At 47.5% G+C, this 57,671-nt stretch carries 48 protein-coding genes (2 of these 48 cut by a window edge); 25 read left to right on the top strand and 23 right to left on the bottom strand.

What is annotated here, in order from left to right; all coding sequences use genetic code 11:
* Positions 1 to 360 carry the 5' portion of a glutamine-hydrolyzing carbamoyl-phosphate synthase small subunit gene (gene carA / locus S7335_RS17390; protein WP_006453469.1) on the bottom strand. The gene continues 834 nt to the left of window position 1, outside the view, so the window shows 360 of its 1,194 coding nt (coding positions 1-360); the start codon lies at positions 358 to 360; the stop codon falls past the left edge of the window.
* 88 nt (positions 361 to 448) lie between these two features.
* On the opposite strand from carA, the gene S7335_RS17385 reads away from it, so the two are divergent.
* On the top strand, positions 449 to 1,423 hold the full coding sequence (locus S7335_RS17385; protein WP_006457668.1) for a TIGR02281 family clan AA aspartic protease: 975 nt from the start codon (positions 449 to 451) through the stop codon (positions 1,421 to 1,423).
* A 51-nt stretch (positions 1,424 to 1,474) separates the two neighbouring features.
* Here the strand turns inward: S7335_RS17385 and argJ are convergent, their stop codons facing one another.
* Positions 1,475 to 2,818 carry a bifunctional ornithine acetyltransferase/N-acetylglutamate synthase gene (argJ, locus tag S7335_RS17380; protein ID WP_006455301.1) on the bottom strand — a complete coding sequence of 448 codons (1,344 nt, stop codon included), beginning with the start codon at positions 2,816 to 2,818 and terminating at the stop codon, positions 1,475 to 1,477.
* Between the two features lie 131 nt (positions 2,819 to 2,949).
* On the opposite strand from argJ, the gene lnt reads away from it, so the two are divergent.
* Complete coding sequence (gene lnt, locus S7335_RS17375; protein ID WP_006455200.1) at positions 2,950 to 4,599, top strand: apolipoprotein N-acyltransferase; 1,650 nt, start codon at positions 2,950 to 2,952, stop codon at positions 4,597 to 4,599.
* 14 nt (positions 4,600 to 4,613) lie between these two features.
* Here the strand turns inward: lnt and S7335_RS17370 are convergent, their stop codons facing one another.
* Together S7335_RS17370 and S7335_RS17360 are read right to left on the bottom strand one after the other, a co-directional pair.
* Positions 4,614 to 6,686, bottom strand: a complete 2,073-nt coding sequence (locus tag S7335_RS17370; RefSeq protein WP_006455670.1) for a bifunctional diguanylate cyclase/phosphodiesterase — start codon at positions 6,684 to 6,686, stop codon at positions 4,614 to 4,616.
* A 277-nt stretch (positions 6,687 to 6,963) separates the two neighbouring features.
* Positions 6,964 to 8,019: a YheT family hydrolase gene (locus S7335_RS17360; protein WP_006454036.1), complete on the bottom strand. Its 1,056-nt coding sequence runs from the start codon at positions 8,017 to 8,019 to the stop codon at positions 6,964 to 6,966.
* Between the two features lie 292 nt (positions 8,020 to 8,311).
* On the opposite strand from S7335_RS17360, the gene galE reads away from it, so the two are divergent.
* The 5 genes from galE to S7335_RS17335 all read left to right on the top strand — a co-directional run bounded on the left by galE (position 8,312) and on the right by S7335_RS17335 (position 15,441).
* Entirely contained in the window at positions 8,312 to 9,331 is a 1,020-nt protein-coding gene (gene galE, locus S7335_RS17355; RefSeq protein WP_006455644.1) for a UDP-glucose 4-epimerase GalE, read from the top strand.
* A gap of 19 nt (positions 9,332 to 9,350) precedes the next feature.
* Positions 9,351 to 10,472: a glycosyltransferase family A protein gene (locus S7335_RS17350; protein ID WP_006453644.1), complete on the top strand. Its 1,122-nt coding sequence runs from the start codon at positions 9,351 to 9,353 to the stop codon at positions 10,470 to 10,472.
* A 63-nt stretch (positions 10,473 to 10,535) separates the two neighbouring features.
* Positions 10,536 to 13,322 (top strand): glycosyltransferase family 2 protein, encoded by a 2,787-nt coding sequence (locus S7335_RS17345; RefSeq protein WP_006455496.1) that lies wholly within the window; start codon positions 10,536 to 10,538, stop codon positions 13,320 to 13,322.
* A 49-nt stretch (positions 13,323 to 13,371) separates the two neighbouring features.
* Positions 13,372 to 14,172: an ABC transporter permease gene (locus S7335_RS17340; protein ID WP_006453384.1), complete on the top strand. Its 801-nt coding sequence runs from the start codon at positions 13,372 to 13,374 to the stop codon at positions 14,170 to 14,172.
* Between the two features lie 15 nt (positions 14,173 to 14,187).
* Positions 14,188 to 15,441: an ABC transporter ATP-binding protein gene (locus tag S7335_RS17335; protein WP_006457541.1), complete on the top strand. Its 1,254-nt coding sequence runs from the start codon at positions 14,188 to 14,190 to the stop codon at positions 15,439 to 15,441.
* Here the strand turns inward: S7335_RS17335 and S7335_RS17330 are convergent.
* Together S7335_RS17330 and S7335_RS17325 are read right to left on the bottom strand one after the other, a co-directional pair.
* On the bottom strand, positions 15,413 to 16,438 hold the full coding sequence (locus S7335_RS17330) for an NAD(P)/FAD-dependent oxidoreductase (protein WP_006455033.1): 1,026 nt from the start codon (positions 16,436 to 16,438) through the stop codon (positions 15,413 to 15,415). The genes S7335_RS17335 and S7335_RS17330 overlap by 29 nt on opposite strands.
* A gap of 131 nt (positions 16,439 to 16,569) precedes the next feature.
* A complete protein-coding gene (locus S7335_RS17325; RefSeq protein ID WP_006456605.1) occupies positions 16,570 to 17,142 on the bottom strand; it encodes a peroxiredoxin in 573 nt (190 codons plus the stop codon).
* Between the two features lie 355 nt (positions 17,143 to 17,497).
* Here S7335_RS17325 and S7335_RS17320 point away from each other — a divergent pair, with 355 nt between their 5' ends.
* The 5 genes from S7335_RS17320 to S7335_RS17305 all read left to right on the top strand — a co-directional run bounded on the left by S7335_RS17320 (position 17,498) and on the right by S7335_RS17305 (position 23,935).
* Positions 17,498 to 17,914, top strand: coding sequence for a Fur family transcriptional regulator (locus S7335_RS17320; RefSeq protein ID WP_006457425.1), 417 nt, complete (start codon positions 17,498 to 17,500; stop codon positions 17,912 to 17,914).
* Positions 17,915 to 18,226: 312 nt separating this feature from the next.
* A complete protein-coding gene (locus tag S7335_RS29525; protein WP_006456773.1) occupies positions 18,227 to 18,391 on the top strand; it encodes a hypothetical protein in 165 nt (54 codons plus the stop codon).
* Between the two features lie 684 nt (positions 18,392 to 19,075).
* The gene (locus S7335_RS27915; RefSeq protein ID WP_006455984.1) at positions 19,076 to 20,539 is read left to right on the top strand and encodes a calcium-binding protein; all 1,464 of its coding nucleotides are present in this window, start codon (positions 19,076 to 19,078) and stop codon (positions 20,537 to 20,539) included.
* A 689-nt stretch (positions 20,540 to 21,228) separates the two neighbouring features.
* A complete protein-coding gene (locus S7335_RS17310) occupies positions 21,229 to 22,602 on the top strand; it encodes a DUF1800 domain-containing protein (RefSeq protein WP_006457281.1) in 1,374 nt (457 codons plus the stop codon).
* 100 nt (positions 22,603 to 22,702) lie between these two features.
* On the top strand, positions 22,703 to 23,935 hold the full coding sequence (locus S7335_RS17305) for a DUF1501 domain-containing protein (RefSeq protein WP_006454420.1): 1,233 nt from the start codon (positions 22,703 to 22,705) through the stop codon (positions 23,933 to 23,935).
* Between the two features lie 181 nt (positions 23,936 to 24,116).
* Here the strand turns inward: S7335_RS17305 and S7335_RS17300 are convergent, their stop codons facing one another.
* Both S7335_RS17300 and S7335_RS17295 read right to left on the bottom strand, forming a co-directional pair.
* Positions 24,117 to 24,731, bottom strand: coding sequence for a hypothetical protein (locus tag S7335_RS17300; RefSeq protein WP_006455702.1), 615 nt, complete (start codon positions 24,729 to 24,731; stop codon positions 24,117 to 24,119).
* A 202-nt stretch (positions 24,732 to 24,933) separates the two neighbouring features.
* A complete protein-coding gene (locus S7335_RS17295; RefSeq protein ID WP_006457169.1) occupies positions 24,934 to 25,791 on the bottom strand; it encodes a LysR family transcriptional regulator in 858 nt (285 codons plus the stop codon).
* 222 nt (positions 25,792 to 26,013) lie between these two features.
* Between S7335_RS17295 and S7335_RS17290 the strand changes: the two genes are divergently transcribed.
* Positions 26,014 to 26,505: a hypothetical protein gene (locus S7335_RS17290; RefSeq protein WP_006457386.1), complete on the top strand. Its 492-nt coding sequence runs from the start codon at positions 26,014 to 26,016 to the stop codon at positions 26,503 to 26,505.
* Between the two features lie 405 nt (positions 26,506 to 26,910).
* On the opposite strand, the gene petC is transcribed toward S7335_RS17290, so the two are convergent.
* A complete protein-coding gene (gene petC / locus S7335_RS17285) occupies positions 26,911 to 27,444 on the bottom strand; it encodes a cytochrome b6-f complex iron-sulfur subunit (protein WP_006454382.1) in 534 nt (177 codons plus the stop codon).
* Positions 27,445 to 27,752: 308 nt separating this feature from the next.
* Here petC and S7335_RS17280 point away from each other — a divergent pair, with 308 nt between their 5' ends.
* A complete protein-coding gene (locus S7335_RS17280; protein ID WP_006454616.1) occupies positions 27,753 to 29,435 on the top strand; it encodes a 2-isopropylmalate synthase in 1,683 nt (560 codons plus the stop codon).
* Between the two features lie 41 nt (positions 29,436 to 29,476).
* Here the strand turns inward: S7335_RS17280 and S7335_RS17275 are convergent, their stop codons facing one another.
* Positions 29,477 to 30,022, bottom strand: a complete 546-nt coding sequence (locus tag S7335_RS17275) for an ester cyclase (protein ID WP_006457669.1) — start codon at positions 30,020 to 30,022, stop codon at positions 29,477 to 29,479.
* 287 nt (positions 30,023 to 30,309) lie between these two features.
* Between S7335_RS17275 and S7335_RS17270 the strand changes: the two genes are divergently transcribed.
* Positions 30,310 to 30,648 (top strand): hypothetical protein, encoded by a 339-nt coding sequence (locus tag S7335_RS17270; protein WP_227500019.1) that lies wholly within the window; start codon positions 30,310 to 30,312, stop codon positions 30,646 to 30,648.
* Positions 30,649 to 30,864: 216 nt separating this feature from the next.
* Positions 30,865 to 31,260 carry a DUF4399 domain-containing protein gene (locus tag S7335_RS17265; RefSeq protein ID WP_038016463.1) on the top strand — a complete coding sequence of 132 codons (396 nt, stop codon included), beginning with the start codon at positions 30,865 to 30,867 and terminating at the stop codon, positions 31,258 to 31,260.
* Between the two features lie 243 nt (positions 31,261 to 31,503).
* Here the strand turns inward: S7335_RS17265 and S7335_RS17260 are convergent, their stop codons facing one another.
* Positions 31,504 to 31,890, bottom strand: a complete 387-nt coding sequence (locus tag S7335_RS17260; protein WP_006456810.1) for a hypothetical protein — start codon at positions 31,888 to 31,890, stop codon at positions 31,504 to 31,506.
* Between the two features lie 429 nt (positions 31,891 to 32,319).
* A complete protein-coding gene (locus S7335_RS17255) occupies positions 32,320 to 33,387 on the bottom strand; it encodes an aromatic amino acid transport family protein (RefSeq protein WP_006453702.1) in 1,068 nt (355 codons plus the stop codon).
* Between the two features lie 215 nt (positions 33,388 to 33,602).
* Between S7335_RS17255 and S7335_RS17250 the strand changes: the two genes are divergently transcribed.
* A complete protein-coding gene (locus tag S7335_RS17250; RefSeq protein ID WP_006454095.1) occupies positions 33,603 to 34,415 on the top strand; it encodes a hypothetical protein in 813 nt (270 codons plus the stop codon).
* A gap of 197 nt (positions 34,416 to 34,612) precedes the next feature.
* Here the strand turns inward: S7335_RS17250 and S7335_RS17245 are convergent, their stop codons facing one another.
* Positions 34,613 to 36,043, bottom strand: a complete 1,431-nt coding sequence (locus S7335_RS17245; RefSeq protein ID WP_050766005.1) for an MFS transporter — start codon at positions 36,041 to 36,043, stop codon at positions 34,613 to 34,615.
* Positions 36,044 to 36,119: 76 nt separating this feature from the next.
* On the opposite strand from S7335_RS17245, the gene S7335_RS17240 reads away from it, so the two are divergent.
* The 4 genes from S7335_RS17240 to alaS all read left to right on the top strand — a co-directional run bounded on the left by S7335_RS17240 (position 36,120) and on the right by alaS (position 41,654).
* Positions 36,120 to 36,758 (top strand): phosphoribosyltransferase, encoded by a 639-nt coding sequence (locus S7335_RS17240; protein WP_071777018.1) that lies wholly within the window; start codon positions 36,120 to 36,122, stop codon positions 36,756 to 36,758.
* A 32-nt stretch (positions 36,759 to 36,790) separates the two neighbouring features.
* Positions 36,791 to 37,774 carry a D-alanyl-D-alanine carboxypeptidase family protein gene (locus S7335_RS26145; protein ID WP_006454048.1) on the top strand — a complete coding sequence of 328 codons (984 nt, stop codon included), beginning with the start codon at positions 36,791 to 36,793 and terminating at the stop codon, positions 37,772 to 37,774.
* 130 nt (positions 37,775 to 37,904) lie between these two features.
* The gene (locus tag S7335_RS17230; RefSeq protein ID WP_006455994.1) at positions 37,905 to 38,636 is read left to right on the top strand and encodes a hypothetical protein; all 732 of its coding nucleotides are present in this window, start codon (positions 37,905 to 37,907) and stop codon (positions 38,634 to 38,636) included.
* A 354-nt stretch (positions 38,637 to 38,990) separates the two neighbouring features.
* Positions 38,991 to 41,654, top strand: a complete 2,664-nt coding sequence (alaS, locus tag S7335_RS17225; protein WP_006457350.1) for an alanine--tRNA ligase — start codon at positions 38,991 to 38,993, stop codon at positions 41,652 to 41,654.
* 92 nt (positions 41,655 to 41,746) lie between these two features.
* Here alaS and S7335_RS17220 read toward each other — a convergent pair whose 3' ends face one another.
* The 10 genes from S7335_RS17220 to S7335_RS17175 all read right to left on the bottom strand — a co-directional run bounded on the left by S7335_RS17220 (position 41,747) and on the right by S7335_RS17175 (position 52,831).
* Positions 41,747 to 42,496 (bottom strand): phycobilisome rod-core linker polypeptide, encoded by a 750-nt coding sequence (locus tag S7335_RS17220; protein ID WP_369791683.1) that lies wholly within the window; start codon positions 42,494 to 42,496, stop codon positions 41,747 to 41,749.
* A 274-nt stretch (positions 42,497 to 42,770) separates the two neighbouring features.
* Positions 42,771 to 43,082 carry a phycobilisome linker polypeptide gene (locus tag S7335_RS17215; RefSeq protein ID WP_006455575.1) on the bottom strand — a complete coding sequence of 104 codons (312 nt, stop codon included), beginning with the start codon at positions 43,080 to 43,082 and terminating at the stop codon, positions 42,771 to 42,773.
* 70 nt (positions 43,083 to 43,152) lie between these two features.
* A complete protein-coding gene (locus tag S7335_RS17210; protein WP_006456591.1) occupies positions 43,153 to 44,028 on the bottom strand; it encodes a phycobilisome linker polypeptide in 876 nt (291 codons plus the stop codon).
* 88 nt (positions 44,029 to 44,116) lie between these two features.
* The gene (locus tag S7335_RS17205) at positions 44,117 to 44,935 is read right to left on the bottom strand and encodes a phycobilisome rod-core linker polypeptide (RefSeq protein ID WP_006456095.1); all 819 of its coding nucleotides are present in this window, start codon (positions 44,933 to 44,935) and stop codon (positions 44,117 to 44,119) included.
* 256 nt (positions 44,936 to 45,191) lie between these two features.
* Complete coding sequence (gene cpcA / locus S7335_RS17200) at positions 45,192 to 45,680, bottom strand: phycocyanin subunit alpha (RefSeq protein ID WP_006454294.1); 489 nt, start codon at positions 45,678 to 45,680, stop codon at positions 45,192 to 45,194.
* 71 nt (positions 45,681 to 45,751) lie between these two features.
* Positions 45,752 to 46,270, bottom strand: a complete 519-nt coding sequence (locus S7335_RS17195) for a phycocyanin subunit beta (protein ID WP_006456522.1) — start codon at positions 46,268 to 46,270, stop codon at positions 45,752 to 45,754.
* Positions 46,271 to 46,925: 655 nt separating this feature from the next.
* The gene (locus S7335_RS17190; RefSeq protein ID WP_006453891.1) at positions 46,926 to 47,678 is read right to left on the bottom strand and encodes a phycocyanobilin:ferredoxin oxidoreductase; all 753 of its coding nucleotides are present in this window, start codon (positions 47,676 to 47,678) and stop codon (positions 46,926 to 46,928) included.
* 245 nt (positions 47,679 to 47,923) lie between these two features.
* The gene (locus S7335_RS17185) at positions 47,924 to 49,834 is read right to left on the bottom strand and encodes a response regulator (protein ID WP_006455990.1); all 1,911 of its coding nucleotides are present in this window, start codon (positions 49,832 to 49,834) and stop codon (positions 47,924 to 47,926) included.
* A 295-nt stretch (positions 49,835 to 50,129) separates the two neighbouring features.
* The gene (locus S7335_RS17180; protein WP_006453619.1) at positions 50,130 to 50,513 is read right to left on the bottom strand and encodes a response regulator; all 384 of its coding nucleotides are present in this window, start codon (positions 50,511 to 50,513) and stop codon (positions 50,130 to 50,132) included.
* Positions 50,514 to 50,542: 29 nt separating this feature from the next.
* Positions 50,543 to 52,831, bottom strand: coding sequence for an ATP-binding protein (locus tag S7335_RS17175; protein ID WP_006457142.1), 2,289 nt, complete (start codon positions 52,829 to 52,831; stop codon positions 50,543 to 50,545).
* 514 nt (positions 52,832 to 53,345) lie between these two features.
* On the opposite strand from S7335_RS17175, the gene S7335_RS17170 reads away from it, so the two are divergent.
* From S7335_RS17170 to S7335_RS17155, 4 genes are all read left to right on the top strand, one after another.
* Entirely contained in the window at positions 53,346 to 54,251 is a 906-nt protein-coding gene (locus S7335_RS17170; protein ID WP_006455707.1) for an EboA family metabolite traffic protein, read from the top strand.
* A 118-nt stretch (positions 54,252 to 54,369) separates the two neighbouring features.
* Entirely contained in the window at positions 54,370 to 55,308 is a 939-nt protein-coding gene (locus S7335_RS17165) for a TatD family hydrolase (RefSeq protein WP_050766004.1), read from the top strand.
* 148 nt (positions 55,309 to 55,456) lie between these two features.
* Positions 55,457 to 56,386, top strand: coding sequence for a UbiA-like protein EboC (eboC, locus tag S7335_RS17160; RefSeq protein WP_006454684.1), 930 nt, complete (start codon positions 55,457 to 55,459; stop codon positions 56,384 to 56,386).
* Positions 56,387 to 56,519: 133 nt separating this feature from the next.
* Positions 56,520 to 57,671, top strand: partial view of a 3-dehydroquinate synthase gene (locus S7335_RS17155; RefSeq protein WP_038016460.1) — the 5' portion only. 33 nt of this gene lie beyond the right edge of the window; 1,152 of the gene's 1,185 nt are visible here — the first part of the coding sequence; its start codon is at positions 56,520 to 56,522; its stop codon lies off the right edge, out of view.

Raw genomic sequence — 57,671 nt, 5'->3', positions numbered from 1 at the left:
CCTAGTATCGATACCATGAATGCCAGGAATCTGGTGATCTATCAGGTAGTCGCTTAGGGACTGGGTAGAGCGCCAGTTGCTTGGCCGATCGCATACATTTTTTGCGATCGCCCCTTTGATATAAGGTCGCACCGACTCTTCATCCTCTGGGTTGACCCCGGTATTTCCTAGCTCTGGATAGGTGAACGTTACCATCTGACCGCAGTAGCTTGGGTCAGTCATGACTTCTTGATAGCCGGTCATGCCCGTATTGAAAACGACTTCTCCCATCGATGTACCCGTCGCCCCAAAAGACCAGCCTCTGTATATAGAGCCATCTTCTAAGACAAGCAAAGCAGGTTGGGCAGCGGGGTTAAACATAGTAGGGCGTCAAGAAAATCCGTATAAGACGTAATAGAAGACCAGCTCGGTTGGGGCAAGGTAGAGAGAGGCACTCTACAAATTCCTAATGGCTCGCCGTCCCTTTTTTCATCGCTTCATATTATTGCCTAGTTTGGTCGGATTCGCGTGCTACGCTTGTCAGCCGATATCTACAATCACAGACATCAGTTCAGAGAATGAAACGCCCACCAAGCGAGCTAGTTCGGCTAGTGATCAACCTGCGCAGCAAAATAGCCAGCAGGACGACTTAGGATTAGGACGCTCAGCCGCTGCGAATACAACCAATCTAGCTAAAGCTACTGAAGCCGCATCTGAAGCTACAAAAGCTAACTCGATTCGAGCCTCCTTAGATGCTTATCAACTGGGGATAGAGTTAGCCGTTAGTGCCGATACGCTTAGCCAATCTGCGATCTCTCCAGACGATTGGAATCTGGTGCTTAGCCGATGGACCAGAGCAGCTGATCAGCTTAAGCAAGTCACTGCCGATAGTGAACACTATCCATCTGCTCAGCAAAAAATAGCAGACTATACCCATAACGCCACCCAAACCCAAGCCAGAATTAAACAGCTTCAAACCGAGGTCCATGTTCCTTTAGCCTCTATTCCTGCGGCTTCCTTGGAGAAAGCAGCGTCCCAAGGTGATCGCACTGCAGATCAAGCAGCAGGCAACCAGCGGGTGCGGGTTCCAATTGTGCGACGGCTGCACGGGACGCCAGTAGTACAGGTCACGTTCAACGGTAGTCGAACCTATGACATGATCTTAGACACGGGCGCTAGCCGTACATTGATTACCCGGCAAATGGCCAACGAACTAGGGATAGAAACGATAGAACAGATGGTGGCAGCGACCGCTAGTGATGCTGAGGTTACTTTTGATATTGGTCAGGCGCGTACTATCTCGATGGGTTCGCTGACTTTGAAGGATGCGCGAGTGAGCATCGGCGGTGCCATTAGTATTGGTCTGCTAGGCAATGACTTTTTTGCAGGGTATGACGTGATTATCCGATCTAGAGAGAACGTAGTCGAACTGGTGAAATCTTAGTTTCTTAATGCCTACTATTTTCGATAAAACTATTGTCTATAGATCTAGCGCTTAAGTAGTGTATTCTGCATTGATCCTGACGTAGTCATAGCTCAGATCGCAGCCCCAGGCTTTCGCAGCGCCAGGACCATTTCCTACGCTAACAGAAATGACTACTGGATGAGATAGCGCTTCTATCGCATCGCTCTGACGTTCAAAAGGAGCTTGAGTATCAGCAATGACTAGATCGTTACTACTTTGGGTGCTACTGAGCAAAATTTTGGACATTGCTAGGGTGCTACGTTCAGCACACTGTTTTAGATAAGCACTTGCAGCGGCCCGATCAAAAGACTGAGGTGTACCGTCCATCATTAAAGTGAAGTCCCCCAGAGCAATGCTAAGTTCGGTTTGATCAAAGGGAGTGCCCGCCCGTCCGGCAGCTCCAGCAATCCGGCCCCAGTTCGGATCGCGACCAAATATGGCAGATTTGACCAGAGATGACCCCGCAACTGTGCGAGCGATTTGACCGGCTGCGCGATCACTCATAGCCCCTGTGATCGAAACTTCAATCAGGCAAGTAGCCCCTTCTCCATCGCGGGCAATAGACTTAGCTAAGTGAATGCAAACTTCTGTGAGCATCGCTTCTAGCTTGTCCGCTTCCGGTCCAGGCTCGGTGATAGCAGGCGTGCGTGATTCTCCATTGGCTAGGGCAAGCAGACAGTCATTAGTGCTAGTGTCTCCATCGACAGTAATTTGATTAAAGCTTTTAGTGGTTGCTCGGCGGACCATATCTTGCCATAGCGGGGATGAGACAGCGGCGTCACAGGTCACAAACGCAAGCATGGTGGCCATATTTGGATGAATCATGCCAGAACCTTTGGCTGTTCCGCCAATGCGGACAGGGCGATCGCCCATCTGGGTTTCGAGGGCGATGGATTTAGTGATCAAATCGGTCGTGACAATGGCCCTGTCAGCGTACGCTCCACCTTCATCAGAAAGGCTACTGACGAGTTTGGGAATACCCGCTTGCAGCTGTGCCATCTTGATACGCTGACCGATGACGCCTGTAGAGGCTATCAGCGTACTGTTTTCGGGCAGGTTAAGAGCCGTGCTGATCGCGTTGGCGCTAGCGATCGCATCCTGTTTTCCTTGTTCTCCTGTACAGGCATTGGCCTGACCAGCATTGCAGAAAATGGCTCTGGCCGATGGCTTAGTTTCGAGCAGTTCTTGACAGTAATCAACACAGGCAGCGCGAACTTGACTGGTTGTAAATACGCCCGCTGCGATCGCCTCACAGTCAGAGACAATCAGCGCTAGATCAGGCGAGCCAGAAGGTTTCAATCCTGCTGCAATCCCTGCGGCCCGAAATCCTTTGGGTGCGGTGACGCCGCCTGTAACCACTTGCCAGTCTGCCATCGTTTTCCTCTCTTAAATGGGCCACAAGAATAGGCCTATTAAGTTGAGGATTATACCAAGCGAGCTGACTCTGACCTACAAGGCTTATCCTTATGAGGCTGGAATAATTAAAGCTGAGCTGAGTAGAGATATTGAAAAAACCGATACAGCTAGGCAAAGGTGGGCCTAAGAAGGCAGACGATACGAAGGTAGCTTTGTTCGATTGGCAACGTTGGCTATGGCTGTTGGGCGGTGGCGTGCTGATGGGAATTACCCCGGTGAACGCCTGGCCACTCGCTTGGCTAGCGATGGTGCCCTTATGGTCCTTGGTATATTGCCCACTCTCTAATAAAGAAACTGTCGCTAGATATGTTCTGGGGGGCGCCCTCTGGGGAATTGCCTACCATGGAACGGCGCTATCGTGGATCACTGGGTTACATCCGTTGACCTGGATGGGAGTGCCCTGGTTGGGGAGTATCGCGATCGCCCTCTTTGCCTGGGGGTTTATCACGCTTTGGGGCGCAGCGATTGGACTGAGCTGGCTTGGACTGATGTGGATAGTCACGCGCAGGTTTTTAGTGACTGGCGTGAGTCGCGTGATGCTAGGCACAGCGCTATGGTGTGCTGTTGAATGGGTTTGGAGCAGCGGCCCTTTGTACTGGACATCACTGAGCTATACCCAAAGTCCAAGCAACCTGTGGCTACTGCAGCTCGGCCAGATATCAGGACCGATTACAGTGACCGCCGCGATTGTGGCAGTAAATGGACTAATCGCAGAAGGAGCTTGGGGATACTCACACCCTAGTCATGGAATAGTCAAAAACTCTAAAACGGTTCAAAAGACAGGCCTGAATCAATGGTGGATACGGGCGATCGGACTTTTCCTGGTGTTGCACTTAGTTGGATGGGGACTCTACGCACGGCCTCTTGTCGATAGCGCTGATAATAAGCTATCAGTTGGTCTGATTCAGGGGAATGTTCCCACTCGCGAGAAGCTAACTGCTCAAGGAGTTCAGGCTTCACGTCGCACCTACTTAGCCGGCTACAATCAGCTAGCAAATGATGGCGCTGACTTAGTCATCACCCCGGAAGGAGCAATCCCGCAAGTATGGAATACCTTTCTACAAGAGCGCAATCCACTGCTAAGAGCCGTTGTAGAAAAAGGGGTTCCGCTCGTGCTAGGAACATTTGTTCACGAGGATATTGAAAATAGTCAGACGCCTTTGACCCAAAGCCTGCTGACGTTAGTTCCAGAAGGTAGTATTGGCGGGCGCTACAAAAAAGTGAAGCTAGTCCCCCTAGGAGAGTACATCCCCTTTGAGTCAGTAGTCGGCGCTGTAATTAGTCGGCTATCGCCCTATGGAGAAAGCTTGGTACCCGGTGGATTTGACCAGGTCCTAGAAACGCCGCTAGGTCCAATGGCGGCAGGCATCTGCTATGAGTCCGCATTTGCAGCCCTGTTTCAAGGGCAGGTACATCGAGGTGGACAGGTGATTTTCACAGCTTCAAATAACGATCCCTATCCGTCTCGGCAGATGCAGCAGCAACAGGCGCAAGATGTGATGCGAGCTATCGAGAATGATCGCTGGATGGTGCGAGTAACCAATACAGGTATTTCTGGAGTGGTCGATCCAAAGGGGCAATTGCATTGGATATCTCAACCAAACACGTCGGTTACTTATCTAGCCACCTTATACAAAAGACAGAGTCGAAGTGCTTACGTACGCTGGGGCGATTGGTTAACACCTACGCTGTTGGCTGCGGCAGCCGTTTCAATCTGGATTTCTAGAATAGCTAGCTAGAGATAGAGAGAGACTTACTTTGAAATAGCTTTGTCAATGTGCTCGGACGCTAAGGCGTTGGCTAACCAGTTTCCTTGACCTAGCTGATAGTCTAGCGAGATGAGCAACTCGAGCTGTTGAGTAGTTTCTATCCCACTACCGATCACTGTGATGTTGGCACTTCGACCAAAATCATTGATCGTTTTAAGCAAATCGACGTTGTCTTTATGATCAAAAGCTTGGGCAACGAAGACCGGATCAATCTTCAGTGAATTTACCTCTAGCTGATGTAATCGGCTAAAGGAAAAGTGTCCTTTGCCAAAACCATCTATGCAAAGATTCAAGCCAAGTGCCTTGAGTGCTTTTAGATTAGCTGCAATGGTGGTTTCTTCAGTAAGTAATAGAGATTCGTCAATCTCTAGCTGAAAGCGTGAGCCGTTGAGCTGGTGCTTTTCCAGTGCGCTCTGCCAAAGAGGAACTAGCTGGGGCGATCGCAGTTGACTGGCAGAGAGATTGAGATGTAGCTTGAGGTCCGAGGCAATGTGGGGCGATCGTTCCTTGTTCGTAAGGTTTTGTAAGGAGTAAGCACGATCACTTCCAGCATAGCTGTCAGCCGAAACCCCCCACTTGACTAGCTGCTGACAAGCTTGGTCAATTAGACTGGGAGAAAGCTGACGAACAACATCAATCTGTTCTGCAATATGAATAAATTCGTTTGCGCAGACCCACCCTTTTCTAGGATGATTCCAGCGCAGTAGTCCCTCCAAGGCGGCTAGTTGTTGGGTTTTGAGCTCGAAAATGGGTTGATAGTGTAATCTAAACTGGCCGCGTATCAGCGCCTGACGTAAATCGTCTTCAAGTATTAGACGAGCCTGAGTCCGACTCTTGATATGGCTATCAAACACCACAAACTGTTGAGCGTTATGGTTGGTCTCTTGAACAACAATCGGTGAGCTAGCCTGCTCTTCCAGGTGGTTAAGCTGAAGATTTATCTCCATCTGGCTTCTTTCTTTAGCCAGACGTTTGGCCTGATACATAGCAGTATCCGCGTCTCTTAGGACCGATTCTGCTTGCTGATAGCCTAGCTGACTCAGAGCAATACCTATGCTCGCAGAAATCGAGAGCTGTCGATTAGCAACTGTAAATGGCTGTTCCAAGTGCCATTGAATTCGTCGAACTGCTGTAATCGCTTCATTCTTACCAGCAATATCATCAAGCAAGACTGCGAACTCATCACCGCCTAGGCGCGCCACCAAATCACTTTTGCGAAGCAGCCGTTTGATTCGATTAGCGACGTGGGTTAGCAGCTGGTCACCAACTTCGTGTCCTAGCGTGTCATTAACAGGCTTGAAACTATCGAGGTCTATAAATAGAACCGCGTACTGATGATTGGAATTGCGCTGGGTAAGCTGAACAGATTGCTCAAGACGTTGTAAGAAGTAACTCCGGTTGGGTAGACCGGTGAGCGGATCGTGTAAGGCGTTGTGGCGTGAGGTAGCTTCGCGTTTGAGCAAAGCAGATTGGACTTTGAGCAAGCGGTGTAAAGAGGTGCTCAGGCTATTGGTGCGCTCTATTACACGCTGTTCTAGACTGTTGTTGACTTGCTGAAGTTGATGAGCCTGGCGGCTCAGTTCCATTTGCGCTACGACCTGATGGCTGAGCATCCTAAGCGCGTTTATTTGCTGCGGGCTCATTCGTCTTGGCTGATAGTCAAGTACGCAAAGCGTCCCGAGTGCATAACCATCAGGTGTTATGAGCGGATGCCCTGCGTAGAACCGGACGTAAGGTGGACCTACGACCAGTGGATTGTTGCGAAACTCAGGGTGTTGCTGAGCATCTTCGATGACTAGCGTGTCTACATGTCGAATAGTCTGATCGCAAAACGCTAGGTAGCGAGGTGTTTCGCTAATATCAGCGCCCACTCTAGCCTTCACCCACAAGCGATTAGTATCGACAAAAGTGACCAAACCCGCTGGCATCTGACAGACATGGGCGGCTAGCTCAGCGAGCTCATTGTAGGTTGTATCAGGAAGCGTATCTAGGATGCAGTAGTCCTGGAGCTTTGCAAGACGTAACCTTTCTTCTGTTGACCAGGAGACTGCTGACATTCTTAGGTGTCCCTAAATTTATGCTGCCTTTGTCAAATCGCTGTGAAAGCCTCCAATCAGCGTCTTCTATCGGATACAAGCCGACAAGACCTGTAGCTGTGCGGATGACTATTGGTGACTATCTACTATCTATTGTTATCCAAGTAAAAAACAACTTATCACAGCTGAAGAGCCCGCTTCCTAAACCTTTGTACTCTCTAAACAAATGAGCAACCTTTAATGAGCAACCTTTGAAGAGGTCGAAGGTGCGCACCCCGTTCCTCAGTTGCTTGAGGTGCTAAGGAGTACTAGCTCCAAACCACTCTAGAATTCTATTCCACGCCCACCACTGATCGATGTCCCGATATTTTTGTTGGCACATAGACGAGCTAATAAAGCCCACATGTCCCCCATGTTCGCTCGTGGACAGATCGATAGCTGGGTTGTTTGCGCAGGCGGACTCGATATCTGGAACAAGCGTTGGATCGAAGAGCGGATCATCTGCGGCATAGAGAATAAAGGTTGGTTTAGTGAGTGCTGGCAATATATAGAGGCCGCTGGTAGCAAGATAGTAGTCAGCCACGGATTTGAAACCTAGTCGGGGAATCACTATTTCCTGGTCAAAAGACCAAATGCTATTGACCCGGTCTACAGCAGCAGAGTCAAAGGCAGTGGGATGGTCTGCTTGCAGTTGATTAAGCAGCTGTTTAAGTTTGCGGGTAATGGCTTTTTCAAGATACTTTCCTAAGGGAGCTTGAGCAAGATAGGTTAGCGATCGCAAGGACTCTAGCGCCGGAGAGATCACTGCTCCCCCAGCAATTTCTTCGCTATCTATACCCAGATCAGCTCCCCATGCAGAAAGCTCTTGCGCTGCTTTGATCCCCCATAGAGCTAGCAGCCCTCCCAAAGAAAATCCTGTGAACCAAAACGGTGCCGGAGCGCCCATATGCTTAGCCGCTGCTGCGATCCGGACAAAATCTTCCCCTTCATAGAGTCCATCAGAGGTCAATGCTGGCGAAAGCTTTGCTGTTTTACCATGAGCGCGCCAGTCAAAGATGACGACCGCGTAGCCACGTGCATAGGCTTTACGAGCCATCAGTCTCAAAAACCACTGGTCTTCTAGGTCGCCTGTGATACCGTAGGTACCCACAACTGTCCCGATTGGATGAGGTGGAATAGCCACTAGTCCAAAGATAGGCACTGCTTGTGCGCCTGTAAAGATCTTCTCGTGATAAGTCGGTTCAGGCTGTGTAAGCGTCTTTTCCCAATTTTTGCTAGCGCGCAACCCTACATAAAGTGTCATCAGCAGGCCGTTATTAAGCGGCCATGGTGCTTGGTAAGGAATAGGTAGCATAGTTCACTTCATGTGTTCTCTATGTTCTTAGCAGTTTGTTAATGATTTGTGCATCTATAGCTTTAGCGACTACGTATTTGTGCTTGGCTAAGTTAGTACTTTGTTATATGACAACACGTCAAGCTTCACAGATGAATGGGTGATAGCAGCTCGGATGCAATGTACATCCTATCGACTGTCAACTATTCTTCAGAGAATCATGGCCTATGTTTAGGCAGGCTATGCAGATGAGGATTGAAGAAATCAAATCTTGCCAAAATATCTACCGAATCTGAATGTATCAAGAGACAACATGCAGCTTTTAGAAGAGTCGAAAACACAGACAGTGCTAGTGACAGGTGGCGGTGGATATATTGGTTCTCATACCGTTAAGGCTTTGCAGGCAGCTGGGTATGAGGTTGTGATCCTTGACAACCTTATTTATGGACACCGAGACCTAGTCAAGAACGTTCTCAAAACCAAGTTGATCGAAGGTGATATAGGTGATCGCGCTCTTCTAGAACAACTATTTTCAACCTATTCAGTGGCAGCGGTTGTCCATTTTGCGGCCTATGCCTACGTTGGAGAATCTGCCACCAACCCTGCAAAATATTATGCCAACAACGTCTGTGCCACACTGACGCTACTAGAGGCGATGGTTGAGGCCGGCATTGATAAGTTGGTATTTTCCTCAACCTGTGCTATCTACGGCGTCCCCGATACGCTACCAATCTTGGAAACGCATGATAAGCGGCCAGTCAATCCGTATGGCAAGACTAAGCTGATGGTTGAGCAAATCTTAGATGATTTTGACCGGGCCTATGGTCTCAAATCAGTTTGCTTTCGCTACTTCAATGCGGCCGGAGCAGATCCATCAGGTGATCTCGGAGAAGACCACATGCCAGAAACGCATCTGATTCCACTGGTGCTAGCAGCAGCACAGAAACGCGATTCGGTCTCAATCTTCGGGAAAGATTATCCTACAGCTGACGGTACCTGCATCCGAGACTATATTCACGTGAGCGACCTAGCAGATGCTCATGTGCTGGGACTAGACCATCTTTTGCAAGGCAACTCCAGCCAGAAAATCAACCTAAGCAATGGTAGTGGCTTTTCAGTTCGACAGGTGATCGAGACCGCTAAAGCGGTGACAGGTCGTCCGATTGAGGTCGTCGAAGAAGCCAGACGACCGGGCGATCCGCCGGCTTTAGTTGGCAATAGCGATAAAGCGGCTACTCTACTGGGATGGCAACCTCGCTACCCAGAGTTAGTAGACATTATCGATCATGCCTGGCAGTGGCATCAAAAGCGGCATAGCTCGAATCACTCTTAAAAGGAAACTCTAATCGTAAATGCATAAGTCTGTAGATAAAGAGTCTCTACTATCAGCAGAACCTCTAGTCTCTGTGATTGTACCGGCCTATAATGCAGAAACCTTTATCACCAGGACGCTAGCGTCTATTAGCGCTCAGACTTACCGCAATTTAGAAGTGTGGGTGGTTGATGATGGATCTAGCGATCACACATCCGCTATCGTTGAAGCCTTAGCACAGCATGACAGTCGAATTCAGCTTCTACAACAGCCTAATCAGGGGGTCGCGAACGCTCGAAATGTAGGGATTCGAGCAGCTAACGGAGTATTCATCGCCCCAATCGACGCTGACGATGTGTGGTGTCAAAATACATTAGAAAAACTGGTTGATAAGTTTCGTCTGCTAGCGCCACAAGCAGGCGTTGTGTATACCTGGTCGATAGACATTGATAAGCAAGGCCAGCCTACTGGTGGATTCCATGCTGCCAGGATTAGTGGAAATGTTTTGAAAACACTGATCTGCCATAACTTTCTAGGTAATGCTAGCTCCACGCTGATTCGAAAGACGTATCTAGATCAAGTTGGTGGCTACAGCACCGAGCTGAGGAACTGTGAAGCTCAAGGATGCGAAGATTGGGATTTGTACTTGCGTTTGGCTGGGCAGTGTGAATTCGAAGTAGTCCCAGAGTTTCTGGTAGGATATCGCAAAATTGCTAGCAGTATGTCTCAAGACTTCAATCAAATGGCTAGATCGCAACAGGTGATGCTGGCATCTGTTCAAAAGAAACATCCTCAGATTCCTAAGTACCTATATCGTCTTTCTAAGAGCAGCTTCTATCTTTATCTGGCGCAGCAGTGTAATCAAACAGGTTCCTTCCGTAAGACTCTTTCTTGGCTGCGCAGGGCTATCAAAACTGATCCTCTAGTACTGCTGCGACCAGGACTATATCTTCTACCGTTTCAAAGCTTGATTGGGCGACTAGATCGGAATGCTCAAAATCGACATACTCGAAAGTCAACTGACATATTTAGTCTTTCTTCATCTGAAGTGCCTTTGAATAGGCTTTTCCATGCAATTAACTCTACAAAAGTCCATCACCCAAAAGTTTCTCTCAAACTCTTTGTAGGGTCTGTGCTACATCGGACTTTATCGAAGATCTAGTAGTAACAAAATCTAGTCCCAGTCACAATAGCTGCATTTACTCCAGCCCCCAAGAATCTAATCATGTTACATCCTATAAAAGTTGTTGATATCGAACTTTCTGAACCTATCTCTACACTGACAGAACTTGCTGGTTATATGGGTGTTCAGGGACTGGTTCGACTGTATGGTGTACCACTTGGATACGTTAGAGCGCCAGTAACTCTGGGTGAATGTAGTGGGGCCACGCTTAGCGAGCTCATTTTAGCGCAGCTAGGTTCAGCAATTATCACTCAGCTCTTGAAGAATGGGTTGGCTTCTCCAAAGCAGCTAGAGTCACTAAAACTAGAAGAACTCATTGACTTGCCGCCAGTCGAATACGACGGTGAGTGGCCGCTCGTAACGATAGCTGTTTGTACACGTGATCGCCCTGAAGATATTCGGCGCTGTCTAGACGCTATCTCTCAGCTAGACTATCCTCAGCTAGATGTCCTAGTAGTTGATAACGCGCCTCAGACGGAAGCAACTAAGGCGTTAATCGCAGCCGACTATCCTCAAGTTCGCTATGTCCAAGAGCCTAATCCAGGATTGGACTGGGCCCGGAACCGAGCTATTCTAGAGGCTAAAGGTGAGATTATTGCCTACACCGATGATGATGTGGTGGTAGATGCGGGGTGGGTAAAGGCGATCGCTCAAGTCTTTGAAAACGAGAACGTGATGGCGGTCACAGGCCTGGTTGTTCCCTATGAGCTAGAAACCGAAGCTCAGGTCTTATTTGAAGCTTATGGTGGATTCGGCAAAGGCTTTGACTATCAAGAATACTGGGTGCCTGATGGGCAACCGATTCCCTGGTGGATGACTGGCGCCGGACAGTATGGCACGGGCGCTAATATGGCCTATCGACGATCTATCTTCAAAGAAATTGGCGGATTCGATCCGGCCCTAGATGTAGGCACGGTCACTAACGGCGGGGGAGATCTCGAAATGTTCTTCAGGGTCGTTGAAAGCAACAATCTTCTAGCTTATGTGCCTACTGCTATGGTGAGGCACTGCCATCGTCGTAGTTATGAGAAGCTAAAAACTCAGATCGCCAGCAATGGTATTGGCTTCTACGCCTATTGGGCCTGTGGTATGGCTTGCTATCCTGAATCTTTCTTCCAGTTTTTGACGATAGGTCTATATTGGTTTGTCTCCTGGCATCTTCGACGCGCTTGGATCTCTTTCAAGCATCCTACAAAGGTTCCAGCAGAGCTAGTCTGGGCAGAGCTGAAAGGTAGCTTTGTGGGGCTGTTTCGATATGCCAAAGCGCGGCGTCAGGTTGAGAAAGTAGCCAATGATGCCGATGATAATGAACGGAATTCTCAAAGTCCAGGACTTAGCCACATTGAACAATATAAACAGCGATTCCGTCGCCTGCCGGAGCTTACTCAAGAGCTAACTAAATCTACGGACCAGCCCTCTCAGGAATCACCTGACAAAAAGCAAGGTAAGCAAAAGTTAGTAGGCAGTATAGCTGTCCGTCACGTTCGGCTAGAAAGCTCACTACAGCCTATTACAGACGTTGAGCAGTACAGCCAGGTTCGCGTTTTCTTTTCGTGGCAAGGGCATCCCCTTTGCGCTAGAGATATTACAAATGGATATAAATCGATCGGTGTTAGTACTCTAGAGTACTATCTTCTTTCAAAGAGTGAGGATACCGACTCTCCAGAGACAATCCTTTATAGATTGCTAGATCTTGATCCTAACGACGATAGAAATCCTTACTATAGAGCCTACGCTGTGCTATCGGATCGCTACAGTGCCTCAGCTAATTTAGAGAAAACCAATTTAGAAAAAACCAATTTAGAAAAAACGAAGCTACCTAAAGGCGTTAAAGTTTCAATTAACCTAGCAACCTTCGATAGGCCAGACGATTTGCGTAACTGTTTGACTTGCTTGCAGGCGCAAAAGACTGATCGCGAAGTAGAAATTGTTGTCGTTGACAATCACCCAAGTTCAAACTTGACTCCGCCTATTGTTGCAGATTTTCCTGAGGTCAAGCTGGTGCGCGAGACGAGACAAGGATTAGCTTACGCACGTAATGCTGGATTCTCCGCTTGCACTGGCGATATCATCATCGCCACAGACGATGATGTGACTATTCCTGAAGATTGGTTAGAAAAGCTAGTGGCTCCCTTTGTTCGAGCAGATGTGATGATTGTGACTGGCAATGTCTTGCCACTACAGTTAGAAACGCCATCTCAGCAGTTTTTTGAAAAATACGGCGGACTGGGTAGAGGGTTTGTTTCCCAAGAAGTTAACGCTGACTGGTTCGAAGAATCTCCTCGCTATGCGATTCCTACATGGAGCTTGGGTGCAACTGCTAATGCTGCTTTTAGAGCCAGCATATTTTCAGTTGCTGAAATTGGTCTAATGGATGAAGCGCTAGGACCTGGCATGCCTTCTGGCGTTGGCGAGGATACCTATCTTTTCTACAAAACTATCAAAGCAGGCTATACGCTGCTGTACGAGCCTTCTGCCTATCTATGGCACAAACATCGCCAGGATAATAAAGCGCTACGCCGTCAGCTATATGGCTATAGCAAAGGTCATGTCTCCTATAACCTGACAACTTGGTTAAGAGACGGTGACTGGCGCGGACTCTATCAAATTTTTGTAGGACTTCCTACCTACCATGCTTATCGAATCGTCAAACTATTGCTACGAAAGAGTGATTACCCACTTTCTTTGATTTTGCTGGAAATCTGGGGCAACTTGGCGGGGCCGTGGTCGCTGTGGCGATCGCGTTTGCGCGTGAGCAAAGAAGGCCGCAGCGAATGGGTATCTCACGATGAAGAAACTAGTGACGCCTACATGATTCAAAGTCAATAAGGTTCAAAGTTAATAAGCCACTTCAACTTGCCAAAAATCGTGTTAGCTGATGAGCCCTCAATCTTCACAAAATAACTTGAGCCGTCGATGGCGCTTTCGATATCTCTGGGATCTGTTGCGATCGCTAGTTGATCGCGATATGAAGCTGATGTATAAGCGCTCTACGTTGGGCATTGCTTGGACTCTAATTAGTCCTCTGCTGCAGCTGCTGGTTTTTATCTTTGTTTTTCAAGTCATTATTAAAATTGATATTCCTCAGTATGCTTCTTACGTATTTACCGGACTGCTGGTCTGGAACTGGTTTCAGACCTGTTTATTTCAGGCGACCGGTGTCATCATCAACAGTCGTCCACTGATTCGACAGCCAGGTTTTCCAAACACAATTTTACCTGTCATCGTAGTCACTACCGGACTCATCCATTTTGTCCTAGCACTCCCCATCCTATTTGTTTTTTTACTGATTGATGGTGTGCAACTGACACCACTAATTCTACTTTTGCCGCTACTTCAGCTACTACAGTTTTGTTTAACAGTTGCTTTCTCATATCTTCTTGCTTCACTCAATGTCACCTTTCGTGACACTCAGCATACGCTAGGTGTTCTACTCCAGCTGCTGTTCTATCTCACACCCATCTTCTATGAGTCTGGTAGCATTCCTGATAGATATCGGCGACTCTACGAACTCAATCCAATGGTGCCTTTAGTCCAAAGCTACCGACAGATTTTGATTCAAGGTGAGCAGCCAGACTGGAGCGCTTTGATGATAGTGGCTGGCATGACGCTGATACTGCTACCCATTGGATACAAAGTATTCAAGCGACAAAGTTTGAGTTTCATAGAAGAAATCTAAGTAGAGGAGATTTGGATGGAAAGCGCTGTCTTCGTTGAAAATCTGGGTAAGCGGTTTAATCGCTATCATGCCAAGAAGCCAACTACTCTGATGGAAGCTGCGCTATCTGGTTTGCGGCAAGTCAAGCCTATTGAAGATTTTTGGGCGCTTAAAGGTGTCAGCTTTGAAGTGGCTGTAGGCGAGATGGTAGGCGTTATTGGCCACAATGGGGCTGGAAAATCTACGTTACTACAGCTGCTAGGAAAAGTCGCTCACCCTACCGAGGGCAAACTGACTATGCGCGGCCGGGTCGGGGCACTACTTGATTTAAGTGCCGGGTTTCATGGAGATTTGACTGGCCGAGAAAATGTCTTTGTCACTGCGATTGTTGCCGGACTACCCCGCTGTGAAGTTGCTCGCCGATTTGATCGTATTGTTGAATTTGCCGAGTTAGAAGGATTTATTGATAATCCGGTACGTACCTACAGCACTGGAATGATGATGCGACTAGCATTCTCAGTTGCAGTTCATACCGATCCTAATATCCTGCTAGTAGACGAGTTCCTATCAGTAGGTGATATCTCTTTTCAAACAAAGTGCTTGACTCGTATTACTCAAATGAAGGCGCAGGGCTGTGCCATCGTGCTGGTCTCGCACGATATTGACCAGGTAAAGCGGCTATGCGATCGCGCCTTATGGCTAAAAAAAGGCACAGTTAGAGCATACGGGGAACCAAATGCTGTCACAGATCAGTATGCTACAGACATGATGGCAAAAACTCAGAGGATTACTCCAAATCTACCTGAAACAACGACCCGCTCAGGAATTCCTTTGAGAACGAACGATAATCGATTTGGCTCTTTGAAAGTAGAAATCGTAGACGTTCGTGCTTTACCTAGCGACCTACTCACCACAGGCGATCCTCTCTGCATAGAGATCGACTACAAAAACGAGCATCGGGTAGACTCAGCCAACTTCAGTTTGTCTATTCATGGGCTAGACGGTCAGAAATACCTAGACGTCACAACATCAGATCTTACCCATACTGTTGTGCTATTAGAGCGCTCAGGTACACTCAGACTCTTGATCGACCGTCTAGATATAGCAGCTGGAGACTACTTTATTGATGTCGGTATCTATGAGAAAGAGTGGAGCTATGCCTATGACTCTCATAGCCAAGCCTATCCAATATCTGTTCAAAGTCGCTATGTATCCCAAGGAATTCTTGTCCCACCTATGAGGTGGGAGAGCGTATCCTCGCTTAGCGAGCAGCCACAGCGACTTCTTTAATGCTGTTTTCCTTGATGTTAGCTTCCCATTTACGAGGTTCGCTAGCACGGCGAATATTTCGCCATATCTGAGTGGCCGCTTTGGTACCATCGGCAACCGCGATCGTTACTTGATTCAGCCCTTGTTTTAGATCGCCAATAGCGAAGATGCGATCATGAGTTGTCTGAGTCATATTGTTGGTGACTAGATTCTCGCCATCCCAGGTCAATTCCTCAATCCCTTTGAGATAGTGATTGTGATAGATAGATCCCATACTGATCAGACCAGTAGTCGCTTCTACAGTCGTGCCATCAAGTAGGGTAACACCGCTTAGCTGATGGTTTTCCCCTTCAAATTTAGCAATCGGCGACTCGTAAAGCGGATAGCCATGATCAGCTAGCTTAGCCTTCATCGCTTCGCTAACAGGATATTTCCCATCAGTGAGGACGGAAATGTAGGGCGTAAACCAGTTCAGGACAAAGGCTGCGTTAATTTGCGCTTCTCTACCTGCGATCAGCACTGCCTTTTGATCCCACATATCAAAACCATCGCAGATCATACAGACATGAAGCGTATAGCCCGCGTAGTCGTAGACATTCTGCATATCCTCTAGCTTTGGCAGTACATCCATTACGCCCGAAGCTGCAATGACATACTTGCTGTGCAATCGATAGGACTTGCCGTTCTTTTTGCCAACCGTGACATCGATAGCAAACGTTTCGCCTTCGTCTGTCACATTTTCTACAAAAGCTCTAAGATGGTCAGCTCCCCAGCCGATCGCCTGCTGAGTTCCATGGCTTAAAATCTTAGCTCCTGGCATATCAGGATTTATACCTAGATAGTTACGGGTCTCTTGCATCCAAACCGATCGACCTCTTCCTTTCTCGATAACGAGGCACTTTAAGCCATAGCGAGCTAGGTAGATCGCCGCGGAAAGTCCTCCCATGCCGCCACCGACGACGACAGCATCGTATAGAGTATCTAGTTTTGTTTCGATGTTAGCGCTGTTGAGTTTCATAGAGGCTTTGCTCAGTAGTAGAAAGGACGAAAGGCAAGAAGAACCAGAAAGTAGGAAGGCATGAAACGAGACTATCGCTTGCTTATAGCTTCCTACTCTCATAGTTGAATTCAGCTTCAACCAAAGAACCCTTAACCAACAAACTCTTTGATCGCTTCAACCACGCCGGGTGCGTCTTCTCCTTTCAGATAGGCAAGCATTGTGTCTGCGTCAGAGACTTCAAAGGGGTCAGTAGGGCAGTTGTCACCCATATCGGGCTCACTGAAAATCTTTTCAATAGTCATGTCATTAACAAGCATGGAGTAGCGCCAAGAGCGCATGCCGAAGCCAATATTAGACTTATCGACGAGCATACCCATTTTGCGAGTGAACTCGCCGTTGCCATCAGGCAGTAGCTTGACCTTACTTGCTCCTTGCTGTTTGCCCCATTGGAACATCACGAAAGCGTCATTAACCGAGATACAGTAAATATCATCGACACCTTGTGCTTTGAACTCGTCATACAGCTCTTCGTAGCGAGGAAGGTGATTAGATGAGCACGTAGGTGTAAATGCGCCAGGAAGTGAAAAGACAATAACCTTTTTACCAGCGAAAATATCTTCGGTGGTAGTGTCTTGCCAACGGTAAGGGTTAGGACCTTCTACAGATTCATCGCGAACGCGAGTCTTGAAAACAACCTTGGGGACTTTATTATCGAGACTCATAAAAGCAAGCTCCTATTTAGTGATTAGCGAAAAGTTGAGTGCAGGTGAGCGTTTTGAAATGTTCAAACAAGGCAACCGACTAGCAGCTGGCTGCAAAGCTCAACTGCTAACTAGAGTAGATTAGCAGGTAGCTCTAAAAAGGCAGCTAAGACTAGGCGAGTTGACTATGAACTCATTGCACCTATCTAAGAATAGTTCTTATTTAGAAATTTATCAACTAAAGGAACTATAAATGATTACGGATCACTACGATCTAAATGGCGTTCTGGGAAGTAAGTGTTACATTTGTAGTATCGAATGCATAGTCTGGCTTTAGTCTTAGGCTATCTGCAAGTTGAGTTTGAGGAAAAGGCTTATGTCACAGCAAGCAGACGAAATTGTACAAACGCTGAAGTCAAAGCGTCTGCGGGTGACGCCTCAGCGGTTTGCTGTGTATGCTAATTTACTTGGTCGCCAAGACCATCCGACGGCAGAGCAGCTATTGAAAGATTTGAACCAGAATGGTCCAACCTCTTCTCAGGCAACTATATACAGTTCGCTGCAGGCGCTGCGAGATGTTGGCTTGATACGTGACGTACTGCTAGAGGAGGGAGTGTGTCGGTACGATGCCAACGTAGGACTACACCATCACTTTCGGTGCAAACACTGCGGTAGCATTGAAGATGTTCCCTGGGAGCAGTTTCAGCAGATGGACACAGCTCAGCTACGGAACGGTCTGAGGATGGAGAGCTATGAAGTAACGGTGCACGGAGTGTGCGATCACTGTCAATAGCCCAACCTTATTTTGGATTTGCTCGTACTAGCAATTCAGACCTACCTATGCTTTTGCGGTTAACGTTACCTACGTCGCTTACCAAACGGCCTGTAGCTAATGCCACTATCAATGCATTTTTGATACCGTCGAATACAAAGCCAACGTACGGACATAAATAAAGCTGTACTAATAAAGCCAATTTGCTATCATTCTATTTGTTTACAACTACAGCGGCCTGTTGACGCAGGCCGTCTTTCTTCATTTTTGCCTACTATCCTTGGCTTAGTGACTCATTTATCTGTCACTTGGGCGCATTGAAACTAGCTTCAGGTGGTTTGGCTCAACGATGAAGCAGGTGACTGGCGACTGTTCTTTGTTCGTTTTCCACAGCTAGCGGGCGGCGTTCTTCGCTTTTATCATGCTGCTGTCTATCTCCAGCAATCTGCCGAGGCCCAGAAAGACGGTAACTCCACACGCGTCACCGATGGGGCTTAAGTGGATTGGCAGTTCAAGAAACTAGGACTACCGATTGGCCCTGGGGTGGTGGAGAGTGCCTACATGTGGCTCATTCAGCAGCGGTTTAAGCAGGTGGGAATGAGCCACATGTAGGCCGGGATGGAATTATTTGCTGCCTCTGCGAGTCGCTAAGGTCAAACCTTTGCTTGACCTATTTTTTGTTCAGCGCTTTCTGGTTTGTTCACTGCTCTTTGGTGCTACCTAACATCTCTCTTAGCCGTAAGACACGCTCTGGCCACACTGGACCCCCTTTGGCTCTTGTCGCTGTCTACACGATCTCTGTCTACATGATCACACAGAGACAGCTTTCTTGCTGCGGCAGCACTATACCAAGAAGCAATTCTGTCGCACCGTCAGTTTATCGATCTTGTTTAGTGACCTGTGCTTGCTATCAGAATTTTCTTTGTTGATATCCTCTATCTAAAATAAATTCAATAGACGCTGTCTCTCGCTACCTTCCAACTTCCGCCAAAAGACTACAACAAAACTAACTAAGCCGCTATGTCTACTAGCGAGCCCTTTAGCTACAACATATGTGTTCTATCCTGTTTCATTTTGTTCTCAAGTTCTTCTCGATTGTTTAGCAATATCTCTTTGTGAGCAAAAAGCTATTAGCTGAACGCTCCTACAGAGTTTCGCAATTCATGATAATAAGGAGCCAACATGGCAAATATCGAGGGTACTGAAAACAACGACTTTCTTGCTGGAACGAAGAACAAAGACAATATCGAGGGTCTAGGTGGTAACGATGTCATTAACGGACTAGGTGGCAATGACGACATTCAGGGCGGTGACGGCATTGATGTTCTATTTGGGGGCAATGGCAATGACTTTTTAGAAGGCAATCGAGGCACCGACTTCATGTTTGCCGGTAGCGGCAACGACATCATGGAATGGGACGACGGTGACGGCAGCGACATCATGGATGGCGGCAATGGCTACGACACTGTCAATGTCAATGGCTCCCAAGAACAGGGCGACGAATTCACTTTGCAACAGAGTGGTTCCCAAGCTATTTTCGATCGGCTCAACCTTGTGTCTTTTAATCTCACTGTTGAAAATTCGGAAGTCTTCAATATTGACGGTAAGGGCGGTGACGATAGCTTGGTGGTAGGCGATCTGTCCCACACGGCCGTTAGAAAGGTAGTTTTCTCTGGGGGTGATGGTAACGACTCATTAGATGCGCCCGATACCGATACGGAGATTAAAGCATATGGTGGCGATGGAAATGATTTCCTTGCTAGTGGCAGCAATGATGATCTGCTCAAAGGAGGCCGGGGTGACGACTTCCTGCGAGGTAGAAGGGGTACCGACATCATGCGAGGTGGAAGTGGCAATGACATCATGGTTTGGGCCAATGGTGACGGTAGCGATGTTATGAGCGGTGGCGAAGGTGTAGATATTGTTGCTGTTCAAGGGGCGCTGGACCAAGGCGATCAGTTTACGCTTAGACAGCAAGGCAACAAAGCTATTTTTGATCGCCTGAATCTAGTGCCTTTTAGGCTGAGGATTGACACCTCGGAGATTATAGTTGTTCAGGGCGAAGGCGGTAACGATAGCCTCGAAATTAGCAATCTATCAAATACCGATGTTCAGCTTGTTCAGTTCTCTGGTGGGTTTGGTAGCGATGTCCTCGATGGTAGACATGCTCGCACTACTATCAACGCTAGTGGAGATGAAGGCCGTGATCTGTTGCTCGGTGGCCGCGCCAACGACAACCTAGATGGCGGTGATGATAGGGATATCATTGCTGGCGGTCGCGGCGACGATATTCTCACTGGAGGCTCTGGCGGTGATGCATTTGTCTTTAGCTCTGGTAGACGCTTTAAGACTAAGGACTTTGGAATTGATGTGATAACGGACTTTGATGGAGCCGAGGGCGATCGCATCATTCTTGATCAGGCAACTTTCGGTAACATCACAGCCTCAGATATTGCGATCGTCGCCAATGACCAAGCCGCCAGTACAAGCAGTGGTTTGATTACTTACAGTCGAAAAACTGGCAACCTGTTCTTCAATGAAAATGGAGCAGCCGCTGGTTTAGGAAAAGGAGGACAGTTTGCAACGCTTTCAGATTCAGGTTTAGGAATCAGCGACGTTGCGATTGTCGCCGAGTTTGTATTCTAAGGTTGAGTAACGAAGATCAAGTAATGATAAGAGTAGGCTTTGCAGGTATGACCAAATTCAGATATGAATGGTCATACCCGCAAAGCCTCAGACTATCTGCCAATTCCGTTGGCTTACCCCCATATTGTTCAACCTAGTGAAGTTCAAGCTGTAGAAACGTGAAGTCCTCAGTGCCTATCGTGCTTGCACTCGTATGCACAAGAGCTTGACTCTGCCGCTTGCAGGTAGTCTGCGACAGTAATTTTATGGCAATATTTGTGGCAGTAACTTAGAGATAAAACAATTAGAGATGACAGCCTATGACAATGCAAGACATATAATGATTTTGCGATAGATCAGCACATCTTAACTTCAGCATGAGACTTCAGCATGAGTGAACGTATGACTTTGATCCCAACAAAATAAAAATGTGCTCACAATGTGCCAATGATCCTTAGTAGATACAGGGTTCGGGCTTACGTACTTTGACTCTGAGTTGAATGTATAGTCACATTGAGACAATCAAGATTGCTAATAGTTTGCGTCTGAAAGTAGCGGCTGACGACCTTCTTGAGGTGTGTGAATGAGTGTGTGAAAGTTGAATGAAGATCTATTGATTTAGACAGTAAGTGAGCAGCTATAAAGTGAAGTCGAAAATAACTCGCTAGAATGAGCGTGCTCCTACTTTCAATTTTTAGGTTGGTCTTGCCGTGAATGATTCGCAAAAGATTACCCATGCTATTGAGCGCTTAAGTTTGGGTGCTCGGCCAGGTGATCGCGTCCAGGTAGAGCAGATGGGTGTAGAAGCTTACATTCGCCAGCAGCTGAACCCAGACCTAGCAAATGAACCTGCCTCACTCACTCAAAGGCTTAGCCAACTGCCTCTGATTGAACTTTCGCCAAAAGAGTTGTTCAAGTACAACGGCGTACCCAAAAAACCAACGAATGAAGAGCGCAGCGCTGCGAAACAGCGTCGGATAAAAGTCGCTAATCAAGCTGTGAAGGCTCGGCTGCTACGTGCCCTAGAAAGCCGTAACCAACTACATGAAGTCATGGTGAACTTTTGGTTTAACCATTTCAACGTCTATCTCAAAAAGGGTCAGGTGCGGCTGATGATAGGCTCTTATGAGCATATGGCCATTCGCCCTCATGCGCTGGGCAAGTTTCGCGATCTGCTTGGAGCGACGGCTAAGCATCCAGCGATGTTGTCTTATCTAGACAATTGGCTAAACACCTCACCGAACAGTCGACGCGGTAGAAAAAAGAAAGGTGGGCTCAATGAAAATTACGCTCGCGAGCTGCTAGAGCTACACTCGATGGGCGTTGATGGTGGCTACACTCAAGCCGACATAGAAAACTTGACTCGGATATTGACTGGCTGGAGTATTGCAGGAGGACAGGGTAATTCACACGAAAGTGGCTTTCGATTTGAGTCTAATCGACACGATCCTACTGACAAAGTATTTTTAGGCCAGCGAATTGTTAGCAATGGGGTAGAAGAAGGTGAACTTGCCCTAGATTTAATCGCTCGCCATCCTTCAACCGCTCGCTTCATCAGCCACAAGCTAGCTCAGCACTTTGTTGCAGATGAGCCACCTGCTACTTTGGTCAATCGGCTAAGCGAACAATATCTATCCAGTGATGGCGATATTCGAGTAGTACTCTCTACCCTCTTTGAGAGCGATGAATTTTGGTCGCTAGAGTACTACCAACAGAAGTTTAGAACGCCTTATCAGTATTTATTTTCTATGGCTAGAGCTATCGGGCTAGCCTCTCCACCTGAAGAAACCCTCGGACGCTTATCGGGTGGACTACAAAACTTGAGTATGCCTCTCTACGAATGTCGTCCGCCTGATGGATACGCTCAAACAGAATCAGCTTGGCTAAATGCGGATGCGATGATGCGTCGCACTAGCTTTTCTACTGCCGTTCATAAGCTTAAAGATGACAGGCCGAGTATGGATGCTTTGCTTGCTACGCTAGGCGATCAGTTTTCTGATAATACGTTGCAGGTGGTGAAAAGCTCACCTAAGGGGATACAGCCAACTTTAATTCTGGGCAGTCCAGAAATGATGTATCGCTAGAAGTTGAAACAATAGAGTTCTTAAGCGCCAAGTCACGGCTGAGTTCCCACAACGACCAACCTCTTAACCAGAGTTCTAGAAATCACTACTAGACATTACTATGAGAAGACGCCAACTACTTAAACAAGCTGCCCTATTAGGAACCTCTAGTCTAGTTGCAATCGGTGCGAATGGCTGGGCTTGGCGCAGCGAGGCTCAAACAACTAGGGCTAACATGCCTCGGCTAATTGTCATTATGCTTAGGGGCGGTGTGGATGGTCTTAATGTCGTGGTGCCCTATCAAGACACAGACTATTATGAGGCTAGACCGACAATCGCCATGGCTAGACCGGGTGAGGCTAACGGTGTCTTCGATTTAGATGGCCAGTTTGGTCTGCATCCCGACCTAGAGCCCCTGATGGCCGAATGGCAGGCGGGAAACTTAGCTTTCGTTCAGGCGTCAGGATCATCTGCGCCTTCTCGATCGCACTTTCAGGCCCAAGACTATATAGAAACTGGCACACCTGGCGAAGCCTCGACCGCTACTGGCTGGCTAAATCGACTTTTAGCCCAGTTACCTAACGGGACGCCAACCACAGCGCTAAACGTAGGCTCGGGTGGAACGCTACCGTTGATTTTCTCTGGCCCACAGACGGTTGCGAATCTCAAGCTTACCCGTAGAGGCAGCTCTCCTCTGGCGATTGATCAGCCCAAGTTACAAGAGGGGTTTGACCAGATGTATTCTGGTAGCGATCGCCTCTCGACGGTCTACCAGTCAGGGCGAACAGCTAGAGATGTACTGCTTCGCGAAGTCAACTACGAGGACAGGCAAGCTTCACGGGGGGCGCCTCCACCTACCTATTTTGCCCGCAGCGCTCGCCGTCTAGCCCAGCTAATGAAAAGCGATGCTAACACGCAGGTGGCTTTCATGGAGCTAGGGGGATGGGACTCTCACGTCGGTGAGCGTCGCATACTACAGCGTAATCTATCGCTTGTTGGAAGTGGCCTAGCGACATTGGCTCAAGATCTTGGCCCCGTCTACCAAAATACGGTAGTGGTCGTGATGTCAGAATTTGGCCGTACTGTTTTAGAGAACGGCAACCAGGGTACCGATCACGGCCATGGCAATGTGATGTGGCTGATGGGTGGCGCTCTGCGTGGTCAGCAGGTCTATGGGCAGTGGCCGGGTCTTGATCTATCTGAGCGATTCGAGTCGCGCGATCTGGCGGTGACGACAGACTATCGAGATGTTTTAGAGTCGGTGTTGAGACCGCATTTTGATTTGGGTGATCAGGCGATCGCCCAAGTATTTCCAGATTATCAGGCTCAAAGCAGATTCGACCTGCTGTCATAGCCGCTAATGCCATGCAGCATTCCCCACTCGGCTTACACCCTCACTAAAAGCTACAACCCTTGATGGATGAAGCTTAGTACTTCGCAACTGGCTATAGGAGTGGCCTTCTCTCTAAGGATGCATTCAGCGGATTGTTTGTTGGTGAAGAACTTGGTTAGTATCCTATGGTGTTATCACCAGACTAACTCTGTTGAAGGGGGCGCACCCAGGCCACATAGCCTAGAATTAGCAGCCCAATTGCGCTTGCAGGCCCAATAAACAAGTGGTATATCTGATTACCCGTCGCGATTAGCGCAATCCCAAAGCCTAGAGCAATCACATTAGAGAATAAGAGATAGAGGAATACTCGCCAGTCCCGCATGACCATGAACCACTTATAGACGAAGATAATAGCAACAATCAGCTGAGGGATCTGAATAGCCGTTTTGCTGTCATTTAGTCCGTAGAGAAAGGGTGTCACCGTCATACCAGCAATCACTAGAGAATCTAGCAGCCTGTCTTTCTTCAGGCCCAAGGCTATAAACCCTACACCAAAAACAATAAAGCTATAGAACAGATTGTTTAGCCCAGAGATCTGACTGATGTACACCCACTGGTCATTCATATGCTCGGCAATTTCGTAAGATGTTGCGATCGCAAAGCAAGCATAACCCCAATAAATGCTAGGTAGCGATCGTAAAGCTAGCCTACTTGTGTAAAAATCAGCTCGTTTCGAAAAGATCCAAATGCAGATGGCAACAGCAATATAGACAGAGAAATGAGCAGCGGCGATTGCAAGTTTAAATCCAAAGGTCATATTTAGGTGAGTCAGGTTACGCAGATAGAATATACTTCACGTATCTAGTCTTTAGCTCATGGAGTCCTCAAGAATGCTGCTCAAGTACTAGCTAGATTTCTAAGTGTCTAGATTTCGAGTGTCTAAATTTCTGAGTGTAACCAGTCGAGCTAAGTGTGACTGTTTGAATGTGAGTATTTAGTTCTTGATTGGCCAGCACCTTCTAGCTGCCAAGCAGATCTAAGAACATTTTGACTGCGGGTGCAGGTGGCGTACTCGCTAACGTCGCCGCCCCAATCACTCGATCTAATCGAACCGGAAGCGATCGCACGTACACATCATCTGGGATCGGCAGTGCTGCCAGCCTAGGCAAAACCGCTGCACCTAGTCCCTGCGCTACCATGCTCACAATTGTAGAATCCTCCTTTATCACATAGGCGACTTCAAATGACTGTCCCCATTTCGCCCAGTGTTCTCTGACCGCGCTAGTGCATTCAGCATAGTTAAACAGAATGAAGGAGTAGGCGGATAGCGCTTCCCAGGTAAGCTCTTTGGGCGGCGGCGGTTCGCTCTTTGGTAATAGCACTACGTATTCATCTCGAGTGATTTCAACTGTCCGAAACTCTTCCGATCGAGGTAGCGGAATTAGACCAATATCAGCCTGCCCTTCTCGTAAAGATTGTTCTACTCCTGCGGGATCTAGTTCGAACAGAACAACTTCTACATAAGGGAATCGATTTCTAAAGCGCGCGATGTTGATCGGCAATAGGTGAGTAGCCGCGCTACGAAAAGAGGAAATTCGCAAACGAGATTTATAGAGTCCTTTCTCTAAATTGACTTCGTAATCGATTAGTTCTCTGATATCTAGCATCTGATGAGCATGGACTATCACGCGTTCACCAACGGGCGTTAGCCTCGCACCAGAGCGCCCTCTGATAAACAGCGGCACACCTAACTCACCCTCTAATGAGGCGATCGCTCGGCTTACCGCAGACTGCGATGTCTCTAAATGCATAGCCGCATCCGAGAAAGTTCCGTGTGCTACCACTGCCGCCAGCACCTCTAGCTGAAAGATGTTCATAACCGTTATCTATTCGCTTTCCGCATAGATGTGCGTCATCAGACGGTTTGATCCCTCTATGGAGCTGAGGCTAAGGTAAAGCCAACTTACAAGAACAAACTGTAAGCCAGCTAGCTTTCTCAACAGTAATCGCATTCTAGCGACTACTAATGTACTTGAGAAAGTGGGCAAAGTAACTAAAGTAGTTAACCACGCGCTTCGATTTTAAGGGCCTTCCTCCTCATGTTCCAGCTACTCGACTTTCAAAAGTTCAGAGACACCCCTAGCGTTCAGTTCTTCGATATCACCATTCCTGACTCCAACGCGAGAGATCTGGTGTATCACGAAGGTCCTGCCATCAGCCCAAATAACGATAAAAACAACGCTTGGCAGTTCTATCTTCATCCTCACCAAGAAGACAATATACTTGCACTTTCAGGCGGACGCACCTTCCATCTAATCAATTTTGAGTGGACTCACCCCTATCATGTCGTCCGTTTAGATGCTAATCGACACATTCTACGTATTCCCCCAGGTACTTTCCATCGTTCGGAATCCGATCTGAAGGGATCGTTAGTAATCAACCAGGCGGTGCGTGCTGAAGCGACAAACGTTCAGCGCGAGTTTCGAGTCTACAGTAGTGGCGATATCCCTAAGCTGAAAGACCTATTGGCTTCTCGGATAAAACCTTTCTACCACGGCTTTGACGAAGTGGAGTTTCCTCAAGCGGCTTAGTCGTACACTAATTGCAGATTAGTCATACAAAAGCTTAGTCGTACGGGAAAGTAACTCTGTTTCGTTACTCGTTTCTTAGAAACTCTGACAAGAGCTGAGTAGTCTAGAGGCATGATGCAGCGGCGGCGGGTAATCTACAAACTCAGCATCAATGATTTTTAGTTCGTCCGCCGCCATGGGGTGCTAAGTCATGCTAGCTCTGCACACTCGTATCAAGGTTCTTGGCTTTGGTGGTGGTTGCACAACATCACCATTGGGTAACATCTTGCATGAGGAGATTACGCTAGACAACTCGGCCAAGTCTTAGCTAACCAAGTCTCAGCTAACGCACCCCTGTATCTACGCGAGACTACAGTACTCAAAACTACTCAAGCTGCTATCGGATTTTTTCTATCTCGGTCTAATCTAAACCCACCAGGGCTTTTTCCCAGTACGAGGATCGATCTCAGTCCAAGGATGTAGCCAAACGGCATCATCTTTCACACTCACATGAACAATTTTCAGTGGCAAAGGTGCAGGTCCCCTTACAACCATACCTTCTTGGTCATAACGGGACCCATGACAAGGACATTGAAATTCCTGACCTTTCGGGACCCAGGGAAATGTACAGCCCAAATGCGTACAGTTGTCTACGATACCTCGCTTACTAAGACTGATATTGTCTTGCACCAGCAGGTAGGTAGGCTCTCCTGCTATCCCGGCGACAAGAGCTCGGGTACCAGGCGGTTCAACCAAAATCTGACCAGCTGGGATAGGATTTCCGAGCTGATCTCTAGCCAAAATACCGTTACCTTCGTTACTCTCTTTTGGTGAGATAAAGAATTTACCCATGGGATAGAGAGCATAGCCTGCGGTAGCAGCCACCACTGACCCAGTGAAAAAATTCATAAGCTGCCGCCGAGATAGAGACGGGTTTTCTAAAGGAAGTGCATTATCCATAAGTTTGGGCTCCTATCGATAGCCGCGCAGCGAAAATCAACAATCGTTCGTCCGCTCAGCGCTAGCTAAAAACGATTGACTAAGAGAGTGAATCTCAATTCAGCTAACATTTGAGCGCATGAATATGTGAATATTATGAGCACTCTTTGATCACCATAGACACTACAGAAAACACTGTCAGGACTTTGTCAACAGGTTCATCACGACTCAAGCTCCGTTTCAAAATCTGTTACCACGATTGGAACAGCTCCTTATAAAATAGAAAGCTAACGTTAAAGCACCGTTTTCGAAACCGGGAATCCTCTGCAATGACCCAGCTAAATTCAGCTAGCCCACTATCTTCGAACTCAGAGTCTGCTGAGTCAAAGCCGACCAAACCAGAAAAAGATAGGGTGCTGATCTTTGACACCACGCTGCGTGATGGCGAGCAGTCTCCTGGTGCGACTATGAACGTAGCGGAGAAGCTAGCGGTTGCTAGACAGCTAGCTAGGCTGAATGTAGACATTATCGAAGCTGGATTTCCATTTGCTAGCCCCGGCGATTTTGAAGCTGTCCGGGCGATCGCTAGCGAAGTGGGTACGCCCGATGGCCCGACTATCTGCGGTCTAGCTAGAGCCACTACAGGAGATATCGAAGCTGCTGCCAAGGCAGTTGCACCTGCTAGTAAAGGTCGAATTCATACCTTTATTGCGACTTCAGATATTCACATGAAGTACAAACTCAAAAAGTCCCGTTCGGAGGTGCTAGCCATCACTAAAGAGATGGTGGGTCTAGCTAGCAGCTTCACTAGCGACGTGGAATTTTCTCCAGAAGATGCGGGTCGCAGCGAGCCTGAGTTTTTGTACGAAGTGTTAGAACAAGCTATCTGCGCGGGCGCAACGACGCTAAATATTCCAGATACTGTTGGCTATCTCACGCCAGGTGAATTCGGTGATCTGATTCGCGGCATTAGGCAAAACGTACCTAGTATCGATCAGGCAGTCATCTCAGTTCATGGCCATAATGATCTTGGCCTAGCTGTTGCCAACTTTTTAGAAGCGGTCAAAGCGGGTGCGCGACAATTGGAATGCACTATCAACGGTATTGGAGAACGCGCTGGTAACGCTGCTTTAGAAGAGCTAGTTATGGCTTTGCATGTGCGGCGACAGTATTTCAATCCTTTCTTTGGCCTACCCAAAGATTCTGAAGCGCCACTTACCAACATTAGAACTCAAGAACTCTATAAATCTTCTCGCTTAGTCTCAAATGTGACGGGTATGCTGGTGCAGCCTAACAAGGCCATCGTAGGTACCAATGCCTTTGCTCATGAGTCTGGTATTCACCAAGACGGTGTACTGAAGAACCGTTTGACCTATGAGATCATGGACGCGCAGCTGATTGGCCTAAACGATAATCAAATTGTCTTAGGCAAACACTCCGGCCGGAATGCATTTCGCACTCGTTTGAAAGAATTGGGATTTGACCTTGGCGACCAAGAGTTGAACAAAGCATTTCTACGGTTTAAAGACATCGCTGATAAGAAGAAAGAGATTAGCGATCGCGACCTAGAAGCTATTGTCAACGATGAAACGCTGCAAGTAGCCGAACACTTCAAAGCTGAGCTGATCCAGGTTTCTTGCGGCAGTAATGCTCAACCTACTGCTACCATCACTATCCGTATGCCTGACGGACAAGAGCTAACCGACGCATCTATCGGCACCGGCCCCGTTGATGCTATCTATCGTGCTATCAACCGCATTGTAGATATTCCTAACGATCTAATCGAATATTCAGTTCAATCAGTCACAGCCGGCATCGATGCTATGGGAGAGGTCACTATTCGTCTGCGCCACGACGAGAGAATTTACTCTGGTCACGCGGCGAATACAGATATCGTTGTTGCCTCTGCCTACGCTTATATCAACGCACTTAATCGATTATATACAGCCATTCAAACAGGCGTTAGCGTCCATCCTCAGCGGGGAAAAGTACCGGCAGGAACAGGGGTTTAGACCGAAGGATCTCATCACTTGATTTCATTACTTAGTAGAGACTAGTACTCAGGTAGCTGGGGGTAGTGATCCGGCTGTGTGATTGAGCGCAACCGCTCGAATGTGTCATCTGTTAGAGTCTTGCCAGCCTTTAGACCCATTTTTATCAACACATTAGGACCAGGGACAACTTTTATCCCAAGCTGTTGAAGCATAGAGAGACTATCACCTAGTCCCCAGTGCTCAACGATTTTGCTATGGCTGACGCGATCAATATGCATGATGCTAAAGCTCACGTTCTTACCCGTAGCAGGAATTCCTTTAAAGCTGCCAAGGTGGGTGCCCGTGAATATGCCACAGGTAGTAACCTTGTCTTTGCGGGCAACGGTTTGACTAAAATGATGACGACCATCTGGAAAAGCGTTATACACTTGCGTGCCAAGCGCGGCAAATTCAGACTGTGTGAGGGGTTTTTCTATTCCAGCCATATGCGCGACTAGATCTGGCGACAACAAAGAAAGGCCAGTTTGCAAATGACGGTCGTCAAAGGCTTTGTAGAAGCGTAAGACTAGTGCTCTATTTTGAACGGTCAGTAGGTCGTAAAACATAACTAGCCCGCTGGATAATCGTCTTTTTACCTTAAGTAGGCAAATTATACGTTATCGTCAGTGGCGATCGCATTCGCCTAACGACAGCAGTTTTTAGAAGTTTCTTAGAATGCTCTCATCTGCCAACCAAGTGATCGCACCAGAATAAATCACAGAAAACCTGCATTGATTAAAGGATGATTGCCATGGTTGAAATGAACATAGATAGTCACACAGTCGTCAGCACGCCGATCACTCGAAGAGTATCCTTAGTTCTGCTATTTACTCGAATTAGTGTCTTTATCGCCATGTCTATTTGGGTTATAGATAAGTTCGCTAGACCAGAGCATGTTGCCGCTGTGTTTGAATCTTTCTACGGTATTAGCGGTGTCGGAGCGATCGCCTCATACGCATTAGGGATTGTCCAACTGTTGGTAATGATCGGCTTTTTTATCGGCTTTCAAAAGCGGATTACTTATGGTCTAGTGCTGCTAATGCATGCTGCTTCAACAGTAATCTCTTTTCCAAAGTATCTAGCACCGTTCGAATCTGCCAATATCTTGTTCTATGCAGCTTGGCCTATGCTAGCAGCTTGCTTTGCTCTCTACTACCTTAGGGATTTGGACACGCGTGCGACGATTGAGTAGAGAAGCCATTAGTTGTACCGTTCAATACAGTTATATCTGAGCTGTATTGAACGGTACAATAATTGACGATGTGTCTCGTCAAGAGGATTCAACATGAATTGCGTGGTACCTACTCTATTCCGTTTGATAGGGCAATGGATAGGTTCTATATGGTGTTTATTCCGTTTGATAGGGCAATGGATAGGTTCTATATGGTGTTTATCTGCCGTGTGCCTGATGAGTTTAGGTATAGCTGTGCCTAGCGCGATTGCCGCACCTTCGCATGCACCCGCCGAGGCAAAAGCCTACATCATTTCTCCGGCTGACGGTCAAACCGTCTCTCCAGAATTCACGGTTAAGTTCGGACTCTCTGGTATGGGCGTTGCTCCTGCTGGCATTGACAAACCGGGCACTGGGCATCACCATCTGTTGATTGACGTAGACAAGCTACCTAGTTTAGAAGATCCTTTACCATCGACCACGCAGATCAAACACTTTGGTGGTGGACAAACAGAAACAACCCTCGAGCTGCCTCCTGGTGAGCATACGCTTCAGTTGCTACTAGGCAATTACAGCCATATACCCCACGACAACCCGGTTCTCTCAGAGAAAATCGAGGTTACAGTGGAATAGGTTTTCATAAGTGCCCGGCTACAAAGTGTCCTATTGCCCTGAAGTGCCTTTCTATTCATGCTAAAAGCCCCGGTCGTCATTAAGATGGCCGAGGCTTTTGACTGTTTCTATTATTCGCTATTTCTAGCGGGATGTTTCAAATGATCCCTACTAGAACATGATATCCACTAGTTCGTCGATTTGATGACTAGCTAGCGAATGACTAGTTAGAACGATTTGACAGTTTTCCTAAAACAGTTCAACTTAATCGTCTCGCTCTAAAGAATCATTAGACATCCCAGGCAGAACGCTCTTAGCATTGCCGGGATAGATCTCAGCCATATTTTCAACGGCATCCCCAGTCTCTTCAGCAATGCGGTTTATACGCTCTCCAGGATTACCTTTTAACTCCTTGTTCTCACCTCGCCATTGGGCAGTGGTAACGGGGCGTCCGTCTGCCTCACCGCGAGCAATCATATCATTGAGCATAGCTTTGGTGCTGCTATTTAGGCTAGAATTATCCACACTGGTAGTGAGCAAAAACAGACCTACAAAGGTGATCGCAACAAAGCTCTGTAGCCGCTGGCCAATTTGAAGTTGCTTTAGCTGGCGAACAAATGTCATCACAGCGTGAGTGGTCGCTCTAAACATAAAAAAGTAGTCTCCCTTGATCTCTCTAACTTAATCTCTTCTTTAGCAGCATAGTGCTGTGGCTGAGCAAAAAGCTTCTAACAATGGAGATAGACCCCCTCACCTTAATGACATAGATTCGATGGCGTTAGAGCTACCATAGACCTAGTTTCAGTAGAGCATTCTGGACAATTACGAGGAGAGCAATTCCTATCATCACGGTGAGTAAAGCTCGATATAAGACTCGATGATTACAGAAGGGCAAAGATGCAATCACTAGGTTTTTGCTTGATTTCTTGCTGGAATCGCCTGACTTTTTGCTGATTTTCTCGTTCCGTCGATCGTCAAAGTGAGCATCTGGCCTATCGCCCTGGAGTTTCCACATCATTAGCGCTGGTATTATTCCGAACAAGACGGAATTACCAAAAGCGCCTGCCCAACTAACCGCGCTCAAAAAATATTCGGATTGAGAGCCGATAGCGCAAGTGGCGGCAGCAGAATCAGGGTATAAAACAACACTTTTCTTAGGATAAGACTACTGGGCCTAAAGTCTCTGAAAACATCTTCAAAGACACTGAATAGACCTAGCGCAAACCCAATAAAAGAAGTCGCGATCGCAAATTCGGAAAATACTGACGCTGCCGTCCGTATCCCGGGTCGACCGAGGCCGCCTCTTAGCAATTCAGTCGGCTCTAGCCCGTCTAGCCATCCGCCTCGCCAGTCTACACTGCCTAGAATCACCGCGTTCCAGATGGCAAACATCACCAGTGGTACCAGAGAGCCCAAGACAATTGCCCATCGCGCTCGCCGTTTGTCTCCTTCTAGCTGATGAGTGACAACGGGCACCACATTTTGATAGACAAAAGCGACAAACAGCACCGGAATGATAGCGCCTGCCGCATCCCAATGCTGATTGGCCCAGCGTGAAATCTCCACTTTCTCTACGGTCAGCCACAGCAGCCGCATAAAAGAGGCTATGACAACCGCCACCAAGATATTGTTCAATCCAGTGACAAAGCGCTCACTTCCCCAAAAGAGAATGCCACCAAAAATCAAGACGAAAAGAAGATGACCCATCCAGGCAGTCGAAAGTGTAGGAATCGAAAAGGACAAGGACGAATTTTTCAGCGCGGCGGTGAGAATGCTGCCACCCCTAGAGACATAGGCCACAAGCAGCGCGTAGTGAATGAAGATATAGACGGCTCCAGAGGCGATCGCACCACGCCGACCTAAGCTATTTTGAATCGTTGCTAAAAGACCTACTTGAGATCGACCCAGCCGCTGCATAACCTGCAGGTTGGCTTCTGCAATTAGCAGGCCAGAGATCAGCATATACAGCCACGATAGTATCATCAACACAGTCGAAGGCAGCAGCCCTGCAGGGGTAGTCACCAGCGGTAATGCCAGAATGCCCGCTCCGACTGTTGTTCCGGCGATCAAAGTAGCACTATCGAATACGCTGCCTGGTCTGTGTTTTAGTCGGGTGCCGCTAGGTTCTAAGTTTGAAAAAAGAGTCATATGACAGAGCAGCGTCGAATATAGTCGAATATATAAGGTGGCAATGAGGCAGTTACGACGGTGGGCGTAGAGCCAAGGAAATCTCTATCTGTCTTTGTACAAAAATATGTATCTTAGGATACAAAAAGTTAGGCCGCAGGAGAGAATCCCGTGCTTGTGTAGAGCTGCTTACATTAATGAGGTGGGAAACATTACATAAACTGAGGAGATAAAACATGAGAACTAAACCAGTGAATGATAAACCGAGCGGTAACGCAACTGCGTTGAAGCTATTGGCAGCAGCTTCTTTGTTCTTGCTACCGGCATGTGCATCACCTCAGAGCAACGACACCGCCGCTGAAGAAGCCAATGTTACTAGTGAAGAACTCGTTGACGACACCGCTAGCTACGTAGGCGAAGAAATTACCATTCGAGCTGAAGTAGAAGATACCGTTGACGAGACTGCTTTCTTGATGGCAGATGATGACTACTTCGATGGAGAAGGTATCTTAGTCATCAATGCCTCCTCAGAGCCTTTCGTTGTCCCTGATGTCGGTGAAACTGAAGTGCAGGTCACCGGTCAGGTAGAAACTTTCGCAATGACGGCTGTTTCGACTGAGTATGGTCTGACCTTAGATGCGGACCTGTATAGCGAGTATGAGGATCAGCCAGTTATTATCGCCGAGTCAATTGCGCTTGCCCCTGATCCGGGTGAGATTACGGAAAACCCGGAGATTTATTACAACAAGAGGATTGCAGTAGAAGGTGAAGTCGAAGATATCCTCGAATCTGGTCTCTTTACAATGGACGAAGAGGAGCTATTTGGCGGAGACGACTTATTAGTGATTCCTGGTGACCTAGTCTCCCCTGTCAAAGATGGAGAGTTTGTGACAGCGACCGGTGTACTCAGACCCTATATCACGGCTGAATTCGAAAGGGACTACGATTTGCAATGGGATCTTTCTGTCAAAGAGACCATTGAAGCTGAATATGAAACCAAGCCTGTCTTTGTTGCGGATACGGTCTACCCATCAGCAGTCCCTGAATAACTCAAGTTCAGTAGAAAAAACGAAGGTAAAGAATCAATCATAATTCTGTATCCCTTTAGTACAGCCTAAGTAGTATGACTTAAGTTTAGAGCAGACGGATGAGCCTAACTATCTGTCTGCTCTTTTTGTATAGAGTTTATGTAGAGCAAAATATCTACGTAGAGCGGGATATCTACTATAGGCATTGCCCATAGAAGTTAGGCGCCTTCTTGCTTCTCTAGTCGCTTGCGCTCAGCTAATTTCAACATAATTTCTGCGTGCATCTCCCTTGTCAAAGGATAGAAATACACCAGCACCATGCCACAAATAAGTAGAACTAGTGGTACTGGACCGGCAAAGAAGCGAATAGCTCTTAGCGCTGATTCGGACTGTTCAGCCAAGTTCTGATCGAAGCCAGAGACTTCTAGCGCTAGACCTACCAGGTAGATACCTAAGGCTAGACCAATCTTCTGTAGCAGCGTCATAAAAGCATAGAACGTTCCTTCTCGGCGACGTCCGGTTTTCAGTTCGTCTAGCTCAATCACATCCGGCAAGATAGACCATGGGACGACGTATGCTGTCGCAACTCCAAAACCTGCGAGCGCACATAGTCCGAACAAAATGCCTGTCTGTCCTGGTTGCAAGAAGAACAGGGCCACCTGCACCAGAATCCAAATTCCCGATCCTAAAAAATACAGGTTTTTCTTACCGATACGCTTGCTCAACGCGGCGCAGACAAACATCATCGCGATCGCCACCCCCTGCACTATCAGCGCTAGCAGGCTACCATCTACATCCATCCAATACTTGCCATAAAACGGAATTACCGCTGCTGTGATCTGTAGCGCTAGCCAAGAAAATAGATAGATTCCTACCACAAACAAATAAGGTCGATTGCGAACAACCACTTTTAGCTGCTGTGCAAAAGACTCTGGTTCTTCTTCTGCTATATCGCCTAGCGCCATACCGGCTGCCGTTGCTTTCTTAAGCATGTAGCCATAGGTGCCAAAGATACACAGGTACAAAGTCACAATTGAAATGACACCCCCCAATATCCCAAGCAAGAGGTATCTTTGGCCTTCGTCTTCGATCACCGCAGAGAGGACACCCGCTGCAATTAGGATCGATAGACCCCCGATAATAGAAGAAGATAGCCGGAAAGAAGTTAGCGAGGTGCGCTCGTCGTAATCCTGCGTCATTTCTGCGGTCAGTGTGCTGTACGGCAGGTTAGTGGTAGTAAAGAACAGCTGAAAAATCGAGGTGATGGCCACGTAGTACCAAAAGCTCATCCACTCTTTCTCAAACCCCGGTACTATCCAAATCAAGCAGTAGGATAGGCCAAAAGGAATCGCAGTTAAGAACATCCACGGGTATCGGCGGCCCCAGCGAGTGTTGATGCGATCGCTAAACAACCCCACCAGTGGATCGTTAACAGCATCCCATACCTTACCAACCGCCAGCACAGAACCTGCCACAACAGGGCGCATCCCTACCACATCTGTTAAAAAAATCAGTAGAAAAAAAGATAGAAACTGAGATGTTAGCCCTGCGCCTATATCACCTGCGCCATAAGCTAACTTTACTGGTAGCGTTAGTTTAGGCAACGGATAGTTCACCGTCGCCTGTGGCTGTGGCTCTAAGTTGGCCATGAGAAAACCTTGTATAAATAGATAACCGTGGTGTAGCCCGGCAGCAGCAATCGCAGGCAAGATGCCAAATTTTCCAATGTCAGATCTCCAAGTCCCTACTCCTCAACCTCCAAACATTCAACCCTCAGGCTCTCAGACCTCAAACCTTCAGAACTCAGATCTTCAACCCTCAGATCTCTACGTAACTTGGTCAGATTACCATCGAAGCATCGAACAATTGGCATTGATGGTACACCGCTCTGGTTGGCAGTTTAATCAGATTGTCTGTCTTGCTAAAGGCGGTCTACGTATTGGCGATATTCTTTGCCGTATGTCCAATCAGCCACTGGCAATTCTTTCAACCGCCTCCTACGGAGGCGAGGGCAATCGAACTCGCGGCTCGCTTACCTTCTCTAAAGACCTAAGCATGACAACAGCCAATTTGGGATCACGCATTTTACTAGTCGACGATCTCGTTGATTCTGGTCAGAGTCTAAAACGTAGTATCTCTTGGTTACAGCACAGATACGGTTTTTACATTGATGAGATCCGCACTGCCGTTCTCTGGCACAAAGATTGTTCGGTAATTGAACCTGACTACGCTGTTCATTACCTACAGAGCAATCCTTGGATTCATCAGCCTTTCGAAAAGTATGAGGACATGGACTGGAACCTATTAGCTCAAAGCTTAGTCCAGAATGCTGAGGTCGCGAAGACGGCTGCGGTAACTGACTAATCAACTCATCTGATGGTACAGATGGTTGCATTGTGCCTCTATGCTATACACTAAACCCCGTCACTCAAAGCCAACCTGCTGCTGTGAGTAAGCTACCTGTCGATCCATCCTCCAACGAGATTCCTGTTGCTCGTCGAGAATCAGTAGAAGTTTCGCTAGCAGAGGTCGAAAGCGCCGACCTTCAGCATAAGTCATCTAGTAGAGCCATGCTGCTTTCACTGGTCCTTGTGAGCTTTGCAGGACTAGGGGGGGTTGCGGTTTGGCAGAAAGAACGGACCTTTCTCTATATCAACACTGCGGCTACCTATAGCCAAAAGACGATTCTGCGGTGGAAAGAGGGTGTTAGCAAATCTACAGGCAACCGCGCCAATCAGGGTAACCAAGCCGATCAGTTAGGAGAGAGCACTGATCATGTGGCCAGTCTACCTGTTGATGCAACAGGCGATTCAAGTGAACTAGCAGACAAGTCGATCGGAACCTTGATAGAGGACCCAACAACGACAGCTAGCAGTCGCCAGCCTGATCGGCTGCTCAATCATCGCCGTTACGACGTTGCTGATATCGGCCAGTTAGTGCCCCTATCGTCAGGTAGCGACATCCTTCTTCAGCCAGAAGCACAGGCTAAGCTCAGTGCGATGCTCGCTGATGCCAACGCCAGCGGCGTACGATTAGGGGTTATCTCCGGTTTCCGGACAATAGAAGACCAAAACTATCTCTATTTTGATGTAAAGGCTGAGCGTGGCGAAAGTGCTAAAGTCCGCGCTGAGGTTAGTGCTCCCCCAGGGTACAGCGAGCACCATACAGGCTACGCTGTTGACTTTGTTGACCAGAGCCAACCAGATACTTTTTTAGAAGAAAGCTTCGAGACGACGCCAGCCTACAAATGGCTAGTAGCCAATGCACCGTTCTACAATTTTGAGATGTCCTTTCCCAAAGATAATGGCGCCGTAACCTATGAGCCCTGGCACTGGCGATACGTAGGTAACCAAGAAAGTCTAGAATTGTTCTATAGATAGTTCTATAGATAGTAGCTATATAGCAGTATGCGACTGAATTCATATATCGCGAATCGCGATGCCTATAGCTCTACTTACCCATAGATCTAACAGCCACTATAGACCGTAAATTCTTTTCTAATCGCCTTTGATGAACCCCACCACGCTTAATCTACTCGCGGTCTCTGTATTCGGCTTCACTATGCTGAGCTTAGTGGGACCACTGTTTAACATTTCGCCTGGTGCGGTGGCGATCGCGCTCTCCAGCATTGCTGGTGTCATTGCCATTGATCGTTTTGGAGCTCAAGGTAGGGGTGGCAACATTCTCATCGATCTAATCTCCCGCCAGTCTTCAGAATATCGTCAGCGGATTCTCCATCACGAAGCTGGACATTTTTTGGTTGCTCACCTGCTAGATATTCCGGTACAAAGCTATACCCTCAGCGCCTGGGAAGCCACCAAAGCTGGCGTACCCGGACTAGGGGGTGTGGTTTTAGATACAGCCGCTATAGAAAATGATTTGGCGACCGGCACGATCTCAGCCCAGCAGGTTAACCGCTACTGCATCTTATGGATGGCCGGAATTGCCGCTGAAACTCAAATCTATGGCAGCGCAGAAGGCGGTGAAGACGACCAGACAAAACTCAGACTCCTCTGGAAACAGACACAGCGAACGGCTAGTGCTGCCGAGACTCAGATTCGTTGGGCGCTACTACAAGCTCAGACGCTGCTAGAAAAACAAAAGCAGGCTTACGATGCTTTGGTAGAAGCGATGTCTAAAGGATCATCCGTAGAAAGTTGCTTACAGGTTATTGAGACGAATAGAGTTGAAGTAAGCAAGACCGATAGTCCTCAGCCGTTTCAGCCATCGTCTAGAGCTTAGGCAAAGCGCTCGCGATTCGTACAAGGTTAACCTTAGAATGGCAATGTCATATGTTTACGCCGCTAGCTACCTGATAGCGCTCAAGATGCGCTTTTACCTTCAGCTAATTTAACCCGCTCTATGCGAGTAGCTTCATCTAGATCAACAGAGTGCTATCCATAAAGATGTTGAGCTTCCAAAGCTAAAGGAGCCTACCGATGTTTGTTGTTGCTATTAAGCTACGAACCAACCGGATTCAAACTTGTTAGGACAAAATGCCATAGAACATCCTAGAGTGTGGCAACATTGATCAAATCTAGGGAATTTTGCCCTCTGTCAAAATTCGAGCTTCTCTAAAGCCTGCAGCCCTCGCTTATGTCTGTTACCACTTCAAACTCAAAGTCCAATTCTCCACAGCTTCCTTTCCTAAGCGGCGCCGACATACGCAAGCAGTTTTTGTCGTTCTATGAAGCTAGAGGCCACAGAATCCTCGATAGCGCGTCACTTGTGCCCGAAGATCCAACTGTGCTGCTAACGATCGCGGGTATGCTCCCTTTTAAGCCCATCTTCCTAGGTCAGCGCTCGGTAGAGTTTGATAGAGCAACCACCTCACAAAAGTGTATTCGCACCAACGATATCGAGAATGTTGGGCGCACCGCTCGCCATCATACGTTTTTTGAAATGCTAGGCAACTTCAGCTTTGGTGACTATTTCAAAGCGCAAGCAATAGCATGGGCTTGGGAACTTTCAACAGAGATCTTTAAGCTGCCTGCTGATCGCATTGTTCCTAGTATCTTTCGAGACGATGACGAAGCCTTTGCGATTTGGCGAGACGAAATTGGCATCCCCGAAAATCGGATCATTCGCATGGGCGAAGCAGATAACTTCTGGAAATCTGGTCCGACCGGCCCCTGCGGTCCCTGCTCAGAGCTTTACTATGACTTTCATCCTGAACGCGGCGACGATACTATCGATCTTGAAGACGACACCCGATTTATTGAGTACTACAACCTTGTCTTCATGCAGTACAATCGCGACGCAGAAGGTAATTTAGAACCCCTGCAGGCACAGAACATTGACACGGGTCTAGGGCTAGAGCGGATGGCTCAGATCTTGCAGGGCGTACCAAATAACTACGAGACTGATCTAATCTTGCCAATCATTCAGGCGGCAGCCCAGATCGCGAATCTCGACTACCACCAAGCAACTGATGCGCAGAAAGTATCACTGAAGGTGATTGGCGATCATGTGCGGGCGGTGATGCATATGGTCGCCGATGGGATTAGCGCCTCTAATGTGGGCAGAGGCTATGTGTTGCGCCGATTAATTCGCCGCGTGGTACGTCACGGTAGATTACTAGGCATTGATCGGCCTTTCACAACTGAAGTCGCTGAACGCTCAATAGCGCTTACTGAAGACGCTTATCCAGCAGTACGCACTCGTGAGACCGCAATCAAGAACGAGCTAGATAGAGAAGAGACCCAGTTTCTACAGACACTCGCTAGAGGTGAAAAGAGACTAGCCGATATCTTGGCAGAGCAGCCTAAGCAGGTGTCAGGTAAAGATGCGTTCGAGCTATATGACACCTATGGCTTTCCCTTAGAGTTGACGCAAGAAATTGCGGAAGAAAGTGGCATCACAGTAGATACTGAACGCTTTGAGATAGAGATGTCCCAACAGCGAGAGCGTTCAAAGGCAGCGCATGAAACAATTGACCTTACCGTTCAAAGCAGCTTGGACACGCTAGCTGAGCAGATTGACTCTACTGAGTTTATTGGTTATCAGCGTTTAAACAGTCAAAGTCGGGTAGAAGCGATCTTGATTAATGGAGAGTCGGTTGACCTAGCTGAAACCGGCGATGATGTGCAGATAGTCCTAGATCAAACGCCCTTCTATGCAGAGTCGGGGGGGCAGATTGGCGATCGCGGCTATCTATCGGGTGATACCGTTGTTATTCGCATCGAGGATGTGAAAAAGGAAGGGGCTTTCTTTGTCCACTTCGGTAAAGTTGAGCGCGGCAGTCTCACGGTTGATAGTCAAGTAAGCGCCCAGATCGATCGGGCTTGCCGTCGCCGTGCTCAGGCCAACCATACGGCCACTCACTTACTTCAGGCGGCATTAAAGAGTTTAGTGAATGAGTCAATTTCACAAGCAGGCTCTCTAGTTGATTTTGATCGGTTACGTTTCGACTTTCACTGTCCGCAGGCGCTAACACCAGAGCAGTTGCAGCAGGTAGAAAAACAGGTGAACAGCTGGATTGCCGAAGCTCATGACGCCGACGTGCAAACTATGCCGATCGCGGAAGCTAAGGCTAAAGGCGCAGTGGCGATGTTTGGTGAAAAATACGGCGATGAAGTACGGGTGATTGACTATCCTGGCGTTTCGATGGAGCTATGCGGCGGTACGCATGTGAGCAATACTGCTGAGATTGGCGTGTTTAAAATTATCTCTGAGACGGGTATCGCCGCTGGCATCAGACGTATCGAAGCAGTGGCCGGACCGGCGGTTTTAGACTACTTAGAAGTGCGCGATCGCATCGTTAGAGACCTTAGTGCCCGGTTCAAGACCAAGCCAGAAGAGATTAGCGATCGCGTCACTGCTCTACAAACCGAACTCAAAAATGCTCAGAAAGACCTAGCTGCGCTCAAGTCGGAACTAGCCCTGGCGAAATCTGATCAGCTTTTGAACAAGGCGGAAGCCATAGGCGGAATTCCAATCATTGTTGCGAATCTAGAGGCTGTAGAAGCTGATGCGCTAAAGACAGCCGCTGAAAGACTGCTGCAAAAGCTGGGCGATGGCGCCGTCGTGTTAGGGTCTGTTCCTACTGAGGGCAAAGTCAGTTTGGTCGCTGCTTTTAGTAAGCCAGTGATTAGTAAAGGGCTACAAGCAGGTAAGTTTATCGGTGGTATTGCCAAACTGACTGGCGGTGGTGGTGGTGGTCGGCCTCACTTTGCTCAGGCGGGTGGACGCGACGCAACAAAGCTACCTGAAGCTCTAGAAGTAGCTAAAGACCAGATAAAAGAGATACTCAATAGCTGAAAACACTTGCTTGAGGTTGTTACGTTGAGCTGCGAAAGGAAAAGTATAGCGAAATATACTTTTCCTAAAACTCCTAAAACAAAGGATCGAACTTAGAGACTGATCCAGCCAAACCAAGAAAGTACAACCGCCAGCACGAGAGCTGCTAGCGCCACCCCACCTGCTTTTGTCAACCAGCCGGCAATCTGTAGAACAGTTGCCGATGGACGCAGATAGGGTGCTTCTACAACCTGGCGATCGCTTGAGAAGTCATTGCCCAACGCCTCTAGTTGAGCTAGATAATCTTGGCCATAGCGGGGCATCCGCTCGAAAGGAAGCTCACCAGTTGTATGCTGAGCGAGTATACGCCGTCGTTGATAAGGTACGGTGTCTAGCCCGAAGTTATCTAAGTATTCATCGCTTTCTAATAGTTCTGTAACAAAGCCTTCTAATCCCTTTGTTGCCAGCACCGTAGACCAAGCTAACTTTTCGCGATTGTCGTACACATCGCGACCTAGCACCCGCTGAATGCACATTTGCACAAAGCGATAGTTATTGTTGCACTCGTAATTCCGGCGACGGAATGTATCAGAGAGTAATAATCCCTTGATAAAATCTCTAACCGTAATTTGTTTACCCGCAAGCTGAGATTCAAGAGAACGCTCTCGGGTACTGGCTAATACCTGCTGTTCGTTGAAGATACGACGGTAGGCAGCCAAAATTAGGTTGTCTAGTTCCTGACCTGAGAGCAGCCGATCAGTTGAATACTGATAAGGTTGTTCATCACCAGGCACTTCAAACCCTGGCACTCTCTGATTCTGACTAGAAACAGGATAGCTTAGCAACGGCAAAGACACAGACATTCTCCTTATAAACACTCTCTTTCAACAGATAAGTACTTATACTTATCTATCTTAATTCATAAGGATAAAAGTTTCGTGACCAGAGACTACGGAAGTTTAAGAAAAAGAAACAATTACCATGAGGAAATCCGTTTCTCTCTTCAAGAGAATCTGCTCATTTAAAAAATCTATGTCTGCTATAGCCTATAGCAGACATAGATTTTTTATTAGCTCATTATCTATGATGGGTATTATCTATGGTGGGTATATAGTAGGAGAGAATCCTAAACGCTCACTAATTGGCAGAACTCTTCGTAGCTTCATCACTACGGGTTTCATTTGGACTCTCAGACTCTGAGGGAGTAGGACTAGCCTTTGTACTGTCCCCTAGCGGCAAAATCCTAACAATCTCTCCGCCTAGCATCGTAATCCGTCGCATTTCCTGATTCATACGATGGAAAGGTACCTGAACAAATTGGTTTTGACTGCTGCGTATGGGTGAGCGTTGGCGAGCAGTCAGCTCGTTTTGGCTTAGGCCCGTCACTTCATAAACGAAAATTCGATTATCTACGCTAGAGGCGGTACTGGTAGCGCTCTGTCCTAACATGATAAGTGCCTAGTAATGGAATAAAGAGGATAGATTGAGAAACTGCTATATGAGAAAAGCTTTTGAACGCTCACGCTTTAGTGATATTGGCAATACGACCACCACTTTGGCTTATTCTCTTGAGGGTCTCATTAAGTGCCTCGTAAGAAACAATCAGCACTCGGTTGCTGCGTCGAATGCTGGGATAGCCTGGACGCCGTCGTCCTGCTACCTCGATCCGATACAAGCTGTCGCGACCTGTGGTAGAACCAGGTCTGGCAAAGGCCCGATTATTGTTGGTAGAGTTTTTGGCACGGCGATAGGCCCAACCATTGTTATCACTGCTAGACGAGGGAGGAACCACGGCTGAAATGCTATTTTGAGCCAGCTCTTGAGCTAAGCGGGAGGGTGCACCAGCGATTTGGGCGCGATCGCTATTGGCATAGCCCCGATATAGGCTGAACATGCGCGTAAAACCCGCTATCTTCTGGCCATTCTGAGTGCTAAAGCCGCGACAGTAAGGCACAATGCTATCGCCAAAGTTGGTTTCGTACTCCTCTGAGTCAATATAGGAGTCAATATCAGCCTCAAATCCTTCATTCTGATAGCGATCGAGATGTTCAATCACTTCGGATTCGTCGTAGGGCGCACGACCTAGAAGATGCTTGAGATTAAGCTCAATCACGCGGGTTTGAAAATTAGGGTACAAAAACTTTGTTTTATACAGCTCGGACTTAGCGATCGCTCGAACAAAATCTCTAACGCTCAGTGTCCCATTGGTGACTAGAGACTCTAATGCAGATAAACGCTCTGATCGCATTAAATAGTCATTCCCTAAGACTTGCCGATAAGCGGCATAGATAACAGCTTGGGCATCGTCTGAAGAAGCCTTTGGCCGCATTTCTACGGGCTGTTGGTCGGTAAAGGGGACGGTTCCTAGCCTGTTAGCGGCGGCTGTAATGGACACTGATCGTTTCTCCTAGTAATGTGATATTGAAATTTTTAACGGGGCAATCGTGATCGAGAGGCTACTTTGGGAGGGCACTTACAGCAGGCTATGCTGGTGAAACATCCATAATTCGACACCCTCTTTGGTTGAGTCGCTGCAGCGTCGAGGAAAGCAGCTCATAGGAGACAACGTATTCCTGCATACCTAAGCGGACCTGAGGTCGTCGCTGGCTGGCCGATTGTGACACTCGAATGCGATATAGCTGCTCACGATTACCTCCAGTCACCCCTTGTAGTTCTTTACTCGTGTTAGCCGCTCGAACTGGGCTAGCTGAGTTGCGAGCTAATTCTGTGGTTAGAGTGCCTTTTTTGTGGTTGACACGGGCGCGATCGCTACTAGCTACTCCCCGATAGAGCTGAAAGATCCGGCCAAATCCGACCGTTTTTTGTCCTCTTTGGGTTGCAAAGCCTCGGTAGTAAGGCACGATCTGTTCACCAAAATTATCTTGGTATTCAGCCGAATCTATATAGCTATTGATTTCTGCTTCATAGCCCTGTTGGATATAGAGATTGACATGCTCAGTGATCTCTGATTCATCGTAAGGTGCACGGCCTAATAGATGCTTGAAGTTCAGCTCAATGAAACGTACATTAGGCGTGCTATAAAAGAATTTTTCCTTGTAAAGTTCAGATAGCGCCAGCGTCCGAACGAAATCACAGACTCTGATATGACCTTGTCTAAGCAAAGACTCGCTACTGATCAATCGTTCTGCGCTCATCACATGGTCGTTGCCTAACACCTGTCGATAAGTCGCCCAAATTATCCCTTGAATGTCGGATTCAGAAGCATTGTGGCGCAGCTCTACCGGGGTGAATTGTACAAAGGGCTCGAATCCTAATAATCTTGCAGAAGTTTCGCTCGTCATGTTGATCACATCTCCTTGTCGTCTTGGCCTAGAACATGCCTGAAAATGCTGATATCCCTAGTCTTTCGTGGAGGATAAGGACTCGCATTTGATTGTTTTGCTAAGCCCTCGTGCTCATTTTCCTACTGAAGACCTTTGTTTTCAGGTTTCCTAGCGTTAGGTTCTTTCGAGAGAAACCCTGAGACGAGGGCTTAGCAATCAGCTATGCTGATTCATTCAGGAAGGTATCAGCTCAGCAAATTGTTGCAGTGAGCTGTTAGCTTAGCGAATTGATAGCATAGTCAAAGTAGGAGTTTGCTTCAGCTGCTTCATCACCACTAAGACCGTGGTTAGCCTTAATGTGCTTAAGCGCCTCCACATACCAGCTAGGAGAAAGATCAAACGTTGTGTTGATCTCTTGAATGCCAGAGATAAGATACTCATCCATTGGGCCAGTACCGCCTGCAATCAGACAGTACGTCACCATCCGCAGGTAGTAACCAATATCTCTTGAGCACTTCTCTTTTCCAGTAGATGAAGAAGCAAAGTTGCTGCCCTGCATCTGGGTGGTGTATGGAAACTTTTGATAAACGGCTTGAGCTGCGCCATTAACCAAGCTATCAGCGTTTTTAGTCAACGATTGAGCGGCAGATAGTCCGGCCTGAGCCTGACGAAAACGGCCAAAGGCGACCTGTAGTTCTGAGCTGCTGAGGAAACGGCCTTGAGAATCAGCGGCTGCGACCGCTTCAGTCATGGGAGTTTTCATGTTGGAATCTCTCTTGGAAAAATGTATGAAAATGGACGATTTAGACGAGTAATTAGCGGAGACGGGAAATTTTATCCGACAGCGGCGGCAGCTTTATCGAAATAGCCACCTAGTTCGGCCATCAAAGAGCTACAGTCGCCTTGAGTGATGCCCTCACGATTATTGGCAATTGCGATCGCCGTATCCTTCATTTTGTCGACCCCAGCAGCCACAGAGCCGCCCGGGACGCCCAGCGCGGTATAGGTTTCACGCAGACCGTTCAAGCAACGGTCGTCCAAGACACTACCGTCTCCGGTAAACATGGCGTAGGTGACATAGCGCAAAATAATTTCCATATCTCGCAGACAAGCAGCCATGCGGCGAGAGGTATAGGCATTGCCACCTGGGGCGATTAGCTGCGGCTGTTCGGCAAACAGTGAACGGGCTGCACTCGACACAATCTCAGAGGAGTTGCTAGTGATGCGGTTGACAGTGTCAATCCGTTTGTTGCCCTCTGACACCAGCTTGTTTAGAGCATCAAGTTTGTCCTCGCCAATGTATTCGCCTCGCGCATCAGCCTGGGAAATCACTTTCGTAAAAACATCGTACATGTGGAATTGCTCTCCTACTTCTCAAAAACACAGATATCTAACAGATATCTGACAGTTAGACCTCGTTGAAGCAAACATTAGATAAACCAGGAAAACCTAAGCTTTCCTTGACTGCTTGCTCAATCGACATAGCTCGACCACAATCTCTTTTCACAGTCCTCTCTACAGATGCTGTTGCGTTGTGAATAAATGTTTTCCCAAACAGCTAAGAGCAGATAGCTTACCGCTTAGAGACTATCCCTAACAGAATGTTTATGAATAAAACCTTCTGTGAAGGACTTGGCCCCCAAAGTAGTAATCAATCCGCTACAGAAATTACACACATCGCAAAAACAAAAAAGACCAAAAAGAATATTTCCAGACGGGTTTACCGACAGACTTAGGTAGCTCGAACCAATGCTTTGATTTAATCAATTTGCTTGTGCAGATATTGTGCATAAGTTTGTATCTATCCGGTTACAAAGCTCTAAACCTCTTCTACAAAAAGCTTTTCAGGTCTTTCTAAACATTACGATTGTTCTCATTAAAGTTACAATTGGTTACATCTGTCAGGATGTCTCATCTTCAAAATTCACGACCACAAGCGCAGCAATTTCGAAGTCACTGGCACACAATCGCCACCTGTAGTTTTGCCATGAGGTGGTTAGCTTTCAGATTAAGGAGAAAAGGTGTCTGGACTAGCGCAATCGAATAGCATAGTCTCCAAATAGCGCTGAGCCCACTTCTTATCAAAAGCTCGCTCTAGAATTCGGCGGGTCTTATCATTTTTCTGTTGCTGTTGGCAGTAGTGCTTTTGTCCTGCCCATATGGAGGCTCGCGCTGTATCTTCAACTTTAGTAGATTCGCAGGCGAGTCGGCAGTGTATCACTAAGTACTGTGTCACCTGATTCAAGAAGCTCATTGCTTCTTGAGGAGTCTCTATACGCACAAACAAGCAGTGATTTGAGAAGATGCTTCCCCATTCTGGTAGCGCTCTGGGACTGGAGAATTGAGGGACAGGGATTTCTTCCAGCGCTTGCCGGTAGCTAACAGGGAGGGTGCCATCTGGCGAAACCGGCGACAAATCCACAATAGCAGCAGTAATGTGGCCTCTGGCAACCACAATATCTACCCCGAAAATGGGCAAATCAAAGCAGAGATGGGGAAACATGACGCAATGCAAGATATCAAGATTGCTGCCGACCTTAGCGAGTTCTAAGTGAAGCTTGCGAAACTGTAGAGTCTGATAGCAAAGGTTTTGGATAACTAGCTGTTCCCCTTCTAAGCTACCTTCGACATAGCCCAATTCGGTTGGTACCTCGTAGGGAAACACCATCAATTGCTTGTGCCAAATATTTTTGATCGTCGTAGCTAGTTGAGAAATTGCAGGGTGCTGTTTCAAAATAGGCTTATGCGTGAGCTGAACCATGACTTTTCAAGATCCTTGGCGATTTTCCTGCTTCTTACCTTGGCCTATACGGCATCTGTCGAGTTGCTTAGAACACTCTCACTAGCCAAAAACCCAATGAAACAACAAGCAACATAGCTAGCAGCGGTGAGACCCCGCGTCGTTGTCCGGCACTAGGGAATGCATATCAAGACAAAGTAAGCATGCATGCTTACTTTGCTATACCTGCTGTGCAGACCTTGTGCAAACCCAGTTAGACGTAAGGATTAAGCTGGGCGACGAATATCGGCTGTTTGGTTAAGGCGGTTTAACAGTCTAGTAGCGAAGGCCTTTCCATGAACAGGTTTAGTAATGTAGTCGTCTGCGCCTATGGCAAAGGCCTGTTCTTGTTTGGCAGCATCGCCATGCACACTTAGAAACACAATCGGTAGATGCTGCCACTTAGTATGGCTACGCAACACTCTAGCAAGCTCAAATCCATTAATTTGGGGCATCTCAACATCGAACACGACTAAATCAGGCAGCACCTGATTGAATAGTGTCCAAAACCGCTGTGGGTTGGTTAAAGGCGTGATTTCAAAGTTCCATGGATGCAGCAGTTGAACTACCTGCTTAAGATAGTGAGCATCGTCATCTACAATCATGATCTTACTCGGGCGAGCGTTTAGTTCCAGCATTCGGCACATTATCTCTAGAACCTTTGCAGGGACAACAGGATACTCTAATATCAGCACACCGCCGCGACGGACCAAGTCTAACCGATTGCCAAAGTCGGCCTGAGGCGTAATTACTGTTATCTTGATCTGCGGCCAACGTTCTGAAACCTGTTGGATAAAGTACAACAGCTTCTGTAAAATTGGCTCATCTAGCACTGGGTTCGTTTCCCCTGCTACCAGATTTACCAGAACCATATCAGGCAGTGACGTAAGAAATTCTGATGCTGTTTTCAGCGGCCGATCAAGCCACAGTGAGTGTGACGCTGCTTCTACAGATGCAATTACGCTCATCTCTATTCCCTGAGCAATACCCATCGCCATCAGCTGCTGAACATAAGACATGCCGTTGACATCTATCATCATTGCCTTAGGCGCATTTGGTGGATTGTCGACAGGACAAACTAGCCGAGGCGCTTCGTCTAGCGTATGTCCAAGCGTAGTCACAATCGTATGAAACTGAGCAGCTTCAGCAGTTGAAAAACTCACTCTAGAGCGATCGCCTGAGCGTAGCAATAGTTGCTCTACCTGTAGAGAGAGTCGATATCCTTCCATCAAGCCAAAAGTACCCAATGTGCCTGCTAGGCTGTGAGCAATCTGCATTGCCTGAGTTCGCTGCTGCTCGCTAAGTTCTTTCATCTGTAGCGTCTGAGAAATCTCTAGGAGTGTTTGCCAGCGAGCCAAACTTTCTCCCTTATGGGCTTTCCAGGCCTGAGTCAGGCCCTCTAGGTAGCGTGCTGCGCGCTGATCAGGAACATCGGTATTGGCCGCTGTGGGCGCTGCATCAATCACCAATGATTTGAGCCGATAGCCTAGCCCATGGACTGTTTCGATTAAATCGGGCGCAGCTCCTGCTTGACTGAGCTTTTGCCGTAGTCGCCGAAGATGCGATCGCACTGTTGCTTCACTAGGAAATTCTTGAGAGGACCACAGCTTACCTAGCAAAACCGTTGCACTGTATACCTGATGGGGAGAGCGTAAAAAAAGTTCTAAAAGAGAATACTCTTTGGCCGTCAGTGTGACCAGCTGCCCAGAATAATGCACCTGAGTGCTAATAGGATCGAGCTGTAAATTGCCCCAGATTAAAACTGGTTCCGTTTCGTGAGGCGTTCGTCTTAGCAGTACTCGAATTCTCGCAAGTAGCTCGTCCATATCAAACGGTTTAACGACGTAATCGTCTGCACCTGCCTCTAAGCCTTCTATTTTATTTCTTTGCTCATTCTTTACGGTTAATAGAAGAATTGGCACGCCACAGCCTTGCCTACGTAGGCGCTGACATAAATGAACCCCGCTCAACTGAGGCAACATCCAATCTAAAACAACTAGATCATAGTCAAAAGTAGAGGCATAGGCCCATCCCGTTTCCCCATCCGCAACGTGATCAACAATATAGTTGTGCGCTGCTAGCTGAGAAGTGAGCAGCGAGGCCAGTGCATTGTCATCATCTACTAATAGAACTCTCATATAACCTTTGTAATGGCACTGTCAATCTGGTTTTGCTATGCACTTATATCCATTGTATCTGGCAAGTCAGTGAGAACGATGTATATTCTTGGAAAACCACAGGTGACGCCTTAAGCGACGACAGTCAAGTTAACTGAGACAGTGAGATGTGTAAGTGAGAATGTATTCTTGTTTTATCTACGCTATTTGAAGTCGTTCATTCAATACTTCTGTTCGTTTCACCTATTCGCTCCCCTATCAATGTATCCTTTTGGCTGTTCATCTACAGGCCTGTTCACCTATACAGACATTGGTGCTAAAGAGTCCAGTGCAGTAGCTGTGCGATCTTGCTGGCCAAAGATAGGGGTTCAAAGGGCTTTGTAATCACACCAGCAACACCAATTTCTTGAAAAAGTCGCTTCTCGAATGCCTGTGTTTTTGCCGTTAGTAAAATAACTGGAATCGTTCGCGTTTTCGGGTTTCTCTCTAGGGCAGCAAAGGTAGCGATTCCGTCCATATCTGGCATCATCACATCGAGCAAAATAGCATCCGGCTGAAGGCTTTGCGCCTGACGAATGCCCTCCTCACCAGAAGAGGCTGTCACTCCCTCCCAACTAGCCTCAATTTTTAAGCTGAGTTTCACTACTTTTTGAATAGATTCCTCGTCATCGACAATGAGGATACGTTTTGGTGAGTGCATAGTTCTACAAGATAGTTCTAGGAACAGTTCTAGGAGACTGGAGCGGACGATTCCTTCAAAAGAGGCGCAAGTGGTACGGTAAAGGAAAAGCGGCTGCCTTTACCTAGTTGACTCTCTGCCCAGATTTTACCTCCATGCTGTTCTACGATTTTTCGACAGATAGTCAAGCCTAATCCTGTCCCTCCTTTTTTACGAGAGTCAGAAGAATCGACCTGCTGAAAACGCTCAAAGATGCTGTCGAGTTTGTTGTGGGGAATGCCTTGTCCGTTATCTTGAACGCAAAACAAGGCCATTTCTTGATCTGTGCTAGGTTTTTCTAAAGACGAACTAACAGCTTTGACAGTGAGGCAAACGACCTCGCCTGCAGGAGAGAATTTAATCGCGTTGCCAAGCAGATTTGTCAGCGCCCGCACAATGTAGTCTGGATCGGCCCAGATAGAAAGCGACTCTGCGTGGGCCTCTATTCTAATATTATGCTGCTGCGCGATGGTCAGCACACTCTCAACGGCTTCATCTAACAGTTCAGCCGCCTCACATTCCTGCGCATCAAGCGTGACTTCACCAGATTCTATACGCTGCAGATCGAGAACGTTATTGACTAGGCGCACCAGCCGATCGGTATTCTCATCGGCAACAGTTAGCATTTCCTGACCTTCTGCAAGTAGTTGGCCAAGTAGCCCTGTTGCCAGCAATTTAAGAGAAGTATGAATAGAGGTCAGTGGTGTACGTAGCTCGTGACTGACGACGGCAATAAATTCATCTTTCATCCGCTCAATCGCTTTGCGATCGCTAATATCAGTTGTCAGAGCGAAAAAGCCTTTAACCTGTCTTGAATCTCGCCGATTATTCTGTTTGTGCTCATCTGAATCAGATGCTTGTGAAGATTTTGGTTCCTTAGCGGTTTCTATGTGAGGAATGTAGGTAACGCTTACCGAGCGATCGCGTCCATCTCGAAAAGTTAGTTCACTCTCATACGTTACCTGTTGACCGGAGAGTACTGTCTCAATATGAGGTTGAATGCTCCGATAGTGAGCAGCGCCTATTACTTGTTGAATCGTTTTTCCAGCCATATCCACTGGTGAAAATCCTAACCACTGCTCATAGCTCAAATTGTTGAACTGATAGCGTTGGTGACAATCTATATAAGCAATGAGCACTGGCAAATTGTTAGTGATTAATCGAAGCTGAGCTTCACTTTGACGCAGCGCTTTGCCTATCTGCTTGCGCTCTTGAATTTCTTGCTGCAAAGCATTGTTCGCTTGAGTCAGCTCGGTAGTACGCAACTTAACTCGCTCTTCTAAATACTCCATCAGCTGACCTTGGGAAAGTGCTAGGCTAATTTGCCCGGCAAGCTGCTGCATCAGATCTAGCTCAAGGTCTGACCACTGGCGAGGCTGGCGGCACTGGTGAGCAATCAACAGTCCCCAAAGATGCTTATGCACAGGCACGGTATCTTCAGCACTGTTGGTAGAAGGACTAATTGCAGGGCTAATCGGGCGAACAATCGGAACAATCAGCTTTGATCGAACATCCCATTGGGCAAGAAACTCAACTAGGCACTCGGCAATGTTTGCCTTTGGGCTACGCACATCAGTGACAGCGCGTATGCGTCCTTCAGCATAGAGCGCCTGGTAGTCTTCTGGAAACACCTCTTCAGGAAAAGGAATTTCTATAATAGAAGGATAAGGTGCTTGTACCGCTTCACTTACGGCTTTCCCAGTGCCATCAGGCAGTACTTGATAGATCAATACCCGATCCGCATTCAACAGATGCTGAATCTCGTCAACGGTCGTTTGCAAAATGTCTTTGAGCTGCAAAGACTGGCGAATTTTGAGTGTAATATCTGCAAAAATTTGAGCTCGTCCTGACTGTTCGGGTGAGTGATGGGTGAACTGATTTTGTAATGCTCTTAGCAGGCGAGTTTGGTCGATCAGACCTAGTAAACAGTCATTGTCGTCGACCACGGGCAGATAGCTTATTTGATGCTGTTCTAACAAATCTATGACGTGCGTGACATGAGTGATTGCCGAGCGCTTTACAGTAATTACCGGACGAGTCACTATTTGAGCAAGCCGCATGCTAGCCCACTTAGGATTTTGTGCTAAAGCACTCATCAGATCTTGACGAGTAGCAATCCCTACAACCTTACGCCGATAGACAGCCAAGATGCAGCCCGCTGCTGGATGAGAGTTCAAGCGTGCCAAGACCTTTGCTAGCTGAGTTTGGCTAGAGGCTGTCAGCGGATTAACATCTATCATCCCCTGCCAATACAGAGAATTTATGCTCAGCGAAGGGGCCACCTTAGAAATAGCTGACATCTTCTCAGGACTCCGACCGTAAAGGGTTCAAGGGATAGCGACCCTTGAAGAAAGCCGCTTATCCTACTTCAAAGGTATGAGATATCTACTACATCCGTTACAAAACTGTTTTGATTATTAAAGTTTTAAACAGCTATCGTTACAGAGCTTTTTTGTGCTTAGTTATTCGCATCTACTAGCCATTTCGGCTACAGACTGATCTGATATATCCACTAGTCCCGTACCACTTGGTCCTACTGGGTAACGCCGCTGAAAGGTTTCAATTCTTCAATACGGCGTTATCCATAACTTTCTGCCATAAATCAAGCTATTCACCAATTTTTCATATCTTGATTAAGATCCTTTTTGCAACGACGCTGCAACAAACTTTGATTAGACAAGTTAGTTACTCTCAAGGCAGTTAGAAAAATCAACTGTTGATCTAACCGCTGCAAAGTTCTCTCTCTTTGGACTGAACCCTTTCGATAAATAAATACAGCATCCTGTAAACACCACGCTTTAACCAAATCTCATAATGACTTCTTCTACGAACATTTTACAAGCTAAAGAAGCTAAAGCGCTGCTGTATCAATGGCTTGAGCAGCAGACGTCTTCTGAGCAACTTGCTTGGTTAGAAGATAAGCTAGAACAGCTAAATAAGAAGGATGTCTCAGAACGTCTACTGTTCACAACTTTTAGTTCAGTGCCTCGCTACACTACCAAGGCTGACTTAAAGCTGGCAGATTCTGATGTACGAGAAGCTAACTCTATCCGAGTAGGCTGGGTACCTAGTGGTTGGAGTCTTGATCAAGCTGGACGGAGCTTAATACTTTTATCATTACCAACTCATGATGCCCAGCGATACCACACCTTAGTTGAAAAGCTTTTTAGCGCAGCTGATGTTAGCGAGCAAATTGCACTCTATCAAAGTTTGCCGCTGCTGCCTCATCCTCACCTGTTTGTTGCCAGGGCGGCTGAAGGGCTACGGACTAGCATAACGGCAGTCTTCAATGCGATCGCGCTTAATAACCCTTTCCCAGGTGACTATTTCGAACGACTTACTTGGAATCAAATGGTGCTCAAGGCGGTATTTGTTGATAGTCCGCTGCATCTGATTCAACAGCTTGACCAGCGGGCCAATCCCGAGCTAGCTCGTATGCTCTCAGACTATGCTCACGAACGCTGGGCTGCTAAGCGCGAGGTCACACCTGAACTTTGGCGACTGATAGGTCCTTTCTTAAACGATCAATTTTTAAGCGATCTAGAACGCGCGCTAGACACGTCTAGAAAAGAGCAACAGCTAGCGGCAGCGATCGCCTGCATTCAGTCCTCGCTACCTTCGGCTCAAAAGCTCTTGTCTCAGTATCCTGCTGTAAAAGCCGAAATCGTAGATTATCAGCTTGATTGGGACAAGTATAGTCAACAGTACCTAGCAGCTTAGCTAAAGCCTTTATAAGACTCTGTATCTAGAGATTATGACTCTTGGAGCAGTTATCTTCGACTTGGCTTCACGAGCATCATTCAATTTGTACAACATCAGCTCATCCATCTACAAAATCATGGTTAAAACAAACGATATCAGCACGGCCACCTTTATTGATCCGCATATTCACATGACTGCTCGCACCACCTACGACTACATGGTGCTAAGAGAATACGGTGTGGTCGCCATCATTGAACCCTCTTTTTGGATGGGTCAACCGCGTACGAGCGCAGGCAGCTTCAAAGATTACTTCAGTAGCTTGGTAGGCTGGGAGCGTTTCCGCGCAGCTCAGTTTGGCATTCGTCACTATTGCACCATTTCGCTTAATCCCAAAGAAGCCAACAATCCAGATATCGCTGATGAAGTCATGGACCTGTTACCGCTATTTGCGTGTAAAGAAGGCGTGGTTGCTATCGGCGAGATTGGCTACGACGAGATGACCCCAGCCGAAGACAAGTATTTTGGTCTACAGCTGGAGCTAGCCAAAGAAGTCGACAAGCCTGTGCTGGTTCATACGCCTCATCGCAATAAGAAAGAAGGCACTTCTCGCAGTATGGATGTTTGCGCAGAATATGGTGTAGATCCCTCTAAGGTCATCATCGACCATGCGAATGAAGAAACGGCCAAAGAAGTTCTAGACCGAGGCTTTTGGGCAGCTTTCTCGATCTATCCTAAGACAAAAATGGGGAATAAGCGCATGGTAGAACTGGTGCGTCAGTATGGCTGTAATCGCATTATTGTTGATAGCGCCGCTGACTGGGGTTTGAGCGATCCACTAGCCGTTCCTAAAACCGCTCAGCTGATGGAGCAGATGGGTATCCCCGCCGATCATATCCGCAAGGTTTGTTATGAAAACGCTCTAAGCGCCTATGGACAAAGTGGCGAAATGAAAGAAACCGATTGGACCAATCCACCAGCAGTAGATCAAAGGCAGCTTTACGACGGTAATTCTGTTCTGCGAGGGCAACAACCGATCACTGATTCAAAGCAGCTGGCTTCACTATTAATCGATTAGATCTATCTAGAAGATCTCGTTAGATAGATCATAGATCAGTAGACCTATTGGATTAGAACTGTTCAATTAATCCAATTGATTTGCTCGCACAACCTAACTTAAAGAACGACCTCAGCAAGGAAACCGAACAACTTTACTCAGACCAACCATGAGTGCAACGTCTTCTCACGACTCTACCCTTGTAGCCTATCTACAAATGATGCGGCCTGCCAATATCCTCACTGCTTGGGCTGATATTCTCTTAGGCTACGCTGCTTCAGGTGCAGCCTCAAGCCTATTCACTCTAACAGCGGCTACATCCGTGGCGACTTCAGCTTCTTTAGGCTGGCTGTTGCTTGCTACCACGGGGCTTTACGGCGGTGGTGTCGTCTTCAACGATGTATTTGATGCTGATCTAGATGCTGAAGAACGACCAGAACGTCCTATCCCTTCGGGTAGAGCTACTAAGCAAGAAGCTATTGCTTTAGGCTCTATTCTGTTGTTGGTTGGAGTGATGGCTGCAGCTCAGGTATCTCTATTAAGTGCGCTACTGAGTGTATTCATCGCAGTGACTGCGCTTAGTTATGATGCGATAGCCAAGCATCATTCCCTACTTGGCCCGCTGAACATGGGTCTTTGCCGGGGGGCAAATTTGCTTTTAGGCGTGAGTGCTATGCCGCTTGCTGTTGAATCTTATTGGTTCTTAGCGCTAATTCCTGTTCTCTATATCGCGGGAATTACGACTATTAGCCGAGGTGAAGTTCATGGCGGTAATCGATCGACAGGCATCGTTGCGCTGTTGCTGCTGGGTTTAGTGATTGCTAGTATCGCTGGTCTGACTCTTCTACCTACCTATGGGGGGCTAGGCAGTCTTCCTTTTGCTCTATTGTTTGTTGTCTTAGTACTACCTAAGTTTGTTCAAGCTACGATCGCGCCTACTGCTGAGCAGATCCGAGCCGCGGTCAAAGCTGGCATCATCTGTCTAATTATTCTAGATGCGGCGATCGCCTCTGGATTTACTAATTGGATCTATGGACTTTGCGTTCTCTCTTTGCTGCCGATTTCAAGAGGATTGGCCAAGCTTTTTGCTGTGACTTAGCAGGCATAGCTGGGCTAATACCGGCTAACAAGATCGTGACCGATAGCAATCAAATCGCCTTACTTTGGACTATCTATAGACCACGCTAACTTACCAAAACCTTTCTGGATATCTCACTAACCAATCATCGAATATGACACTCACTATCGCTCCTACGCAGCTCAAACCGCTTCAACAAGATTTCAGCGTGCGCTTCACCTACGACGTACATTTTACAGAAGGGCTATTTCGCCCTAACAATCCCCTTCTAGCAGATGTGTTGATACAGAGCAAAACGTCATCAACGCAGATCTTTGTGGTAGTGGATTCGGGGGTATTGCAAGCTTATCCTCAGCTCATCGACCAAATAACCGCCTATGCAGAGCGCTATTCAGAGGCGATCACGCTAGTGGCAGAGCCGTTGATGGTACCCGGCGGAGAGTTTGTCAAACAGAGTGCCGAGTGGGTAGAGAAGATTCAAGCGGCGGTCAATAGAACAGCGATCTGTCGACACTCTTATGTGATGGCTATCGGCGGCGGCGCTGTTTTAGATATGGTTGGCTATGCGGCAGCAACGGCCCATCGTGGGGTGCGGCTAATTCGTGTACCCACGACTGTATTGGCTCAAAATGACTCTGGTGTTGGCGTCAAAAATGGAATTAATGCCTTCGGCAAGAAGAATTTTCTAGGTACTTTTGCACCTCCGACGTTGGTGTTCAATGATTTCACTTTTCTAGAAGCTTTAGGCGATCGCGACTGGCGATCAGGCATTCCAGAAGCAGTGAAAGTTTCCTTGATCAAAGATGCAGATTTCTTCAGCTTTATTGAAACATCGGCTTCAGCACTCGATAGACGCAATATGGAAGCGATGAAAGAATTAGTCTATCGCTGCGCTAAGCACCACATAGAGCATATCGGTGGATATGGAGATCCGTTCGAGAAGGGTTCCTCACGTCCGCTTGATTTTGGGCACTGGGCAGCTCACCGTTTAGAGCACCTAACCAACTATGGACTACGTCACGGCGAAGCAGTTGCTATTGGGATTGCGTTAGATAGCACTTATTCTTACCTCCAGGGCTACCTTCAGGCCAGTGACTGGCAGCGCATACTCAACACGCTCAAACGACTAGGCTTTACACTCTATGCGCCTGAACTAAGTAGTTATCTCGAACAGCCAGATCATTCTGACTCTATCTTTCGAGGATTGAGCGAGTTTAGAGAGCATCTAGGGGGTGAGCTAACGATCATGTTGCTAAAGGCAATCGGCCTGGGCTTTGAGGTGCATGAGGTAGACTTTGATGTCTAT

Source organism: Synechococcus sp. PCC 7335 (assembly GCF_000155595.1).
In the GTDB taxonomy this organism is placed as follows: Bacteria; Cyanobacteriota; Cyanobacteriia; order Phormidesmidales; family Phormidesmidaceae; genus Phormidesmis.
This window is presented reverse-complemented; position numbering and strand designations above follow the sequence as displayed.

Bases quoted from the DNA above. Each gene is read 5' to 3' on its own strand.
- S7335_RS17340 (WP_006453384.1), top strand. From the start codon at position 13,372: ATGAGCCCTCAATCTTCACAAAATAACTTGAGCCGTCGATGGCGCTTT.
- alaS (WP_006457350.1), top strand. From the start codon at position 38,991: ATGTCTGTTACCACTTCAAACTCAAAGTCCAATTCTCCACAGCTTCCT.
- cpcA (WP_006454294.1), bottom strand. From the start codon at position 45,680: ATGAAAACTCCCATGACTGAAGCGGTCGCAGCCGCTGATTCTCAAGGC.
- S7335_RS17245 (WP_050766005.1), bottom strand. From the start codon at position 36,043: ATGGCCAACTTAGAGCCACAGCCACAGGCGACGGTGAACTATCCGTTG.
- eboC (WP_006454684.1), top strand. From the start codon at position 55,457: ATGAGTGCAACGTCTTCTCACGACTCTACCCTTGTAGCCTATCTACAA.
- S7335_RS17260 (WP_006456810.1), bottom strand. From the start codon at position 31,890: ATGTTTAGAGCGACCACTCACGCTGTGATGACATTTGTTCGCCAGCTA.
- S7335_RS17290 (WP_006457386.1), top strand. From the start codon at position 26,014: ATGTTCCAGCTACTCGACTTTCAAAAGTTCAGAGACACCCCTAGCGTT.
- S7335_RS17275 (WP_006457669.1), bottom strand. From the start codon at position 30,022: ATGTTTTACGACCTACTGACCGTTCAAAATAGAGCACTAGTCTTACGC.
- S7335_RS17205 (WP_006456095.1), bottom strand. From the start codon at position 44,935: ATGACGAGCGAAACTTCTGCAAGATTATTAGGATTCGAGCCCTTTGTA.
- S7335_RS17255 (WP_006453702.1), bottom strand. From the start codon at position 33,387: ATGACTCTTTTTTCAAACTTAGAACCTAGCGGCACCCGACTAAAACAC.
- S7335_RS17300 (WP_006455702.1), bottom strand. From the start codon at position 24,731: ATGACCTTTGGATTTAAACTTGCAATCGCCGCTGCTCATTTCTCTGTC.
- S7335_RS17320 (WP_006457425.1), top strand. From the start codon at position 17,498: ATGTCACAGCAAGCAGACGAAATTGTACAAACGCTGAAGTCAAAGCGT.
- S7335_RS17250 (WP_006454095.1), top strand. From the start codon at position 33,603: ATGAGAACTAAACCAGTGAATGATAAACCGAGCGGTAACGCAACTGCG.
- S7335_RS17325 (WP_006456605.1), bottom strand. From the start codon at position 17,142: ATGAGTCTCGATAATAAAGTCCCCAAGGTTGTTTTCAAGACTCGCGTT.
- S7335_RS17230 (WP_006455994.1), top strand. From the start codon at position 37,905: ATGAACCCCACCACGCTTAATCTACTCGCGGTCTCTGTATTCGGCTTC.
- argJ (WP_006455301.1), bottom strand. From the start codon at position 2,818: ATGGCAGACTGGCAAGTGGTTACAGGCGGCGTCACCGCACCCAAAGGA.
- S7335_RS17335 (WP_006457541.1), top strand. From the start codon at position 14,188: ATGGAAAGCGCTGTCTTCGTTGAAAATCTGGGTAAGCGGTTTAATCGC.
- S7335_RS17385 (WP_006457668.1), top strand. From the start codon at position 449: ATGGCTCGCCGTCCCTTTTTTCATCGCTTCATATTATTGCCTAGTTTG.
- S7335_RS17370 (WP_006455670.1), bottom strand. From the start codon at position 6,686: ATGTCAGCAGTCTCCTGGTCAACAGAAGAAAGGTTACGTCTTGCAAAG.
- S7335_RS17360 (WP_006454036.1), bottom strand. From the start codon at position 8,019: ATGCTACCTATTCCTTACCAAGCACCATGGCCGCTTAATAACGGCCTG.
- galE (WP_006455644.1), top strand. From the start codon at position 8,312: ATGCAGCTTTTAGAAGAGTCGAAAACACAGACAGTGCTAGTGACAGGT.
- S7335_RS17350 (WP_006453644.1), top strand. From the start codon at position 9,351: ATGCATAAGTCTGTAGATAAAGAGTCTCTACTATCAGCAGAACCTCTA.
- S7335_RS17195 (WP_006456522.1), bottom strand. From the start codon at position 46,270: ATGTACGATGTTTTTACGAAAGTGATTTCCCAGGCTGATGCGCGAGGC.
- S7335_RS17165 (WP_050766004.1), top strand. From the start codon at position 54,370: ATGGTTAAAACAAACGATATCAGCACGGCCACCTTTATTGATCCGCAT.
- S7335_RS17170 (WP_006455707.1), top strand. From the start codon at position 53,346: ATGACTTCTTCTACGAACATTTTACAAGCTAAAGAAGCTAAAGCGCTG.
- S7335_RS17270 (WP_227500019.1), top strand. From the start codon at position 30,310: ATGTCTATTTGGGTTATAGATAAGTTCGCTAGACCAGAGCATGTTGCC.
- S7335_RS17185 (WP_006455990.1), bottom strand. From the start codon at position 49,834: ATGAGAGTTCTATTAGTAGATGATGACAATGCACTGGCCTCGCTGCTC.
- S7335_RS17220 (WP_369791683.1), bottom strand. From the start codon at position 42,496: ATGTCTGTGTCTTTGCCGTTGCTAAGCTATCCTGTTTCTAGTCAGAAT.
- S7335_RS17175 (WP_006457142.1), bottom strand. From the start codon at position 52,831: ATGTCAGCTATTTCTAAGGTGGCCCCTTCGCTGAGCATAAATTCTCTG.
- petC (WP_006454382.1), bottom strand. From the start codon at position 27,444: ATGGATAATGCACTTCCTTTAGAAAACCCGTCTCTATCTCGGCGGCAG.
- S7335_RS17305 (WP_006454420.1), top strand. From the start codon at position 22,703: ATGAGAAGACGCCAACTACTTAAACAAGCTGCCCTATTAGGAACCTCT.
- S7335_RS17345 (WP_006455496.1), top strand. From the start codon at position 10,536: ATGTTACATCCTATAAAAGTTGTTGATATCGAACTTTCTGAACCTATC.
- S7335_RS17330 (WP_006455033.1), bottom strand. From the start codon at position 16,438: ATGAAACTCAACAGCGCTAACATCGAAACAAAACTAGATACTCTATAC.
- S7335_RS17265 (WP_038016463.1), top strand. From the start codon at position 30,865: ATGAGTTTAGGTATAGCTGTGCCTAGCGCGATTGCCGCACCTTCGCAT.
- S7335_RS17295 (WP_006457169.1), bottom strand. From the start codon at position 25,791: ATGAACATCTTTCAGCTAGAGGTGCTGGCGGCAGTGGTAGCACACGGA.
- S7335_RS17190 (WP_006453891.1), bottom strand. From the start codon at position 47,678: ATGGTTCAGCTCACGCATAAGCCTATTTTGAAACAGCACCCTGCAATT.
- S7335_RS17240 (WP_071777018.1), top strand. From the start codon at position 36,120: ATGTCAGATCTCCAAGTCCCTACTCCTCAACCTCCAAACATTCAACCC.
- S7335_RS17280 (WP_006454616.1), top strand. From the start codon at position 27,753: ATGACCCAGCTAAATTCAGCTAGCCCACTATCTTCGAACTCAGAGTCT.
- S7335_RS27915 (WP_006455984.1), top strand. From the start codon at position 19,076: ATGGCAAATATCGAGGGTACTGAAAACAACGACTTTCTTGCTGGAACG.
- S7335_RS17180 (WP_006453619.1), bottom strand. From the start codon at position 50,513: ATGCACTCACCAAAACGTATCCTCATTGTCGATGACGAGGAATCTATT.
- S7335_RS17215 (WP_006455575.1), bottom strand. From the start codon at position 43,082: ATGTTAGGACAGAGCGCTACCAGTACCGCCTCTAGCGTAGATAATCGA.